Source organism: Streptococcus sanguinis (assembly GCF_001078705.1).
GTDB classification, from domain to species: Bacteria; Bacillota; Bacilli; order Lactobacillales; family Streptococcaceae; genus Streptococcus; species Streptococcus sanguinis_D.
The window spans coordinates 595,626-653,296 of the sequence record NZ_CDMW01000001.1 but is presented as its reverse complement, the minus strand read 5'-3'; the positions used below and the strand labels follow the sequence as shown (position 1 = coordinate 653,296).

Sequence of the window (57,671 nt, the reverse complement as noted above, 5' to 3'; positions counted from 1 at the left end):
CATTTTTCAAAACTGACTGGCCCTCGCTGGCCAATACTGTAGCTGCTAAAAGAGGCAGCACCGCATTTTTTGCTCCTTCAATTTTGACCTTTCCGACCAAGCGATTATCTCCACCTTGAATAATAATTTTTTCCATACCGATTCCTTACTCTAAATTTTTAAAATCATCCATACTATCATACCATAAAATCAAAAATATGACCTTATAAAGTACCGTTAAAAATCGCCCGGCTCATATCGTAAATACCAATGAAGAAAAGGCTGACTAAATAGCCCAAGGCGATACTGAACAAGAGAATCAAAAAGCGAATCTTCATGGCATTATCGGCATTAACCTTAAAAAACCTCTCCCACTCAACAACCGTTGACAGCAGATGAAAGGCAAAGAAAATAAAGAGCAGATGACTGCATAATTTAAAAATAACTTCTACCATAACTTTTATTATACCACAAGACTTCAGTCAGGGACGAACTAAACAGTCCTGCCCTTTTTCTTTGAAAAAGAAAACTGAGACATTTCTGCCCCAGTTTTATCTATTCAGTTTGTATGTATGAGATCATCTTACCAGATGATCAATTCTTCTGCCAATCCAGGCAAGAAGAGCTTCTTAGATTCTTGTTCCGACATTGATTCGGTTGATTGCCCGCTGCAGGGCAATCTTAGCCCGGCGTTCTTGGTCAATCAAGTGCTTGTCTTGAGCTTCCTCAATTTCCAGCTCAGCCCGACGCTTAGCCCGCTCAGCCCGACTAATGTCGATATCACGCGCACGCTCAGCTGAATCCGCCACAATGGTAATGACATTGTCTGCAATTTCAATGATTCCGCCGTTGACCGCAATCCAGTCGATATGCTTGTCATCATCAACCCGACGCACCTTAACCTGATCCACTTCTAAAACAGCGATGGTATTGATATGGCGGGGCAAAATCCCTAGCTCACCATCAATGGTCTTTACGGAAACAAATGCAGCATGGTGATCATAAATAAGACCATCCGGTGTCACGATTTGTACTGTCATTTGAGCCATCATTCACCTCTTAGAATCCCATTTTCTCAGCCTTGGCCAATACATCCTCGATGGAGCCCACACCACGGAAAGCATCTTCCGGCAGCTTATCGTGCTTGCCTTCAAGGATTTCCTTGAAGCCACGAACCGTTTCAGCTACTGGTACATAAGAACCAGGCTGGCCGGTAAACTGCTCTGCCACATTGAAATTTTGTGACAGGAAGAACTGAATCCGCCGCGCACGCGCTACCAGCGTCTTCTCATCATCTGACAACTCATCCATACCAAGGATAGCAATGATGTCCTGCAATTCATGATAACGTTGCAAGACCCGCTTAACCTCTGCTGCCACTGCATAGTGCTCTTCTCCGACAATCTCTGGTGAAAGGGCACGAGAGCTGGAAGCGAGTGGATCCACAGCTGGATAAATCCCCAGCTGAACCAATTTCCGTTCTAGGTTGGTCGTAGAGTCCAAGTGAGCAAAAGCTGTCGCTGGTGCTGGGTCAGTATAGTCATCCGCTGGTACATAGATAGCCTGGATGGAAGTAACGGAACCTTTCTTGGTCGATGTAATCCGCTCCTGTAACTGTCCCATTTCTGTCGCAAGTGTTGGTTGGTAACCAACGGCTGATGGCATGCGGCCCAAAAGGGCAGACACTTCCGAACCAGCCTGCGTAAAGCGGAAGATGTTGTCAATAAAAAGCAGCACGTCCTGACCTTCCACATCACGGAAATATTCCGCGATAGTCAGTCCAGTAAGAGCAACCCGCATCCGAGCTCCTGGCGGTTCATTCATCTGACCAAAAACCATGGCCGTCTTTTCGATAACGCCAGACTCTTTCATTTCCCAGTAGAGGTCATTCCCTTCACGTGTCCGTTCACCAACACCCGTAAAGACAGAAATCCCACCGTGCTCTTGAGCGATATTGTGAATCAATTCCTGAATCAGGACTGTCTTCCCAACTCCGGCACCGCCAAAGAGACCGACTTTCCCACCTTTCAGATAAGGAGCTAGAAGGTCGATAACCTTAATCCCTGTTTCCAGGATTTCTGATGAAGTCGATAGTTCATCAAAGGTCGGTGCCTTCTTATGAATCGGCTGACGCTCTGCATCCTCTGCAAAAGGCGCATCCAAGTCAATAGTGTCTCCTAGGACATTGAAGACCCGACCCAGAGTTTCCTTGCCGACCGGCACAGAAATCGGACGACCAGTATCCAAGACCTCCAAACCACGCGTCAAACCATCGGTCGACTCCATGGCAATGGTCCGCACCACACCGTCACCAAGCTCAAGAGCTACTTCAAGGACGATTTTTGATTTTTTCTCATCATTTTTATAGACTACAAGTGCATTATTTATCTCAGGTAGTTTGTCTCCGGCAGCAAACGCAACGTCTACGACCGGCCCGATAACCTGAGCAATTTTGCCTGAGCTCATGTTTTTTCCCTCGTTTAATTTCTAATTCATTTGTGGTCTTATTCCAGGGCACTTGCACCCGCCACGATTTCAGTAATTTCCTGCGTAATGGCAGCCTGCCGAGCGCGGTTGTACTGAATAGTCAAATCACTGATGACCTTTTTAGCATTGTCTGTCGCTGTCTGCATAGCAGTCATACCAGCAGCATTCTCAGCTGTTTTGGCATCAATAATGGCACCGTAAATCATGCTCTCTGCAAACTGGGGCAGCAGTTGGTCCAGGATAGAATCCCGACTGGATTCCAGCTCCAGATTCAGCGTATAATCTTCATCAGCTTCATTAGGGTCCAAGTCAATGATTGGCAGCATCTGCTCCACCCGCATCTGACTGGTCAGACTGTTGACATGGTGGTTATAGCAGACATAGAGCTCATCAAAGAGCTCATTCTGATACATTTCAATGGTCTTGCTAATGATTTTACGGACCTCATCAAAGCTAGGCTGATCGGCCAGACCACGCAGCTCATACACTGGCTGAATGCCCCGAGCTCGGAAGAAATCGGCACCGACACTTCCGATACAGATGACTTCAAAGTCCTCTCCTGTCGGATGGTACTCAGCTTTCAGCTCCATCAAGGCTTTGAGAATGGTCGCATTGTAGCCGCCTACCAGACCGCGGTCAGAAGTGATGACGATATAGGCTGATTTCTTAACTGGCCGACTGATTAGCATTGAGTGGTGACGGGCATTTTCTGCCTCGTGGCCATGCAGCATATCCGTAACCAACTTACGCACTTTCTGGGCATAGACCTGAAAGTTTTTAGCTGCTTCCTCAGACTTTCCCAACTTAGCAGCAGAAACCATCTGCATGGCATTGGTGATTTGACTGGTGTTTTTCGTGGATGCAATTTTATTTTTAATATCATTTAATGAAACTGCCATCTGACACCTCGATTCTTATTTGAAGCTAGACTGGTCTATAAACTCAGTAATGGCAGCATCCAAGACTTCCTCACTTGGAAGGTCTTTCGTTGTCCGAATGGTTTCATAAATGCTTTCTTGATGTGCATCAAAATAGGCAAATAATTCTGACTCAAAGCGCAGAATATCGTCTACTGGCACACTGTCTAAGAAACCATGGGTCAAAGCATAGAGAATCACTACCTGCTTTTCAACCGGCAGCGGCTCGTGAATCGGCTGCTTCAAGACTTCTACAGTCCTGCGGCCACGATTGAGCTTAGCCTGCGTTGCCGCATCCAAATCACTACCAAACTTAGTAAAGGCCTCAAGCTCCCGATAAGAAGCCAGGTCGATACGCAGGGTTCCAGCTACTTTCTTCATAGCCTTGATTTGGGCAGAGCCCCCAACCCGTGATACAGAAGAACCTGCATCAATGGCTGGACGTACCCCAGCATTGAACAAGCTGTCGCTTAGGAAAATTTGTCCGTCAGTGATTGAAATCACGTTGGTCGCGATATAGGCCGAAATATCTCCTGCCTGCGTTTCAATAAATGGCAGAGCAGTAATCGAACCACCGCCCAGCTCATCAGAAACCTTGGCTGAACGTTCCAAGAGACGGCTATGCAGATAGAAAACATCTCCAGGAAAGGCCTCACGGCCTGGCGGACGACGGAGCAGGAGAGACAGTTCACGGTAGGCCACCGCTTGTTTAGACAGATCATCATAGACAATCAAAACATGCTTTCCATTGTACATGAACTCTTCAGCCATCGCTACGCCAGCATAAGGCGCTAGGAAAAGCAAAGGCGACGGCTGTGAAGCAGAGGCTGTCACGACAATCGTATAGTCCAGAGCACCATACTGGCGGAGCGTTTCTACCTGCGTACGGACTGTAGATTCTTTCTGACCAATTGCCACATAGATACAAATCATATCCTGACCTTTCTGGTTCAGGATGGCATCAATAGCAATGGTTGTCTTCCCAGTCTGACGGTCCCCGATAATCAGCTCCCGCTGGCCGCGGCCAATTGGAACCAAGGCATCAATGGCCTTAAGACCTGTCTGTAAAGGCTCAGATACTGACTTACGCTGCATGACACCCGGAGCTGGTGTTTCAACCGGGCGTGTCTTATCCGTGACAATGTCACCAAGTCCATCAACAGGACGCCCCAGCGGATCAACAACCCGCCCAATCAAGGCCTCTCCCACAGGAACTTCCATGATTTTACCAGTCCGGCGAATGGTATCTCCCTCACGAATGTCTGTAAAGTCTCCCAAGATGATAATCCCAACATCGGTTGACTCTAAATTTTGCGCCATACCATAAGAGCCATTTTCAAAGATTAAGAGCTCTCCGCTCATAGCCTTATCCAGTCCATGAGCGCGCGCGATTCCATCACCAATATAAGTGACGACCCCTGTTTCTGTGACGTCAAAATTTGGCTGGAAATTTTCAATTTGTTGCTTAATTAAAGCGCTGATTTCTTGTGCGTTAATCGCCAAAATTCACACCACTTTCTATTTCAATTTTTCTTTTACGACTTGCAATTGACGTTTTATGCTTGCATCAATTGTTTTGTTATTGGCAGAGATGACAAAGCCGCCAATCAAGCTGCTGTCCAATTCTTCCTTGAGCGAGCGAACCTTTAGTCTCATCTTCCGCTCAATAATCGGCCGAATCTTCTCCTTCTGACTGGCTGTCAAAGGCTGAACAGAGCGCAGCGTCACCTCAAACTCATTGCTGATCTTTTCAAGCTGGTGCTGACTCTCCAGCACAATCTCATAAAAGAGGTCCTCACGATGATTGAGAATGACAATTTCAATCAGATTATCAAGCAGCTGCGAACCAGAGTTTTGAAAGAGTCGCAGACTCTTCTCTTTCTCATGGTCACTGACGCCGATATGTGACAAAAAGTCAGCAAGGCCGGTCTCCGCGAAAACAGCCTTAATCTGACTCAGTTTTTCAAAAACATCTTCTTGCTGACCTTTTTCAAAGACCGTCTGAACAAAAGGCAAAGCATATTTCTCAATGATTGCATATTGCTTCTTATCCATCAGGCATCTCCTAACTGTTTGATATAGCGGTCAATGAGCTCGCTCTGAGCTTCCTTATCCAGTTCCTGACTCAAAATCTTACTAGCGAGAGTCACTGTCAAGTCAGCCACTTCTCCTTTGATGCTGCTCATAGCCTCTGCCTTATTTTGGGCAATTTCCTGATTGGCTTTAGCCTTCAGACGCCCTGCTTCTTCTGCTGCATCAGCTAGGATTCCAGCCTTGTTCTTTTCAGCTGTCTCCTTAGCTGTCTCAACAATAGCAACGGCTTCCGCACGACTTCCTGCCAGAGCTTCCTCGCGCTTTTGCGCCAAGTCTTCTGCCTTCTTACGAGCAGCTTCTGCACCATCAATATCGTCTGAAATCTTTTGAGCGCGCTGGTCTAAAATCCCGACAATATTGCCCCAAGCAAACTTCTTAATGAGAAATACTAAAAGAAGAAAGGAGCCGGCAATCAGGATAAAGTTGCCAATAATTTCACCTATGGTTATGTTCATCTTATCTATCCTTTCTTTTTATTCTTCCTCACCATTAATCTTTTTACCAAGATACATAGATGTTAGCATGGTAAAAACATAGGCTTGGATACAGGAAATAAAGATGGAAAAACCAGTCCAAACCATGTTCATAATAAAGGCAATTGGATACCAAAATGCTGCTTGATTTGCCCACATGAGGAGCAAACCAGCCAGTACCTCACCTGCAAAAATGTTTCCATATATCCGCAAAGCTAAGGAAGCAAAATTAGTGAACTCTTCCAAGATATTCATGGGTGTCATGATACCCGGAGTCACAAAACCTTTTAGATATCCTTTTATCCCTTGACGTCGGACTCCTTCAACATGACAGAAAATCGTCACCAAAAGAGAGAATCCCAAGTCAAAAGCGAGATTAGCTGTTGGCGATGTCCAGAGATTAAAGCCGTTGGTTGTCTGAACCTTAGCCATCAATCCCAAGTTATTAGCCACCACTACGAAAAGAAAGAGGGAGAATAGAAAGAGCGAATAATTCTTCATATAATGCTCGCCAATATTTCCCTTGGTAAAATCCATGACAAAGTCATAGACATATTCCAGAGCATTCTGCTTTCGTGACGGCTTAATCGTCATCTTTCGACTTGCCCAATAAACAAATCCAAAAGTTACAAGCACCGTCAGCAGTGTCATGGCCAGCAGGGTCAAATCAAAGGTCACAGGACCGACATTGATAGTTGGATTGATACTTTCTTCCAACAGATGACACCCCCTTTTCTAAAGAGAATTCTTTCTTATTTGATAACAAAGGCCATAGCCAGCGTTACAAAGAAAGTACCTTCGACAAAGGCAATTCCCAAGATTAGGAGGCTTCTCAATTGACCGATAATTTCTGGCTGACGAGACGCTGCCTTAAATAAATTACTCATGATCAAACCTTCAGCAATTGATACGCCAAAGCAGGCAAAACAAAGTCCTAAAAATGTTAAATTCATGATGACTTCTCCTTAATATTTTTTAAATTACTTCCTTAGTTTACTCCTAAAATATCGAATAGTCAATCTTTTACACAATTGTAAGCGTTTTTTGTTTTTTTCTTTTGTTATATAAAATTTCTTACCAAAAGCAATTAAATATTTATCAACATACAAACTATTCTGCTATATAAATAAGAAGAAACCGTCTAGAATTTTACTTATTTCCTATATTTTTAACAGAAAAAAGAGCAAAGTGATTATTTGCTCTTGATTTTTCTACGATTATGGATGGCTGACAATCAGCTGCAAATCGCCAGACAAGGTCCATTCTGTGACATCGCTAGGCAGGATGAAATGCTCCCCTTTTTCGAGCGGGTAGACTGCTCCATCAACTTCTAGCTCACCGACACCTTCCAAGACGCTGACCAAGCTATAGTCTGCTGTCTTTTTAAAATTGACTGAACCAGCAATATCCCACTTGTAAACAGCAAAGAAGTCATTGGCCACCAAAAGAGTATAAGTCAAACTATCTGCCTGAATGGTAACAGGACGGCTATTAGCTGGCTCACCGATAGTCAGAACGTCAATAGACTGGTCCAAATGCAGCTCGCGAAGATTGCCAGCATCGTCCTTACGATCAAAGTCATAGACACGGTAGGTTGTATCACTGGACTGCTGAGTTTCTAAAATCAGAATACCTGATCCAATGGCATGCATGGTGCCACTTGGTACATAGAAGAAATCGCCAGCTTTTACTGGGATTTTAGTCAGGAGATGGTCCCAGTCCTTGCTCTCAATCTGCTGGCGCAGCTCTTCCTTGCTCTTGGCATTGTGACCATAGATAATCTCTGCTCCTTCCTCTGCAGCAATGACATACCAGCATTCAGTCTTACCAAGCTCTCCTTCGTGCTCTAGTCCATAGGTATCATCAGGATGGACCTGAACACTGAGCCAGTCATTGGCATCTAAAATCTTAGTCAAAAGCGGGAAAACTGGCTCTGGGCGATTGCCAAAGAGCTCCCGGTGCTCGGCATAAAGCGCATCTAACTTCTGGCCGGCAAATCGTCCGTTCTTGACGGTTGATACCCCATTAGGATGAGCCGAAATAGCCCAGTACTCTCCTACATGGTCGCTGGGAATCTCATAGCCAAAGACATCGCGCAGCTTGGTTCCGCCCCAGATCTTCTCCTGCATCACAGACTGTAGAAATAATGGTTCTGACATAGTTTTCTCCTTAAATATTTTTTAGATCCACCAAGGAATAATCCTTGGTGTCGAAACGGTTGTTACTGCTTCTATTATAATATAGCTGGAAGTCCTTTGTCTACTCTCTGCTGAAAACAGGTCCTTTATAATAAAAAGAGTAAAGCTCCCCAGAAAATGCCGCAAAGATAGCCGACCAGCACATCCTTTGGATAGTGCACACCGCCAATCACACGCACTACGGCCAGCCCTGCTGAAAGCAAGAGGCAGATAAGCCCCGGCAGCCAGAAAAAGTAGAGCAGGCACATGGAAATCACTGTAGCCGAAAAGACATGGCGGCTGGGCATGGACTTGCCTGATGTATCCTTAGCCAGCAAGGGTTGAATAGCCCATTTCTCGTAAGGGCGTGCTTGATTCAGCCGTTTACGAATCGCTGACAACAAACCAAATCCAATAGCTGGCAGGAAGAAAGAAGCAAGCAGCCCTTTCCAACCTTCCGTCAGAAAGGCACTAATTAGAACGAGACCATAAACGATAGGTATGAACAGGGTCATTCCCCGATTGAAGTAAACCAGCCCTTTCAGCCACTGAGGGCGACTGCGAAAAGGAGTTGTTAATTGTTGATAAAAAATCGTGTAGTCTTTCATGCTTGCTTACCCTGCTTTTCTAAAAGTTGGACTCTCATACTTTCTCTACTATAGCACATTTCTAGACAAGATGGTAGATGGATAGCAAAAGAGACTGAGAACCATGCCCCAATCTCTTATCGTTCATGTTTTCTGAAGAGTATTATTTCTCCAAGTTCCAGATTTCCTTGGCATATTGCTCAATGGTATCATCTGAAGTGAATTTGTCAGATGTAGCGATATTAATCAAGCTCATGCGGGCCCATTTTTCTTTGTCACGATAGAGGGTATCAATCTTCTCTTGAGCTTCTACATAGGCATGAAAGTCTTCCAAGAGGAAGTATTCGTCATTGTGGGTGATGAGGGCTTCATAGATTTCAGAGCCTTCTTCACGGACGTTTGGAATGGTGCCGTTGACAAAGGTATCGACCACTCGGCGAATGTCTGGATTGCTCTCATAGACACCGCGTGAGTAGTAATCGTGGCGAGCATAATGCTCGTAAACCTCGTCCTTGTCCATCCCAAAGATGACAATGTTGTCGTCACCGACCTCGTCCTTTATTTCGATATTGGCTCCGTCCAGTGTAGCTAGGGTAATGGCACCAGTCATCATGAACTTCATGTTGGAAGTACCAGAAGCTTCCTTGGAGGCCAGAGAAATCTGCTCTGATACATCCGCAGCTGGAATGATGAGCTCAGCCAAGCTGACCCGGTAGTTTTCTAGAAAGACAACCTTAAGTTTGCCTTGCAGGCTTTCATCCTTGTTGACCAGATTGGCTACTTCATTGATCAGCTTGATGACCGACTTGGCAAAGTGGTAGCCTGGAGCAGCCTTGGCACCGAAGATAAAGACGCGCGGCACCATATCCTTATCAGGATTGTCCTTGAGATCCCAGTAAAGCTTGATGATATGAAGCAGGTTGAGCAGCTGACGCTTATAAGCGTGGAGGCGTTTCACCTGGACATCAAAGATAGCTTCTGTAGAAACTTCTACTCCTGTTGATTCCTTGATGAAGTCAGCCAGACGGGCCTTGGCTTCCTGCTTCACTCGGTAGAAATCACCCAGCACCTGCTCCTTGAATTCCAAAAGCTTACGCAACTCATGGATATCACTTCTCCAGCCCTTACCAATTAGTTTATCAATCTCAGCTGATAAAGGCTCATCCGCAATCTGCAGCCAGCGGCGCTGGATAATCCCATTGGTCTTGTTATTAAACTTCTCTGGGTAAATGCTATAGAAATCACGCAAGGTGTCTTCTTTGAGCAGTTCGGTGTGAAGTTTGGCAACACCATTGATTGAGTGACCGCCAATGATAGCCAAGTGGGCCATGTGGATTTGATTATCCTTGACAATCCGAGTATTTTCGATGACCTGCGGATCAAGGCCACGTCCTGCCATTTCTGCTACATAGCGGTTGTCAATTTCTAGGATAATCTGATAAACCCGCGGCAGGACATTCTTAAAGAGCTCTGCATCCCATTTTTCCAAGGCTTCAGACAGGATGGTATGGTTAGTGTAGCTCATGGTTTTAACTGTAGCATTCCAAGCATCTGCCCATTCTAAATCGTACTCATCCATCAATAGACGCATAAATTCAGCCGGTGCAACCGCTGGGTGGGTATCGTTGATATGGACAGAGACCTTCTCATGAATATCCTTGAGAGGGCGACCTTGTTTGAGGTAGGATTTGATAATGGTCTGCAACCCTGCGCTAGTCATGAAGTATTCCTGAATAAGGCGCAGCTCTTTTCCTTCGTAGCTAGAGTCGTCTGGATAGAGAATGGCAGTAATGTCTTGCACCCGGCGACGAGCTTCAATGGTCGGATAGTCCAGTTCATGCTCCTCTGGAATTTCAACATCCCAAAGCCGGAGATTGTTGACATTGTCATTGCCAAAGCCAATCTGTGGCACATCGTAAGGAACGGCCCGCAAGATTTTGGAATTCTCATAAAGTGGCACAATCCGGCCCTTTTCATTGGCATGGAGGGAAACATTTCCGAAGATTTTAACATCAACAATATCATGGTCCTTACGGGTTTCCCAGACATTGCCCAGACTGCCAAACCAAGCATCAGGAATTTCTACCTGATAGCCATCTACGATGCGTTGCTTAAAGAGTCCATAGCGATAGCGAATCCCATTTCCAAACCCTGGATAGCCAGTGGTTGCCAGCGAGTCCATGAAGGCTGCCGCCAAGCGGCCCAGACCGCCATTCCCCAAGGCCATGTCATACTCAGCATTCTTAACATCCTCAAAGTCAACGCCCAAATCAGCAAAGCCTTCCTTGACCGTATTAAGGATACCTAGGTTGAGCAGATTTGTTTCCAGCATGCGTCCTGGAAGAAACTCGATAGAAAAGTAATAAGCTGTCTTTTGCTGCTGCTCAATCAGCTGATTGCGGCGCTCCAGCCACAGGGGCGTGATATACTTACGGACAGTGCTAGCCAGAGCTTGAAAGAGCTCCACTGAAGTCGCATCAGCAACCTTAATCAGCGTCCGCTCGTGCAGCAAGTCCTTAAAATCTCGAATAAAACGTTCTTTTGTTAGTTCCATAGTGGATGGTTATCTCCCTTTCTTAATAGCGGGAAGCAGATTTAAACGTAGAAATACTTTTTTCAATCAAGATGGGAATCGCTCACTTCAGCCACAAGCTAAAAACAGGGCTCCAATACAGTATGATAATATATAAAAATGTAATTCTCACGGAAATCCTCCCTTGTCCCATGGGCAAGAGAGGATTTGTTTATACTGATTCCAAAGTAAATGTTATAGGAGTGATTGATATAAATCACTGTATGCCTTGCTGGCTGTATCCCAAGAGAAGTCTCTCTCCATGGCCCGCTCTTGCAAAGATTTCCAAGCTTCCTTGTCATCGGCATAGAGCTTGAGTGCCTCCTTGAAGGTCCAAGTCAGCCAGTAGCCAGAAAAGTTATTGAAGCTAAAGCCAGTTCCCTGTCCTGTATAGACATTGTAAGGCTCGACGGTATCACGCAGACCGCCCACTTCATGCACCAAAGGTAAGGTTCCGTAGCGCATAGCCATCATTTGTGACAAGCCACAAGGCTCGAAGCGGCTTGGCATGAGGAAAATATCGCTGGCAGCATAAATCTCCTGAGCCAAGGTCACATCAAAGAGGATGTTGGCTGAAAGCTTATCAGGATAGGCATGACCAAACCAAGCGAAAGCCTGTTCAAAAGCTGGATCCCCTGTTCCCAAGAGGATAATCTGCACATCTTCCTGGAGGAGATTGTGCAGCTCTTCCACTACCAGGTCAAAGCCTTTCTGACGGGTCAGGCGGGAAACAATCCCAACTACTGGCACATCGTCACGCACAGGCAGACCAACTCGCTCTTGCAAAGCTCGCTTGTTTTCTAGTTTACCAGATAAGTCAGATTTGTCAAAGTGATGAGCTAAGAGCGGATCCGTTTCTGGGTTATAGATATCTGTATCTATACCGTTGACAATTCCGACCAACTTACCAGACTCCATCCGCAAGATTTGATCCAAATTGCAGCCAAATTCTGGTGTCCGGATTTCACCTGCATAGCTTGGTGATACAGTCGTCACTCGATCCGCATAGAGAATACCAGCCTTCATCCAGTTGAGACAGTCATTCCAACGCAGGGTTCCGTCTGCATAGCGCTCATAGCCCACTCCAAACAGTTCCCAAAGCATGCTGTCCGGGAATTGACCTTGGAACTCCAGATTATGGATAGTCAAGACAGTCTTGATATTCTGATATGCTTGAATCCAATGGTATTTTTCCTTAACCAAGAAAGGAATCATAGCTGTATGATAATCGTGAACATGCAGAACATCTGGAATGAAATCAATCCGCTCCATCAGCTCAACCGCTGCTAACTGGAAGTAAGCAAACCGCTCACCATCATCAAAATCCCCGTAAACATGGCCGCGGAAGAAATAATGCTGATTGTCAATAAAATAGAAGGAGACACCATTCAAGACCAGTCGCTTGACTCCAACGTACTGGCGACGCCAGCCAACACTGACTTCAAAGTAGAAAAGGTCTTCCACTTGGTCGCCAAATTTGGCATGGGTCATGTCATAGTAAGGCAGAATAACACCAACTTCATGGCCAGCCTTGACCAGTGATTTGGGGAGAGCGCCGATAACGTCTCCCAAACCACCTGTCTTAGAAAATGGGGCTCCTTCTGCTGCTGCAAATAAAATCTTCATCGAATTATGTCCTCTGTAACTTTTTGGCTCTTCTTGACTACGATTGGGTCTTCTGCAGTTCCGCGAATCACCACTCCTTCGCCAATTTCAACACCCTTGTCCACAATCGCGTACTCGACAGTTGCTTTTTCCCCAACCTTCACTCGAGGGAAGAGAACACTGTGTTTAACACTGCTTCCAGTCTTAATCTTGGTATTCCGCGAAATCACAGAATTGATGACCTCACCTTCCACAATGCTTCCTGACGCAAACTGGGAGCGAGATACTTTTGAAGACTCAGCATAGTAAGTTGGCTCTTCATTCTTAACCTTTGTGTAAATCTTTTGGTTAGGACTGAAGAGAGAGTAGAATTTTTTGCTTTCAAGCATATCGATGTTAGATCTATAGTAGGTCTCTACAGAATAGATATTCGCCAGATAGCCTGTATATTCGTAGGCAAAGGCCCCTTCCTGAGTCGCTAAATCACGCAGGACATAGCGAAGTTTTTGCGGATGCTCTTTCTTAGCTTCTTCTTCCAGCTTTTCAATCAGCCAAGGAGTATCTACCACAAAAATGTCTGTAGACATATTGAAGAGCTCAGCATCTTCTCGACCATCAAAAAGTTTATGACCTCTGACATGGTCAGTTTCGTCAATATCTAGAACAGCGTTCACATCCGAAATATTTTCCTTATGCAATTTCTTGTAGACAACTGTAATCGGCTGCTCTGTTGTATTGTGCAAATGGAAAACTTGATTGAGGTCAATGTTAACCAAGACATCGCAGTTAAGAGCGACCGTTTGGTTGGAACCAGAACGTTTCAGGTAGGTCAAAAGCTGCTTATAGTATTCCTCACCGACTGTAGAGCTTTCTACACGGGTATTGTAGATTCCCAAGTAATAGTGGCTAAGCAAAGTAGACAGACCCCACTCACGACCAGAACGAATATGGTCAAAGACAGAGCTGATATTGTCCTGTTGGAAGATACCAAAGACACTGCGGATACCAGCATTGGCAAGACTTGAAAGCGGGAAGTCAATCAAACGGTATTTCCCACCGAATGGCAAGCTGGCTACTGGACGATGATCTGTCAAAGTTGACATATCATGGAAGCCGACTGTGTTTCCTAAAATTGCTGAATATTTATCAATCTTCATCTTTTGGTACCCCCACTTTCTCGTTGTATCCGACAACATATACTTCCTCTGTACCATCAATCTCTACACCATCAGAGATGATTGCACCTTCGCCGATAATGGCCCGCTTAATCTTAACGTCTTTGCCAATAACAGCTCCACTCATGATGACAGAGTCTTCAATGACTGCACCCTTTTTGACTTGAGCACCAGTAGAAAGAATAGAGTGTTTTACTGTACCGTCAACGAAACATCCATCAACGACCAGCGAATCTTCTACATGTGAATTTTCACTGATGAAGTTTGGCGGAGAAATCAAGTTGCGAGAATAAATCTTCCAGCGACGATTGCGGCTGTCCAGAGCATTTTCTGGGCTGATGTATTCCATGTTGGCTTCCCAGAGAGACTCTACTGTACCAACGTCTTTCCAATAGCCTTCAAAATCATAAGCATAAACGCTTTCGCCAGATTCAAGGTAGTTAGGGATAACATTCTTACCAAAGTCAGACATATCCACATTGCTCTTCTCAGCAGCTACCAGCATATTGCGCAGACGCTGCCAGTCAAAGATATAAATCCCCATAGAAGCCTTGGTGGACTTAGGATTTTCTGGTTTTTCTTCAAATTCAACAATCCGATTATTAGCATCTGTATTCATGATACCAAAACGGCTGGCTTCTTTGAGAGGCACATCCAGAACGGCAACTGTCAAGCTGGCATTGTTGTCCTTGTGAGACTGAAGCATGTCATCATAGTCCATCTTGTAGATATGGTCCCCAGACAAAATCAGGACATACTCAGGATTGATGCTGTCGATATAGTCGATATTTTGATAAATCGCATGGCTGGTACCTTCAAACCAACGATTTCCTTCGCTCGCAGAATAAGGCTGAAGAATGGACACGCCTGAGTTTATACCATCGAGACCCCAGCTAGAACCATTTCCGATATGACTGTTCAGAGCTAGTGGTTGGTATTGAGTAATGACACCGACATTGTGAATACCGGAGTTGGCACAGTTAGACAAGGCGAAGTCAATAATACGATAGCGGCCGCCAAACTGTACCGCAGGTTTTGCGATACTCTGTGTGAGCTTTCCAAGACGAGTTCCTTGCCCGCCGGCAAGAATCAAAGCTAGCATTTCATTCTTCATAGACTATTACTCCTTTGTGGAATCTTTTTTAACATTTTTTCGAGCAATCCGACGCTTGATCTTCCAGATGCTGGCTCCAAGAGCTGGCAACGTAAAGGTCAAGGTCTGTGGATAATCTTTCCAAAGTCCTTCTTGAGACTGAACTGTTTCGTTATGTTCCTTCCAAACACCTCCCCATTCTTCTAATTCAGTGTTCCATACTTCTTCATAAATGGCTTCCACTGGAACACCAATGGTAAAGTTCTTCCGCTCTACCGGCGCCATATTGAATACACAAACTAACATATCTCCTTTTTCCGTCTTACGGATAAAGGAGAGAACGCTTTGATCGGTATTATCCGCATCAATGATTTCGATACCATCGTAGCTCAGATCAATTTCCCAAAGCGGACGATTGTCTTTATAGAAGGCATTGAGTGTAGCAGTAAAGCCCTGCATCTTCTTGTTCATCTGATCGTCCAAATTAGACCATTCTAGCTGCTCTTCTGACTTCCATTCTAGGAACTGACCAAATTCTGAGCCCATAAAGAGCAATTTCTTGCCCGGATGGCAGATTTGGTAGGTCAGCAAGTTGCGGAGCCCTGCAAATTGATTGTAACGGTCACCCCACATCTTGTGCATAAGACTCTTCTTGCCATGAACCACTTCATCATGCGAGAATGGCAGGAGGAAGTTTTCAGAGAAAGCGTACATAAAGCTGAAGGTCACTAGATTAAAATCGTACTTACGATAAATCGGATCTTCCTCGTAGAAGCGAAGGATATCATTCATCCAGCCCATATTCCACTTGTAGTCAAATCCAAGACCACCCAGCTCTCTCATACCAGTAATCTTGGTCTCTGAGGAGCTTTCCTCTGCAATCATCATAACATCAGGATGAGCTAATTTGATAACCGTATTGAGGCGTTGCAGGAAGTAATAGCCCTCATAGTTACGATTGCCGCCATCTTTATTTGGCTGCCATGGGCCGCTGTCATAGTCTAGATAGAGCATATTGCTGACAGCATCAACCCGAATCCCGTCCAGATGATAGAAATCAATCCAGAATTTTATACTGGAAATCAAGAAGGACTGAACTTGATTCTTGCCCAAATCAAAGTTGAGAGCACCCCAGCCATAGTTATGAGCCCGGTCGTGATCCTGATACTCAAAAGTCGGTGTCCCATCATAGTAGGCCAGAGCATCATCATTAATAGTGAAATGACCTGGTACCCAGTCCACAATGACACCGATATTGTTCAAGTGACATTCTTCGACAAAATCCTGAAATTCCTCAGGTGTGCCATAGGTATGCTCAAAGGCGAAGTAGCCCATAAGCTGATAGCCCCAGCTAAGTCCCAGCGGATGAGCCATAAGCGGCATGAATTCCACATGTGTGTAGTTCATTTCCACCAGATAAGGAATCAAGTCTTCTTTTAACTGGGCAAAGCTATAAGGACTGCCGTCTTCATTGCGTTTCCACGAGCCGGCATGCACTTCATAGATATTGACTGGCCGAGAGAAGAAGCCCCAGCGTTTCCGGCGTGCCAGCCAAAGACCGTCTTTCCACTTCTTCTCAGGAATAGTGCGGATAACTGCTCCCGTGCCTGGACGCTCTTCCATATAGATAGCCAGCGGATCAATTTTCAAAATTTCCTGACCACTGCTGCGCTTGATATTGTACTTGTAAATATCTCCTTCCTTAGGCAGTTCTGTGAAGACTTCCCAAACGCCCGCTTCATTTCGGACCATAGGGATCTGCTCTTCATACCAATTGGTGAAATCTCCAATCAAATGGACACTCTGAGCATTAGGCGCCCAAACGCGGAAAGAATAGCCAGACTTGCCGTCCAGTTCATCCTGATGCGCCCCTAGATAATGCTGTAAATGAAAGTTTTCACCTGTTGTAAAGGTTCTTAATGCTTCGTTCTTATCCATGCGATCACCTTTCTATTTGTAAGCGTTTTCTATAATACTATTCTACATTATTTTTATCTCTTTTTCAAGTAAATTTCAAATATCCTTACGGAAAATTACTAAAACCGAACATTAGCTGAAATTAGTAATAAATGAGAGAGAAAACACTGCATTTTGTATCCCTTAATCATTTTTCATTCCTTTTTCTCTAAATATGGCACCTACTCCAGACAAGGAAAAGATGAAAATTTTCATAAAGATATAGACCAATATGTAAATTTACATTTTAAAATAATAAGCAATTAAACATATAAATAGTTGGTTCTTTTCAAATTATGCGGTAATTTTGTTAAATTTACAAGTTCATCAAGGTAAGAAAAAAGGCCGCACAAAGCCGCCTTTCTCATTATTTCACATCAAACACGATGGATTTCACTTGTGTCATCGCTTCGATACTGTAACGAATCCCTTGCACTCCGGCTCCAGATCCCTTAACACCAAGGAATGGGAAGTTATCTGGACCACGTTGGGTCTTATTATTGATATGTACAGTACCCACTTCCAGTTTTTCAGCAATTTCAAATGCTTTCGGGAAATCATTTGTAAAGACTGAAGATTGAAGACCAAATTCTGACTGGTTACAGATTTGGATAGCCTCTTCAACGGAAGTCACACGAATAATCGGAAGAACAGGACCAAACGGCTCTTCCCAAGCTAATTTCATATCCAGTGTCACATGGTCAAACAAGGCAGGCCAGATGAGATTTGCTTCACGTTTGATTTCTGTCAAGGCTGACGCTCCCTTTTCTTGAGCATCTTCAATCAAGCCCCAGATGAAATCTGCTGATGCATGATCAATGACTGGTGTGATATCCGCATTATCAAAGGGATTACCAACCGTCAGTTTCTCTACCTCTGCCTTAATCAACGCCGCTAATTTATCTGCCACGCTCTCCATGACAATGACACGTTTAATAGCGGTACAGCGCTGACCGGAATAACTGTATGCCCCGCCAACAATCTGCTTAGCCGCATGCTCCAAGTCGGCATCTTCCAGCACAACTGCAGCATCCTTACCACCCAATTCAAGCATAATTGGACGCATACCAGCCAACTTACCGATGCGTTCACCGATTGGAGTGGAGCCGGTAAAGTTAATGTAGTTTACTTCCTTATGCTCAATGATGTAGTCCCCGATTTCTGAACCGCGGCCAGTGATGGTATTGAAAACACCAGCAGGCAGACCTGCCTCAGCAAAAGCCTGGGCCAAGAGCAGACCAGAGATTGAACCTTGAGTAGGTGGCTTAAACATCACGACATTTCCACCGATAAGGGCAGGAGCAATTTTCGAAGCTGACAGATTAACTGGATAGTTGAATGGCGCAATAGCCAATACAACTCCTACAGGCTCACGACGGACCACAGCCAATTTTTTCTTGCTGGCAGCTTCAAAGCCACCGCCTTCCATAACCTGACCGTGGATACGAATCCCCTCTTCAGCCGCATAGCGAATCAAGTCTGCTGTCCGGACTACCTCTCCGACTGCCGCTTTGATCCCCTTGGCAACTTCTTTTGCAAGGATTTCACCAATCTTCTCCTGATCACGCTCCAAAATATCCGCAACCTTATGCAAATAAGCTGCACGTTCAACTGCTGAATGAGCTCTCCAAGCTGGCAAAGCCGCACGAGCGCTCGCCATAGCATAGTCTACCTCTGCCTGAGTCATAGCAGGAACAGTTCCTAAAGTTTCATTGTTGATAGGAGATGAGATGGTAATTTCATTTTCAGAAACTTTCCACTCTCCATTTATATAGTTTTTATATTGTGTCACGTGTCCCCTCCAAAATTTTATTAAATATTATTTTACCAAATTTTCTGAAAATTTCAACTAAAATTCGTAAATTTAAGGAATTTTTTCACAAATTAAATAGATAATCTTAGTTTGTTCATATTCTACTTGCTTATTTGCTATTTTTTCTTTGGTTCCCACTTTTTGCTTCCTCTTACTATAAGGCTACAACAAAAAAAGACCAGGAAAATTTTCCTGATCTAATCTTCATTTTTCAGATTAATCGAAGTCCAGATATTCTTTTTCAAGCTCAAGAACTTCTTCCATCGTTGCACATTCAGTCAGTGCACGCTGAGCCAGTTCTTCCATCTTCTTCGTATCCAGCTTCTTCATGAGGCTACGAGTCCGAAGAACAGAAGTCGCACTCATAGAGAATTCATCCAATCCCATACCTACGAGCAATGGCACCGCTGTTTGGTCGCCGGCCATTTCTCCACACATACCTGCCCACTTGCCTTCAGCATGAGCTGCCTTGATTACATTGTTGATCAAGCGCAGGATAGATGGGTTGTAAGGTTGATAAAGGTAAGAGACTTGCTCATTCATCCGGTCAGCTGCCATAGTGTACTGGATCAAGTCGTTGGTACCGATTGAGAAGAAATCTACTTCCTTGGCAAATTGATCCGCCAACATAGCTGCTGCTGGGATTTCAATCATGATACCCACTTGAATATTGTCCGCTACTGCAACGCCTTCAGCCTGCAGCTTAGCTTTTTCTTCGTCATAAACTGCTTTAGCTTTGCGGAATTCTGTCAGAAGAGCTACCATTGGGAACATGATGCGCAATTGTCCATGCACAGATGCACGCAAGAGGGCGCGGATTTGTGTACGGAACATCGCATCGCCAGTTTCAGAGATAGAGATACGCAAAGCACGGAAACCAAGGAACGGGTTCATTTCATACGGCATATCGAAGTAAGGAAGTTCCTTATCTCCACCGATGTCCATTGTACGAACAACCACTGGTTTTCCATTCATGCCTTCAAGCACAGCCTTGTATGCTTCATACTGCTCATCTTCTGTCGGGAAGTCCTGAGAATCCATATAAAGGAACTCAGTCCGGTAAAGACCAACTGCTTCTGCACCGTTAGCATTGACACCTTCAACGTCTTTTGGCGTACCGATATTGGCTGCCAATTCGAAGTGCTTGCCATCTGCAGTCACAGTCTGAGCATCTTTAAGCAATTCCCATTCAGCTTTTTGCTTAGCATAAGCCTCGCCAGCTGCTTTAAATGCTGCGATTTGCTCTTCAGTTGGGTTGATAATCACTTCACCAGTGATACCGTTAGCTGCAATCACATCGCCGTCTTTTACAAGCTCAGTAATGTTATTAGTTCCCAATACTGCTGCGATTTCAAGCGTACGTGCCATGATAGCAGAGTGGCTTGTCCGGCCGCCGATATTAGTTACAAAAGCTTTAACAAATTTCTTATCCAGCTGTGCTGTATCAGAAGGAGTCAAGTCATGAGCGATCACAACTGATTCTTCATTGATAGACGCTGGGTTTGGCAACTTCTTGCCCAAAAGGTTAGCAAGAACACGTTTTGTCACGTCGCGGATATCAGCCGCACGTTCCTGCATGTATGGATTGTCGTCCATGTTTTCAAAGAGAGTGATAAACATGTCCGTTACTTCTTTCAGACCAGCTTCTGCATTGGTCTTTTTCGCACGGATTGTTTCTTTGATTTGCCCAACCATTTCAGGGTCAGCAAGTACCATTAAGTGAGCGTCAAATACCTGAGCGGCTTCCTCACCAAGGCTATCTACTGCTTTCTCACGGATAACAGAAAGCTCGTTCTGTGAAGCTTCAAGAGCTGCATCCAAACGAGCCTCTTCTGCATTCGTATCTTCGACTGAAACAGTCTCAAATGATAAATCCGGTTGAACTAATAGATATGCCTTAGCAACGGCAACACCGTCAGATGCTGCAATTCCTTTAAGCATTTCTGTCATATTAAGCCAATCCTTCTTTTTCCATTGTTTCGGAGATTGCAGCGATGGCATCGTCTGCATCTGCACCTTCAGCTGAGATAACAACGTCTGCACCTTGACCTACACCAAGACTCATAACACCCATAATTGATTTCAGGTTTACTGATTTACCTTTGTATTCAAGCGTGATATCTGAAGCGAATTTGCTAGCAGTTTGAACCAACAAAGTTGCTGGACGTGCGTGAATACCTGTTTCTGCTACAATGTGGAAATCTTTAGAAGCCATAGTTAGACTCTCCTTTTAAATAATTCTTTTTGAGTTATTGTGATAACCCTTACAAGTTGATATTATATCACCTTTTGAAATCTTTTTCAAGAATTTTATAGCCCGCTTACAAAATATTTCTTAGGAAATGAAAACTCTTCTTATTATATTGAAGAGAGAATTTTCGAGCTAAATCCCACATCTTTCAGCTTTTATTCAAACATTGCTTCCAGCAAGTTTTCCTTCATAAATTTCTTATTTTTATAGTAGTTAATTTCCATAAAATAAGGATATAAACTCCTCCCTCCACTCCTCCTAGTGATTCCCTAAATTCTGTAACACAAGATATTGGATTTTGATTTTTGGGAGGAAAAGCCACCAGTCATTTTTCTAAAGTTTTAAGACTTGTTTAAGCATTGCCGCATCAGCATTTTGCTCCTTTTCTGCAATTTTTCACTTCTTTTCATTGTTTATGTAAACACTATATATTGTATTGTAATCTATCCTATAACAAAATATCATACAATATTTAGTTCAAAACTATTGACATTCTATTTGCTTTTAGATATACTAGGTTCGTATTTATTTTAAAGAAAAAAAAGAAAGTTTAGAGGAATCTTTAATGGTAACTATTTACTCAAAAAATAACTGCGTTCAGTGCAAAATGACCAAGCGCTTCTTAGATACTAATCATGTAGAATATCGCGAAATCAATTTGGACGAGCAGCCAGAATTTATTGACCATGTCAAAGATCTTGGTTTCAATGCTGCTCCTGTGATTCAGACAGCAACTGAGGCATTTTCTGGTTTCCAACCTGGTAAATTGAAAAAACTGTCTTAATGTAGTTTATTTTGAGGGCAGCGCGCCTTGATCGGGAGATAAACTAAAAGACATATTATCAGGGCAAACTGCAGCTCCTATGCTCATAGGGGCCGTTTCTTTTGTAAGGCGGAACTTTTTCCGCTAGCTAATTATCTTATTTATATAGAAAAGGGAAAACATGGGACTCAAACATTTAGAGGATGTGACATACTTCCGACTCAACAACGAAATCAACCGTCCGATTAACGGACAGATTATGCTCCATAAGGACAAAGAAGCTCTGGAGGCTTTCTTTAAGGAAAATGTTGAGCCAAACACCAAGCAATTTTCTTCTATCACAGAAAAAATTAAATATTTAATAGAAGAAAACTATTTGGAAAAGGAATTTATTGAACTTTATTCTCCGGAATACATCGAGGAGCTGACTGCTTTTATCCATGCTCAAGATTTCAAGTTTAAATCTTTCATGGCTGCTTACAAGTTCTACAACCAGTATGCACTAAAGACCAACGATGGTGAATACTATCTGGAAAGCATGGAAGATCGGGTACTCTTCAACGCCCTCTACTTTGCCAACGGAGATGAAGCAATCGCCAAGGATATTGCCAATGAGATTATCCACCAACGCTACCAACCGGCGACACCAAGCTTCCTCAACGCTGGTCGGGCTCGTCGCGGTGAACTGGTTTCCTGCTTCCTCATCCAAGTAACCGATGATATGAACTCAATCGGTCGCTCTATCAACTCTGCCCTTCAACTATCTCGTATCGGAGGCGGAGTCGGTATTTCCCTCAGCAATCTGCGGGAAGCTGGAGCTCCTATCAAGGGCTATGAAGGTGCTGCATCTGGGGTTGTGCCTGTTATGAAACTCTTTGAGGACAGTTTCTCTTACTCTAACCAGCTGGGCCAACGTCAGGGAGCTGGGGTTGTTTACCTTAATGTCTTCCACCCAGATATCATCTCCTTCCTTTCTACTAAGAAAGAAAATGCTGACGAAAAAGTTCGGGTTAAAACCCTCTCACTTGGTGTCGTGATTCCGGATAAGTTCTACGAATTAGCGCGTAAAAATGAAGAAATGTACCTCTTCAGCCCATATTCTGTTGAACGTGAGTATGGAGTGCCATTTGCCTACCTTGACATCACTGAAAAATACGATGAGTTGGTCGCTAATCCAAATATCACTAAGACCAAGATCAAGGCCCGCGATTTGGAAACAGAAATTTCCAAACTCCAACAAGAATCTGGCTATCCTTATGTTGTAAACATTGATACAGCCAACCGTTCAAATCCAATTGACGGTAAAATCGTCATGAGTAACCTTTGCTCTGAAATCCTGCAGGTGCAAGAACCTAGCCTTTTGAATGATGCGCAAGAGTATCTTCACCTAGGAACAGATGTATCATGTAACTTAGGCTCTACGAACGTTGTCAACATGATGACTTCGCCTGACTTCGGAAAATCCATCCGAACTATGACACGCGCCTTGACCTTTGTCACTGACAGCTCACACATCACAGCTGTGCCTTCTATAGACAATGGTAACAGTCTGGCGCATACCTTTGGTCTGGGAGCTATGGGACTGCACAGCTATTTGGCTCAGCAGTTGATCGATTATGGATCAGCGGAAGCTGTAGAGTTCACTAGCATCTACTTCATGCTCATGAACTACTGGACTTTAGTCGAGTCTAACAATATCGCTCGCGAGCGTGGCGTGACCTTCCATAACTTTGAAAAATCTGACTATGCTAACGGCACTTACTTTGACAAGTACCTGACGGGTGAATTTGTACCTAAGTCTGACCGTGTCAAAGAACTCTTCGCTGGCATCTTTATCCCATCTGCAGAAGATTGGGCAGAGTTGCGCGACAAGGTCAAGGCTGATGGTCTCTACCACCAAAACCGCCTAGCCGTTGCGCCAAATGGCTCTATCAGCTATATCAATGACGTTTCTGCTTCAATTCATCCAATTACTCAACGGATCGAAGAACGTCAAGAAAAGAAAATCGGTAAAATCTATTATCCTGCTGCTGGTTTGTCAACTGAGACTATCCCTTACTATACCAGCGCTTACGACATGGACATGCGCAAGGTTATCGATGTCTATGCAGCAGCAACTGAGCACGTGGATCAAGGACTTTCCCTGACTCTCTTTATGCGCAGCGATATCCCTAAAGGCCTCTACGAATGGAAAAAAGAAAGCAAGCAGACAACCCGCGACCTTTCTATCCTGCGTAACTACGCCTTCAACAAGGGAATCAAGTCCATCTACTACGTCCGCACCTTCACTGATGATGGCGGCGAAGTAGGTGCCAACCAATGTGAAAGCTGTGTCATCTAACAAGAGATTTTAGAAAAAGAAAAGGAAATTCGACCATGTCACAATTTCACCTTCCTCATCATGAACAGGAAGGTGAAATCGTGGAGCATTGGGACAGTATCCAAGAAGTGATAGCTGATACCACATCAGGTCGTACCATCTACTAAAGGAGAACGAATGCAAACTTACTATAAAGCCATTAACTGGAACGCTATTGAAGATGTCATCGATAAGTCCACCTGGGAAAAACTGACCGAGCAATTCTGGCTGGATACGCGGATTCCCCTATCCAATGACCTGGATGACTGGAGAAAGCTGTCTCACAAGGAAAAAGACCTGGTCGGCAAGGTCTTCGGTGGCCTGACACTGCTGGATACCCTCCAGTCTGAGTCTGGTGTGGATGCCCTACGTAAGGATGTCCGCACAGCCCACGAAGAAGCTGTCTTCAACAACATACAATTTATGGAGTCCGTTCACGCCAAGTCTTACTCTTCTATCTTTTCTACGCTCAATACCAAATCAGAAATCGATGAAATCTTTGCCTGGACCAACACCAACCCATACTTGCAAAAGAAAGCTGAGATTATCAACGAAATTTACCTGAACGGTACAGCTCTGGAAAAGAAAATAGCCAGCGTTTTCTTAGAAACCTTCCTCTTCTACTCTGGTTTCTTTACTCCGCTCTACTATCTGGGTAATAACAAACTGGCTAATGTCGCTGAAATTATCAAGCTGATTATCCGTGACGAGTCTGTCCATGGAACCTATATCGGCTATAAGTTCCAGCTAGGTTTTAATGAACTACCAGAAGACGAGCAAGAAAAACTCAAAGAATGGATGTACGACCTGCTCTACACCCTCTATGAAAATGAAGAAGGCTATACTGAAAGCCTGTATGACACAGTCGGATGGACCGAAGAGGTCAAGACCTTCCTGCGCTACAATGCCAACAAGGCTCTGATGAATCTGGGACAGGATCCCCTCTTCCCAGACTCAGCGGACGATGTCAATCCTATCGTCATGAACGGTATCTCAACCGGCACTTCCAACCATGACTTCTTCTCCCAAGTAGGTAACGGCTACCTGCTGGGCGAAGTTGAAGCCATGCAGGATGACGACTATAATTACGGTTTATAAGACAAAGAATCCCTCTTTCCAAAATACGGAAAGAGGGATTTTGACTGACTATTAATCTATTGATTATCGTAGATATATTCTTCCAGATGTTCTGCGACTGTAATCTCAACTCCAGCCTCAGATGTTAGATAAATCACGGTACAATCATGAGCTGGGACAATAGGAAATAAAAAGGGTTTCATATTTTGATAAATTCTATACATCCGCCTTTGACTCGTTGGATTTTCAAGATAAAGCTTGCTGTCACCACCAGAAAAGTCAGCCGGCAGAAGGGCATAGTAAGCCACCAAAGCTCCATTTTCATCCAATACTCTAATCTTATTTAAGTCCTCAGCTATTTTTTTCATCATTAAGGTGGCCATTTTTTACTCCCTTCATGTTTTTTTATCCAAATAAAGGTGGAGCTGGGAACATCATCCCTAACCCCACCTATACAGTCACTAATTAGATACGCGATAATACGGATGCTGGGAAGCAGTGATAGCATCGCTGCCTAGTTGCAATTGTTCTTTTGGAGCAGGATTACCTGTCAAGGGCAATGCAGCACCTTCTGGAATAAAGAACAAGGGATCACTGCTACCAGAGCTATAGTACCCAAAAGATACAACATATTTATTATTATCAACTCTACCATTGTAAAAGGTATTATTGTCAATCACTTCTCCTGAACTTCGTTTGAGCACTGTTGAACCATTGCCATCAATAACAAATTGATCCCCCAAATCATTTTGCCAGGTACCAGCCACAGTAGAAAAATCTCCTGCCGCCAAAGCATTGACATCGATACCCGCTGCTGGAGTGGCTGGGTCTTTCGTGTCAGACTTTGTTTCATTTTTAGGCTGAGCTTCAGAAGATGCCGATGCCACATCAGTTTCATCTTGGCTAGCTGATTGAACAACTTTCGCTTCAGATTTGTCATCTGATTTAGAAGTTTGAACTGTTTGACTAGAGCTACTACTTTGAGGTAGCTGCTTCTCCTGCTGTTTGCCACAAGAAATAAGTAAGAAAACGGACGCAACAAGCGTTGTACTAGTAAGCAGTAATTTTTGCATTTTCATAAAAGAGGCCTCCTCGTGAATTAATACCTTTTTGTAATCTTATTGTAACATTTTAAATCAATAAAATCAATAATCATGTTGAAATATTATAAAATTAATTTATTGCCACATAACGACGACTACCACTATACCCAACATAGCTAATCCACTGATGGCCATCTGCAATAAAAGTTTGATCATAAAAGACTGTGCTCCCTTTGTCAAAGTTTGCTAGTTCTGGACTTGATATTTTAGCTTCAGACCGAATAGAAGCATAGCCTTGAAAAACGTAATTCCCTTTTGATGGAATAGATATAGCTGGTAATGAGACTTCCGTAGTAGCTGAGCCGGCACCTACAAGTTTTCCGTCATCCTGAACGTAGTACAGGTGGACGTTGTATTTCCCTGTGGAATTTTTATGATCACTTACTTTAACAGTCTGTTTGTAAGTCCCATCTGGTTGCTTGCTAGCAGTGTACCAAACCACGTCATCTTGGTCATTGGCAGCAGACCATGTAGGTACCTTTACTTCTTTTACACCACCAGGATTAGAAACATTAGACACAATAATATCAAAGGTACCTGTCTTTGAAGTATTATTCCGAATAGTAATAGTTCCTGTCGGCCGGATTAATTCCTTATCCAAGGAGACTTCTGTCGTCGTTCCTGTTACACAAATCATTTGGCCATTATTTTGAACATAGTATAAATGCACATTATATTTTCCAGTGGAATATTTATGATCGCTAGCCTTTATTGTCAATTTGTAAGTGCCATCCGATTGTCTTTTAGGAGTATACCAAATAATATCATCTTGATCATTCGCACTAGACCATATAGGTACTTTTACTTCTTTTACACCACCAAGATTGGAAATGTTAGATATAACTACATCAAAGGTTCCTGTTTTTGGATTATTATTTTGAATAGTAATTTTCCCTTCAGGCTTCTTAATAGAAACGGTAGTCTTCGTTCCCCCAGCTCCAACCATTTCTCCATTATTTTGAACATAATATAGATGGATATTATACTCTCCTGTAGAACCTTTATGTTTATTTGCATTGACAGTTATTTTATATGTTCCATTAGGCTGTTTAGCAGCAGTGTACCAAACAATATCATCTTGTCCATTTTCACTTGACCAAGTTGGTAATTTCACTTCTTTCACACCATACGGGCTAGAGACATCAGATACAATGACATCAAAAGTCCCTGTCTGAGCATTATTGTTTTGGATAGTCAAGGTTCCCTTTAAAGGAGCCTTTGGCTTTGTTACTCCAATGGCAATATATCTACGATTTCCAGCAAAGGAGAGATAGCTAATCCATTGATGGCCATCTGCTTCCAATTTGCGATCATATGTAACAGTTTGTCCTGCATCATAATAAGCTAATTCAGGACTAGACATCTTAGGTTCAGCTTTAATGGAGGCTCTTTGAGTGAAGTGATATACTCCACTGGCAGGGATTCCTCGGTTATCTGAAGGTTGGGGAGTTGGATTAGAAGAACCTCCAGCAATATCTTTGAAATGAATGAAACCGGTAATTGTACTTTTATGTACAATTTGTCGATGATATCGATGATCTCCGAACCAATTATATTCTTCAATTTCTACATTATCTCCCAATACATTTGAAACCCAGGCAACATGCTTATATTGATTATCATACCATGCAACTGAGCCGAGAGCTGGTTTGTTATCAACTCTGATTCCATCCCGCCGTGCGTGATAACCCCACTCTCCTCCATTACCATAAGCAGGTGCAATTTCATAATGATTTACAGAGCTTAAGCGATATGCCACAAATGAAGTACATTCATTTACATAAAACCTCCAGTCATCAATGCTTCCGTTTTTAAATCTAGCCGGATAGTCATCGCCCCGAGCGATTGATCCATTCCCTGTAGCTAGTAAAGTCGTATGTCCAGTCCCGTTTGCAACTTTACCAACAGTTGTTTTGAGAGTTGTTTTTTCTTCTTTAGTCGCACGGCGACGGCTGACATCATTAACAATTGAGGTTGCTGGCTTATCTAGATTCGAAGCGGCATAGCCACGTGTTACTAAATGTTTAGGATTAGTAGGATCATCTATAACTGGATTTACTTCTACAGTTTTCTGTTTTTCATTAACTGTTGACGTTTGATCAGAAACAGGCTCAGTGCTGATTGGAATATCATTTGCATTTGTCGCTTTATTTTCAGTTTCTAGTGGTTCAGGAACTTTAGAAGTTACTCCATTTTCAATACTAACTAAATTGTTATTTACAGCATTTTTTGTTTCCGATTCAATATCAGAACTTACTGTTGCATCTGACTTTTCTGAAACACTCTGATTTGTATCCACTGCTATGTCAGAAGGTGCTGTAGAAACTACTGAATCAGTACCAGTTGGCGAAATTACTTGATCAGCAGCAACTGTTTGAGTCCCTGCAAATAATAATGTTCCTAGAAGCACTGAAACTGCTCCTAGAGAATATTTACGAATAGAAAAGCGTTGAACCTGCTTGTTAAAAAATTGATTTTTCATTTTATTTGCTCCCTTTATTAATCTTTGTGCATGACAACATTTAATTTCCTAAAGCCAAAACCAAATCATGGCGAGATAATAAGAAATCCTAAACATGTGATTCTCTCCTTTCCTATTTAACTTTTTCCATGTTTCAATTATAGACTCAATTACAAATAAAAAACAGGACATAGATGTCCTATTAGCCTTGATGATAGATTTGAAGTTCTTTATTCCACTCCTCAGACATTTTTTTAGATAGAAAAGTATGACCTAACAATTTCGCCAGCGTCAGTCCCTCTTCGTAGTATTGTTGAGCCTTTTTCTCGTCCTTGTGTACAAAAAGCTCATATTCTCCCTCTAACATTCTTATCAGCGGTTTCTTTTGATAATCCTCTGTCAATTCCATGATTATATTAAGTTTGTTGAGTGTATCTTTTGTATAAATGAACTCTTTTCGCTCGCACTCAATACCTGGGATTGTCAGTAGAGCATCTCGCATGAGAAAGAGATATTCATTCGGAATATAGTCAACCGACTGCAGTAATCGCCGAGCGATTCTTGTATATAATTCCTTATCAAACTTAGATGACCGAATCTCCTCTTCATCTCCCACATAGATCTGATAGAGCTGGATGTAGAGTAAATCATTCACGTCATAATGCTTTTTACTCTGTAAATCATCCAAATGCTGGGCAAAGAGAGTCATTCCATACTTATGGAAATTCTCAGAAGTATAGGTATAAATCTTTGATTGCAAGATATCCATTACATTCTGCTCAGCTTCTGGCAAATCATCATAATAAACTTCAAAAATCTCATCTATGATATGCTCCAATTCGGACAAGACTTTGGTATTGCCATAAGTGGTCGTCCGAATCAGCTTATACTTCAAGCGCTCGTAATCAGCAGGTAGAGCGGCATCTTCTTTTTTACTTCCTGTCAAGGTTGCCAAATCAACCTCTAGACAGGAAGCAAGATATTCTAAAGTAGAGAGAGTCGGCTGGGAAATGCCGGACTCCAAACGCGTTAACTGCCGTATAGAAAGCTTTGACTCATCACCACATAGCTGTTCCTTTGTCCAGCCCCTATTTAATCGAAGCTGTTTCAAATGCTGTCCAAATTCTTTTCCTTGCATCGTCAATTCCCCTCCCAAATAAATCAGGAAACTTTTGCTTATGTTATCATGTTATTCTAGATTTATTATAGCATAATTAGAAAGATTTTACTAATAAAATTCTAAAAAGATTACTTCCTTTTCTCGGTGATGAAATCTACCTAACTGTTGCAACAGTTAGGTAGAGCGGAGCTATTGAGACCTTAGGCTCAATAGCTAGTCATGGAACTCTGCAGGAGATCGCTGACGTCCGCCATTACTTGAGAAAAGTATGTAAATCTAAAAATTAGCATATTACAAGTACTAAAGGACCCCAAACTTAAAAGTTTAGAGTCCTTCTACCGTATTCTTTTTTGAGTCTAAACACAAAAAACTAGTAATACACATTCAGATGAGATGGCAAGACACGAATCGTTACTGGCAATTGGTCTCCCTCATCTCCGTCAACATTGACGCTGAGCTCTGCCTTGTCATCAGCCAACTCAACTGTGATTTCCTTAAAGGTCAGATACTCGATATTATCACTTTCTTCTCCATTGCCCGAAATCAAATCCGGCACAGAAACCAAGGTATCCAAGAGATTTTTATCCTTAAGGTACAAAAGATGGAGCAAGCCGTCATTGACAGTGGCTTCAGGGAGAATGCTCTCGAAACCTCCGATTGAGTTGGTAGAGCCAATCAAGAGTGTGCTGCTCTTTATCGTACGCTCTTCTCCATCAATCTTCAAGTGAAATTCGTAAAAACTAGTATCCATCAACTGCTTGAATCCTGAGATAAAGTAGGCAAACTTACCCCACTTGGTCTTGTCTTCTGAATCTACGTTGTTAATCGACTCTGGAATAGTTCCAATGGCAACCACATTCATAAAGTACTGGTCATTAATCTTGCCGATATCAAGTGGCTTGACTTTGTTGATATCCAGATTCTGGATGGCTTCTTCAGCATCTAGAGGAATGCCGAGAGCCCGCGCCAAGTCATTGACTGTACCAAGTGGAAAGAAACCAAAGGTCGGACGATAGTCTAGTTCAGCCAGGCCGCTGATTCCTTCATTAACCGTTCCATCGCCACCCATGACAAAGACGCTATCATAATGGTCTTCTGCCGCTTGCTTAGCAAAAGCTGCTGCGTCTCCGCCTTTTTCAGTATGCTTGACCACTACCTCATCGAAACATTCTGCCAGCTTTTCCCTCGCCAAGTCTTCATAGGACTTGGCTTTTTCTCCTCCCGAGCTAGGGTTGACAATTAATAGGACTTTAGACATAAGGAAACCTCTTTTCATTTGATAGCTCATTATACCATCTGGAAAACACTTTCACAAGAATTTGAAACTGCTGGCTTTCGAAAGATCAGAAAAGCAGTTTGGTATTTAAACTCTATTCCACAGAAAAACACTTCTGCTGTTAGATTTTTCTGTCTAACTTTAGAAGTGTTGTCTTATATTTAGTTTTTCTATTAAAAGAAGACAATGAGAACAAAGGCAATTAGGTTATTGACCAGATGTAGACCCATTGAGTAGCGCAGGTCCTTCTTGGCTAGATAGCCTAGGCCAAAGATAGCTCCCAAGATAAAGTAAATCAGAAACTGGACTAGGTTGCCCGGCATGTGCAAGAGAGAGAAAAGGCTGGAAGATAGCGTTAAATAGATCAGGATTTTCACCAAGCTTTTTTGGTCAGGAAAGAGAAACTTAGCCAAAAATCCTCGCACCAGTAACTCCTCAAGAATAGGAGCGAAGATTACAATGTAGAAAAAGGCAAAGCCCGGTTGCTGCTGGATCAATTGTACGGCAGTATTCTGATTGGCAGAAGATTCAATAGGAACAAGCTGCTGGAAGATAATAAAAGCAAGCAAGAGGACGCTGGGAAGCCAGATAGAGCTGGTCAGCTTGGTATTTTTGATCTCCAGTTCCAAATCTTTCTGGTACCATTTCCACATGGCAAAAGAATAGAGACTAGCAAGTATGACAAAGATTGGCAAAATCAATAGTTGAGAAAATCCTCCTGCCAGATAATGAACAGTATAGGCAACTATAGTAAAAAAGATAAAGAGATAAGACAAAAAAGCTAGTAAATATAATCCAAAATTAGTAAGAAAAGTTTTTAATTTCATAGTGACTCCTTATAGTTTGCTTTACTGAAACATAGCTAGCAGCAGAATTACAGCCATGGGGAGATTGTTCAGGATATGAACCAACATGGAATCTTTTATATTCCCCCGACGAGCATAGGATAAATAAAAAACCAGTCCAATTGCAAAATAAATTGGGAACTCTGTCAATTGGGTGATATGAGGCAGAGTGAAGACCACAGAAGTCACAATAGCAGCCAAAACCTTTTGATTATTTTTGAAAAAGAAGGCAGTACCAAAACCGCGGAAAATTAGTTCTTCCATGATAGGGGCGATAAAAGCAATCGTTGCAACAAAGAGCAAGGCAAAGAAGATATGCTGCGAAGACATCATTCCCCCTAGCCCTTGTATGGCGCTGTCATTACTGGTCTGGGAATTGCCGCTCAGGATGAGATTGAGATAAACACCAACAATAGCGGCCACTCTGGCAAGGAAAAAGAATAGAAAAGCAAAACCGATATCCTTGCCAGACAGTTTGAATTTTTTCTTTTCTTCAGGCACACGCTTCTGATATCGCCGCCATAAGCTACGAAAAATCAAGAAAACTAAAATCAGATACAAGGCTACCAATAAGATTTCTGCATAAATGGGTAAATTCTTCCCGTGCCTCAAGAATAGCATCGGAGCAGCATTTATTAGGAGGCTAAGAGCAATTAAGCCTATCCATTTTACAAGTCCTAAAGCAATTGATTTGAAGTTGTTCATTTTGTTTTCTCCTTTTGATAAATATTAATACCGACTTCCGTATCCTCAACAGAGATATCCCCCTTCTGCCGGAGAATAGCGACAGCGAGGAAAAAATCTCCTGCACAGCCGGCTGCATGGAAGCTAGCAAGGACGATATAAGAAGTCGCAGTCAGAATATGCAAGCCATAGATCAAGGTCAGGGCTAGGCTAATCAGAAAGAAAGGGGCCAGGATAATGACGAGCATCCTTGCCCGACTGTAACGACTGCCTGGGCTGGTCGCATAGGCCATGCCACTCTTAAAACCAAACTTGACCTTGGTATTTTCATCCCCCAAGACCTTAAAGAAAAAGCCGTGGATCAGCTCATGGATGATCATTAGAACAAGGAGGTAGAATAAGTCAAAGAAATGAAAAACTTCGCTGCCCTTGCCATACATTAGAATAGCAATCCAGGTAAAGAGGGCTAGAAAAGGGAAGATTAGCAATACAGCCATTATATTCAGAGCCAGATTGACCTTTTTATTATGGATAAAATCAAGTTCTTTCAGTAGTTTCATAATTTCCGCCTTTCATCGGGACATAAGTTTATTTGAAATATTTTCTTACCATTGGATAATACATAAGATTGATATAGATATGGATTACCACGATGACGACAAAGCCAGAAACAACATTGAGAGGTGTGAAGGCTCCCAGTATCCCTAAAATGACATAGAGGGCTGGCAGAAGTCTCTGATTTACATTAAAGAGAATAAGATAGCACTGTTCATAATTGGCTTGCAGCTCTGATTCATCATAAGAGAGGGCAAATTCTTTTATTTCCTCAGTAGTCGGAAAGGCTGATAGCTTATAGTGCCGCACCTTCTGAACTGTCTTTAAAAAGACAACTTGCAAAATAATATAAAGAAAGGCAATCGCATAATCTATAAGACTCCACTGAAGAGGGCTCTTATGATTAGTGATATTTCCAATAAAAACAACTCCAACTAAAATCGTAAAAAGAACGATAGCACTGCTGATATTAAAGACTATAGTCGCATATTCCAGATTTTTAAAGGTTAGCCGGTACCATTCATAATTCTTATCCTCATCTGCTTCTTTTTCATAGGCTTCATTGTATTTACGAGTCCGATAAATCAAGAAAAAAACCAATGGATAGAGGATGATAAGACTGGCCCTACCTAACTGACGCAGCAGTTGAACAGTAAAAATAGTCGACCAATTGATGCTTTTTAGCAGACCAGTTTCCGAAAACAAAATAGACAGACCACCTATTAAAGCTCCAGCTAGAAATATAAGGACATTATATAAAACTCTTTTCTGTGTAGATATACGTTTTTGCTCTTTCACGACTTCTTCTCCTTTATTTTTTTACAATAGATGATACAAGAATGCTGAGACTGATGGACTGTTTTAGCTCCTGTTGAAATGAATTCTAATTGCTTCTTCATTCTGCTTCCTCCACCAGCCGAAAGACATTCTCAACGTTTTCATTGAAAATATGGGCAATCTTAAGGGCAATCACAATCGACGGGGTATATTCGCCTCTCTCTATAAGGCTGATTGTCTGCCTGGAAACACCGGCCAGCTTAGCCAGTTCTGTCTGGTTGAGACCGTCACGCGCCCTCAACTCCTTGAGTCGATTTCTTAATTTCATTAAAATCCCCCACTTCTCCTAAAGCTCGATAGACCGAATGTATTCAATACAAATCAGCTTGGTCTTGGTCTGACCTTTTTTATCTGTCATGCTCAGCTTGACCCATTCTTCATCCACATCCACTACCAGCCAGTTTACCAGCCAGTTATTGGTTCCAATTGACTCGCTCATAATTGTCGGCTTCTTTCCAATCATTTCTTTTAAAAATTGTGACATTGTTTTGTTCCCCTTTCTTTTTCTTTCTAAAGACTTTATCCGCCCCTGCATCCGTTTTAACTTATTGGAAGAATCAATCCCAAAGATAAAAACCATAAAAATCATCGGAAGCAAGAACCATAAGAATGCATTCATAAGCGTCCCTCCATTTCCTGTTCAAAAGTATTGTAACAGATTCTTTTCTTTTTGACAAGTATATTTGTCAAAAAAATAATAATCATTGTCAAGAACACCATTATAATAGATAAAAAAGAATCCAGCTCAAACTGAATCCTTTTCCTTTATTCATCTACTTGAGAAAATACTTCTTTTAAAACAGCAATCCCCTGCTGGATTTCCTCCCTGCTGATAGTCAAAGGCGGCAGGAGACGGATGACATTCTCTCCGGCCGTCAGGATAATCAAGCTCTTCTGGCGAGCAGCTGCAACAATCCTTGACAGACTGGCGCTTGTTTCAATCCCAATCATCATGCCCAGACCGCGAACAGCAGAAATCTTTGGATGGTTCTGAAAAGCAAGCTGCAGTTGCTCCAATAAGATGTCACTCTTAGACCTGACTTCTTCTAGAAAGCCCGCCTCTTTCATGATATGCAAGGTCTCCAAGGCAGCTGCCATGGCTAATTTATTGCCACCAAAAGTAGAACCGTGACTGCCAGGTCCAAAAGCCGGAGCCAAGCTGGATTTTCCTAATAGAGCTCCTGCGGGCAGGCCATTGGCCAGACCCTTAGCCAGAGTCACAATATCCGGTATAATCCCATAGTGCTCAAAGGAATAAAGCTGACCAGTGCGCCCCATACCTGTCTGTACCTCATCAACAATCAGCAAAACCCCCTTTTGTTGGCAAAAATCAGCCAAGTTTTTGACAAAGCTTGCTTCTGCTGGACGAACTCCTGATTCTCCTTGGACCAATTCCAGCATGACAGCTGCCGTATCCTGATTGACCAAGTCTTCTACGCTGGCCAGATCATTGTAAATCGCATAGCTAAAATGGGGCACCCCATCACCAAATCCTTCCTTAATCTTATCCTGTCCTGTTGCGGCCATAGCGCCAAAGGTCCGACCATGAAAGGATTGCTGAAAAGTAATAATGCCTTGCTTACCAGTAGCTTTGCGGGCTAGCTTAATAGCTGCTTCATTAGCTTCTGCTCCGCTATTGCAGAAAAAAGCCAAATAATCATAAGAACCTGCCAGTTCCTGAGCTACCTGCTCTTGCAGAGAGCTAAGATAGAGATTGGGACTGTGCCAGATGCGCCCTGCTTGCTGGATCAAAGCCTGCTGGACCTGCGGGTGAAAGCCAAGATTGGTTACGCCAATCCCCGACGAAAAGTCCAAATAAGCCTTTCCCTCACTGTCAATCAGATAGGAGCCCTCTGCTTTAACAAACTCAATAAGTGCCCTCTTGTAGTTTTCAAATAGATAAGTCATCGTTATCCCTCTGCTATCAAGGTGCCCGTCAAAAGATTGTCACCAATCAGAACCTGCCCGACACCGGAAAGCACAGTCTGAACAGCACTCTCGATCTTAGGAATCATGCCGCCCTTGATGACACCTGTCTGAATCTTCTTGGACACCTGACTGGTCAGAAGCTGGGACAGGACTTTTTTATCCTCTAAAACTCCTTCTATATCTGTCATCAGGATCAGCTTCTCTGCCTGCAAGCTACTGGCAACTGCCGCAGCTAGATAGTCTGCATTGATATTTAAGAGCTCGCCAGCTGCATTTTCCCCTAGCGAAGCCAGCACTGGGACGATGTCCGCAGCCAGCAGCTGCTCTAGATAAGCAGTTTGAATCGCCTTCACCTGACCGACATAGCCATAGAGGTCTTTGTCGATATAATCCGCCGAAACTGTCTTTCCCAAATGTGAAACCAGCTGAAGGCTTTCAATATCTGAATCGTTCAGTTCTTGAGTCAGCGTCCGGCCGACTTGACCTAGCAAGGCCTGCTCAATAATGGGTAAGTCAGACTTAGCTGTTACCCGCAACCCCTTAACCTTGCGAGTAGGCAGCTGACGCTCTTTCATGAGTTGGTTAATGACCAGACCGCCCCCGTGAACGACCACGATTTTCTTACCAGCTGCTATCCACGCTTGCATTTGCTTGATAAACTTAGTAGACAGCTTTTGCGCAGCAACACCGCCAATTTTTATAACAATCACATCTTTCATCGCATTTCTCCTTAGGTTCTATAGAGGGCATTGATTTTCACATAATCATAGGATAGATCGCAGCCCCAGGCCTGAGCTTCAGCGTCCCCATCGTGTAGGTTAATGGTCAAGGTCAGCAGCTCCCCAGCCATGGCATCACTCGTCTCCTCGGGGTCAAAAGCCACAGGGCTAGAGGCCTGCATGACTGGAATCCCCTCAATCCAAATATCAATATTGTCTACTGAGACATCTGCTCCCGCATAGCCGATAGCTGCTAAGATTCGTCCCCAATTGGGATCTTGACCAAAAATAGCTGTTTTGACCAAGCTAGAGCCAACGACACTCTTAGCAATCATACGCCCGCTCTGTTCATCCTTAGCATGCCGAACATTGACCTCAATCAGCTTGGTCGCTCCCTCGCCATCCTTGGCAATTTTCTTAGCCAAGTCAGCCATAAGATAGCGGAGCATCTTGGAAAACTTTTCAAATTCTTCTGTATCTGGCAGAATTTCTTCATTTTGTCGGCAGCCGTTAGCCATGACTAGCACCATGTCATTGGTCGATGTATCTCCATCCACCGTGATTTGGTTGAAAGTCGTCTCCACATGCTGACTGAGAGCCGCTTGCAGGGTAGCACTGGAAATATTGGCATCACAAGTGATAAAGGCCAGCATAGTCGCCATATTCGGATGAATCATGCCCGATCCCTTAGCCACCCCTGCCATCGTCACCAGGTCTGTGCCAAACTCTTCTGTGACTACACAGGTCTTGGTACAAGTATCCGTCGTTAAGATAGCCTCAGCAAAATCATCTGCCTTCCCACTCACCAGAATCTGTGACAGGCCATTTTTCAGAGCATCCATTGGAAGCTGCTCGCCGATGACTCCTGTAGAAGCCAGACCTACCAAGTCGGGCTCAACCTCCAGCTTTTGGGCAGTCAATCGCTGCATCTCATAGGCAGCGGCCAGTCCCTGCTGACCTGTACAAGAATTAGCAACACCAGAATTTACAACTATTGCCTGCAATTTCTGGCTCTTTTGGATTGATGCTTTGGTCACTAGAAGCGGAGCAGCAATGACCTTATTGGTCGTATAGACTCCTGCCACACTGGCCGGCACTTCTGATACAATCCAGCCAAAATCTAACTTCTTTTTCTTAAAGCCAGCGTGTAAACCATCAGCCGAAAAGCCTAGCGGACTGGCAATCGTTCCATCAATAATCTTCATATTTAACCCTTTCTCATCTAGACATAGGACGGTTGACTGAACAGACCATCTGTTTCAGGAAAGCCCAGCATCAGATTCATATTTTGAACTGCCTGACCAGCAGCCCCTTTAATCAAGTTATCCAGCACAGCCATGACAGTTAAAATATTTGTCACAGGATTATAGTCAAAACCAATATCTGTATAATTAGTACCAACAACCTGGTGCAGATTCGGCAGAGTTGCTTGGATACGGACAAAAGGCTTGTCCTGATAGCATTCTTGGTAAATAGAAGTCAGTTCTTCCCGAGTCAAAGGTTCTTTTAACTTGCTGTAAACCGTTGCTACGATGCCACGATTGACGGGAATGAGGGAAGTTGAAAACTGAATCTGCTGCAATCTCTCATCAAAACGCTGCAACTGTTGCACAATCTCAGGAATATGCTGATGCTGATTTAACTTGTAAGTCACATAGTTATCGTGCACATAGACAAAATGGCTGGATGCAGCTGGATTTTTCCCCGCCCCTGTTAAGCCACTTTTGGCATCGACAATAATGGAGTCCAGCTCAATAGCCTGAGCCTGTAGCAAGGGAATCAAGGCCAACTCTGTAGCCGTCGCATAACAGCCAGGATTGGCAATAAATTTCTTACCTCTGACATCTGTAAACTCAGACAGCCCATAAATAAACTCTTTTTGAACATGGTCTTCAGCTGCCTCTTTCTGATACCATTTTTTATAAATATTCCCTGGCAAGCGATGATCACCAGATAGGTCAATAACTGGAAATCCCGCTTCCACAAAGTCTTTTGACAAATCTTTAGCCACTCCGCTTGATGTTGCAAAGAAAACAAGATCTGCTCGTCGCATAATTTCCTGACTGTCGAAACCTTCTATTTTCAGGTCGCAAATCCCCTTCAAATGAGCATATAACTCCGACACAGGAGAGTTCATATCTTGGCTGGCATGAAGGGAAACGACTTCCGCCTGCGGATGCTGCAGTAAAATACGGAGGAGTTCCATACCTGAGTAACCAGTAATTCCCACAATCGAAATACGCATATTTTTAAAACACCTCCGTATAAATATGCGTTTTATTTTACTCGCATATTTTCCCTTTGTCAAGCATTTTCTGTATTTTTATGCAATATTTTTGGAAATATCATTAATTATGTGAAAGAACATTCATGATTTCTTGCCGAAAAGCGACTTATTTGCTTATCATATAGAGAAGTAAGAAATCTAAGAGCACAGAAAAAGATCTGCCCAAAGAGCAGACCTTTTCATCTATCTGTTATCTCATATTACAACTTCTCAGCAACTGCTGCTAGCAGGTCTTGAATAGCTGATTGCTTGCTGCCGCCGGCCATAGCCATGTCTGGCTTACCACCGCCTCGACCATCCACAATCGGCGCCAATTCCTTAATCAGATTACCAGCATGTACGTCCTTGGTCTTGCTGGCTGCAAGGACATTGACCTTGTCTCCAATTGCTGCGACCAGTACAAGAACATCTGAATAGTCCTTCTGCTTCCAAGTGTCCGCAAAGGTACGCAAAGCACCTGCATCAGAAACAGAGACCTGACTAGCGATAAAGCTATGTCCATTTGCCTCTTGAACATTCTTGAAGACTTCACCAGAGGCCGCTGCTGCTGCCTTTTCCTTGAGCTCTGCATTCTCTTTTTGGAGTTGACGCAGCTGCTCTTGCAGCGCTTCTACCTTGTGAGGCACTTCCTTGATTTGCGGTGCCTTGAGGGTTGCTGCAATAGCCTTAAGCGCCTCTTCTTCCTCACGGTAGGCTTCAAAAGCTTCCTTGCTGGTGACTGCCAAGATACGGCGAGTTCCAGATCCGATACCCTCTTCTTTGACAATCTTGAAAATACCGATTTCAGAAGTGTTGCCTACGTGGGTTCCTCCGCAAAGCTCGACAGAGTAGTCGCCGATGGTTACGACGCGAACTTCTTTACCATACTTTTCGCCAAAGAGCGCCATGGCACCCATTTCCTTAGCCGTGTCAATATCTGTCTCTACTGTCTCGATAGCAAGAGCTTCCCAGATTTTCTCATTGACTTCTTGCTCAATAGCGCGCAGTTCTTCTGCTGTCACTGCTTGGAAATGCGTAAAGTCAAAGCGCAGGAATTCTACTTCGTTCAGAGAGCCAGCCTGTGTTGCATGGTTACCAAGAACATTATGCAGGGCTGCATGCAAGAGGTGAGTCGCCGTGTGGTTTTTCATCACACGGTGGCGACGGCTGTGGTCGATTTCCAGTTTATAGTTTTGACCAAGAGCCAGAGGAGCCAAGACTTCTACAGTATGCAATGGCTGTCCATTTGGTGCTTTTTGCACGTCCCTTACTTGCGCTACCAGATTACCAGCCGCATCAAAGATTTGGCCGTGGTCGGCTACCTGACCACCCATTTCAGCGTAGAATGGTGTTTCTGCAAAGATGAGGGCAGCTGTACCTGTCTCAACAGACTCCACTGCTGCATCATCCGCCACGATAGCAAGGAGTTCAGCTGTCAGCTCTTCTTTTTCGTAGTTAAAGACACTCTCTACAGTGATAGCCTGCAGGGTTTCATTTTGCATGCCCATTGATCCGCCCTTGACGACAGAAGCACGCGCCCGATCCTGCTGCTCTTTCATAGCCGCTTCAAAGCCAGCACGGTCTACAGTCATACCTGCTTCTTCAGCGATTTCCTCAGTCAACTCCAGCGGGAAGCCGTAAGTATCGTAGAGTTTGAAGGCATCTTGACCAGAGATGATTGTCTGACCTTTTTCTTTCAGGTCCGCTACGATGCCTTGGGCAAAGTGTTGACCAGAGTGTAGGGTGCGGGCAAAAGATTCTTCCTCACTCTTGATAATCTTTTCGATAAAGTCCTTCTTTTCAAGGACTTCTGGATAGTAGCTTTCCATAATCTTGCCCACAGTTGGTACCAGCTTGTAAAGGAAAGTCCCTTCGATGCCCAGCTTTTGACCATGCATTGAAGCACGGCGGAGAAGACGGCGAAGAACATAGCCACGGCCTTCATTTCCAGGAAGAGCCCCATCACCAATGGCAAAGGAGAGCGAGCGGATATGGTCTGCAATCACCTTGAAACTCATATTGTCGCCATCTTGGTCATAGGCCTTGCCGGACAGCTTCTCTACTTCACGAATGATTGGCATGAAGAGGTCAGTCTCAAAGTTGGTCTTAGCCCCTTGGATAACAGCCACCAATCGCTCCAAACCTGCGCCCGTATCAATGTTCTTATGCGGCAATTCCTTGTACTCGCTACGCGGTACAGCAGGGTTAGCGTTGAATTGTGACAAGACGATATTCCAGATTTCGATATAACGGTCGTTTTCAATATCTTCTTCTAAGAGGCGCACTCCAATATTTTCTGGATCAAAAGCCTCACCCCGGTCAAAGAAAATCTCTGTATCTGGTCCAGAAGGTCCCGCACCGATTTCCCAGAAGTTGTCCTCAATCGGAATCAAATGACTAGGCTCAACGCCCATAGCAATCCAGCGGTTGTAAGAGTCCTTGTCGTCTGGATAGTAGGTCATGTAGAGCTTGTCTTTGGGAAAATCAAACCACTCAGGGCTAGTCAAAAGCTCGTAAGCCCACTCAATCGCTTCATCACGGAAATAATCGCCGATAGAGAAGTTACCCAGCATCTCAAACATGGTATGGTGGCGGGCAGTTTTTCCAACATTTTCAATATCATTGGTCCGAATGGCTTTTTGAGCATTGGTAATTCGAGGATTTTCTGGAATGATGGTTCCATCGAAGTATTTCTTGAGGGTCGCTACACCAGAGTTAATCCAGAGCAAGGTTGGATCATTGACTGGCACCAAGCTGACAGATGGTTCTACTGCATGACCTTTAGTTGCCCAAAAATCCAGCCACATTTGACGAACCTGAGCACTTGACATTTGTTTCATTTATTTTTTCTCCTTAAATTTTTTCTAAAAATAATTGCATTATGATGACGAACTTTCCAGCATTTCGACATAATCAATAGCGACACAGAGTGAAATCACCAAATCTGAATAAGCCTCATCATAGACACTCACCTGATAAGTAGAGGTTAGATGGAAAAGCTCCTTGGTAATCTCTGCAACGACTTGATTGCTGTCATCCAGCAGACGAAAGTTTAAATCCCAGATGTTCCCTTCAACTCGAAGACCCAAATTATCAAATCTATATTTATCACGTAAAAAAGAGATTTTCTTACGGATATAAAAGCTATGCCCGCTGCTGAGTTTGATTTCAAACTGGGGCAGGAAAGTTAGAAAGGTCTTGGTAATCTGACTGACGATTTGCCCCTGACTATCATAGATAGTAAAGGTCTTAGGAATCTGGAAGAAAGAACCTTCCACTTGGTAATCCACATTCCCTCGATCGTCCTTGATATCAAAGCGTTCGCCGCCTAAGCGAAATTTCTGTTTGACAAGATAGGTTTTCATTATGTTACCTCCAGAGTCAACATAAAAGACAAGTTCCTTGTCCGAAGGGCGAAAAACCGCGGTACCACCTTCATTCAATGAACTTGTCATTCTCATTTCGTATTCTATTTTGCTAGATGAGTAGCATGATTCCCCGTCTCAGATGGCTCGCAGCACCGCCAATTCTCTGAACTAAGAACTTGAAAAATCAATTCTCACCAGTCTTATTATACTTGCTTATTGTCTTTTCGTCAACCTTATTCTGCGGCTGATGAAGAAGCTTCTTCTGAACTGCTTTCAGCTGCTGAGCTAGACTCGGATGTCTTTGAGCTGCTGGCAGCACTTGATGAAGAAGTTGAAGAACCTGTCGTTTCGATATATTGAGCAAAGATAGATTGGAAAGCACTGTCCTTAACCTTGATGTTAGCATCTTTCAGCTCTTTTGCCACAACGCTTTGGATGAAGCTAGTATCTTTTTCTTTTTGCGCAATGATAATCTTTTTCAGCTTGTCTTTGTAGTCTTTCCAGTTAGAAGATTTCTCTGACTTCTTGACCAGCTTAACAATATAGTAGCTTGCTGAGTACTGTGAATCTGGCACTGTCACAAGGTCTGAAACGCCATTTTCTTCCAAAGCAAAAGCAGCTTTTTTGACAGCATCTGGAACATCAGTAGAGCCAGAGTCAAACTTGATTTCTCCGCCTTTTTCCTTGGTGGCAGCATCGGTAGAGTTTTCCTTAGCGATTTGACTGAAGTCTGCTCCTTCTGCTTTAGCTTTTTCGAGAACTTCCTTACCTTTGTCTTCGCTGTCAACCTTGATGATTTGAGCCGTTACTTCTGGCGTGTAGTTTTCAAAGGCAGCCTTGTAGTTTTCGTCAGTCAGCTCTTTTTCAGCAGCCTTCTTAACGGCATGCTCTACCAGCATATTGGTGCGGATTTGCTCCTTGTAGGCATCTTCGGTCAATCCGTTTTGGGCCAAGACTTGAGCAAAAGCTGTACCGTAAGCCGTTTTAGACTTTTCGAAAGCATCCTTAACATCCTTGTCTTTGACGTCTTTGCCGTATTTTTCTTCAAAGATGTCTTTGATAGCCATCTGCAGCAAGACCTGCTGAGCAGCACCATTGTTTTTCACTTGATCGTAGAATTCATTGACAGTAATCGTGTTTCCTTTCATGGTCACGATGTCCTTGCCTTCTGAGTTAGAACATGCTGCCAATACAGCGACTGACAAGAGTGTCACAGCTCCTGCAAATATTTTTTTCTTCATTTTATATTGACTCCTTATTCTTAAAAGTTCACGTTTTCTATTGTAGCACAAATTTGAATTGATATCTTAAATTTTACTAAAAATTTTTGGAAATTAGGAAAAAATCAGAGATATCAATTTTTTCTAATCATAAGCAGACCATCTCCTAAGGGAAGCAAACTCGCAGTTAAATCTAGACTGTCCAAAGTTGCGTCAAAAAGACTGTGCAGTCCTCGGTAAATAGCCCGTTGACCACGCTTAATTTCTTCAAAAGGCTTGGCAACATCTCCTCCTTGAAAGACATCATCAATGAGGACCAGACCACCAGGATTGAGGCGCTTGAGGACTTGGGGCAGAAAGACCACATACTTGGACTTGGCAGAGTCCATAAAGACAAGGTCGTAAGAATCCTCCAGTGTCTCAAGCAGATCCATTGCGTCACCTTCTAGCAGCGTGATTTGCTGACGGCTGTCATATTTAGCAAAATTAGCCTTGGCCAGCTCAATCATCTCTGGATTGCGGTCAATAGTTGTAATCTGAGCTTGAGGAGCATGCTCCGCCATCAAAAGGGCCGAAAAACCAATAGCCGTCCCGATTTCTAAAATCTTCTCTGGCTGCAGGCTTTCGAGTAGCAAGCGGAAGTAAGCCACTGTCTCATGGGGAATCACAGGTATATTTTCAGCTTTGGCAAAATCCTCCAACTCCTTTAGTCCACCAGTGACCGGCTGGAGTCTCTGTCTCATAAAGTCTACAATTTCTTCTTTGACCACTGGCCGACGCATATTGGGATTAGAGTTTTGATTATAAGTCTCAACCATTTTATGCCAGTCCCAACTTCTTGACCAAGGCTTCGAATTCGTCCAAGCGACGCTCAAAGACAGCAAAAGCAGCGTTTAGGTAGTCTTCTTTTTCCATATCCACACCTGCTTTTTTGATGACATTGAGTGGATAGTCAGAGTTCCCAGCTTTGAGATAGTCCAGATACTTGTCCTTGTCTTCCTGACTACCATGGACAATCTTTTCAGCCAAGGCAGAAGCCGCTGAAAATCCTGTTGAATATTGGAAAACATAGTAATCATAGTAGAAATGCGGAATCCGAGCCCACTCGTACTGAATCTGTGGATTATCTTCTTTCTTCAGACCATAGTATTTCTCGTTCAAATCAGCGTAGAGTTCATTGAGAAACTCGCTGGTCAAAACTTGACCTTCTTGGTCAGCCTTGTGGATAGCATGCTCAAACTCAGCAAACTGGGTTTGACGGAAGACTGTACCTCTAAATCCATCCAAGAAGTGATTGAGGATAGCAAAGCGAGTAGCATCATCTTCTACTTCTTCCAAGAGCTTCTCGGTCAGGATATTTTCATTGGTCGTCGAAGCAATCTCAGCTAGGAAGATAGAGTAATCTCCATAAACATAAGGCTGGGTCTCACGTGTATAGCTGGAGTGCATACTGTGACCCGTCTCGTGCACCAAGGTAAAGAGATTGTCCAGCGTGTCCTGCCAGTTGAGCAACATAAAGGCATTGGTATCATAAGACCCGCCTGAGTATGCCCCTGAGCGCTTGCCTTGATTTTCATGAACATCAATCCAGCGCTCTGAAAAGGCTGTCTTGACTCGGCTCAAATAATCCTCACCCAGAATAGCCAGAACTTCCTCAGACTTAGCCAAGGCTTCCTCATAAGTGAACTTGTAATCTGTCTCTGACAAAGGTGTGTACATATCATACATCTTCAAATCAGAAATGCCTAAAATCTTCGCTCGCAAAGCGATATAACGCTGCAAAAGAGGCAAATGCTTATTGACAGCTGAAACTAAGCTGTCATAGACACTTTCTGGAATAAAGTCCGCTGACAAAGACGCTTCACGGGCAGATGAAAACTTGCGGACTTTCGCATTGTAGTTGTGAACCTTGACATTGGTCTGCAGAGTCTTAGCATAGGTATGCTGGTACTGCTCGTAGACGCTGTAGAGAGCCTCATAAGCTTCCTTACGGACCTCTCGATTCTTAGACTCGACCAAGGTGATATAGTTGCCGTGGCTGAGCTGAATTTCATTTCCATCTTCGTCATGCACCATCGGAAAGACAATATCCGCATTATCCAAGATAGCAAAGGTTTCTCCTGCTGCACCAAAAATTTCACCAGCACCAGCCAATAGCTCCTCTTCACGCTGTGTCAGGATGTGGGCTTTCTTTTTCAAAAGCTTGTCAAAATAATGCTGATACAGCTGCAGGGCTGGCTGCTCAGCCAAGAAAGCTTGGTACTGCTCTTCTGTAATCGCCATAAATTCGGGCTCATAGAAGGCAAAGCTTTGACCAAAATCGCTGTAAAGAGTCATGCCTTTAGCCTGATACTCTTGGTACTTAGCCACACGTGTATCCTGGTCATTCTTCATGTGAGCGTAAGAATAAAGCTTTTCAATACGGCGCATCAAGTCTAGCTGCACTTCAGTCGTTGTTAAGAGACTGTCCGCTGAATCCAGCAAATGTCCAGCCAGACTAGCTGCTTCCTTCACTTCTTCTGAAACCTGCGCCAACTCTGCTTCAAAGGCTTCATCTGTTGGGAAAATAGTACTCAAATCCCAAGTATATTTTTCTTCAATTTCATTTCTTTGTTTTGCCATAAAAAAATCCTCCGACTCCCCTATTCTATCACAAAATTCCACTTTTTATAAAACTCAAGTACCAAAATCTCTTAGTAGCTATGCAGACTGACTTAGTTTATAAAAAAACTCTTTGAACCTAATTCCTGACCAAACAAAAACTAGATTCCAAAGAGTTCATTTTTTCCTATCACTAAATGACTTATCATATGTCATTCTCCCCTCAATTTCTTTGCGAGTTCACCAGAGATTACATAACCTGTGTGTTCTAATTTCTCTTCAGATTCTTCCATCAATGTTGTTTTAATAGTTAATTCTGGATCACCATTGATTATAAGTTCAACGATTAACCCCCCCATTGGATTATAGTCTAATTCATCTTCATTAATTGAATATTCTTTTATAATCCCCTCCTCTGTCAATGCTTTAGAATCTTCCTGTCTTAGTAATTCTTCTATTGCTCTCTGCGCTTTCTTCCCCTCCGCAATCTGAATCATTTCTTCTCTTTCTGACCGACTGTTTAAAATACCACAACCTCCTAAAAATATAGCCGAACTAATTGTGATGATACTCAGAAAAATTACAAAAATTTTCTTCATAATGGCTCCTTTCGCTTCTCATTTTTGATAAAACCGATGCCTTAACAAAAACGAGAAGGCGAATTTAGATTAATTTTTTATATTAATTATTATACTATTTTTCCAAAGAACATAATAGCGCAATCATTGTTAGGAAGTTATGAAGGAAAAACATTATTCTTCATTGACGCGTACGTTTCGTAAATTTGGGAGATAGTACCGATGTAAGCAACATCTTCAACTATTCCAGCCCTCCAATATGCATGTTTCCATCAAATTCAAACAATGAAATATCAACATCCTGTCGATCCTTATATCCCGCACCATCAATAGGAACTAAGTAGCCATTCATTTATACACCTCCAACAAGTTTGTCAAGTTCATCAGATGCAAAATAACTCGCTATTCTATATTCACCCGTCTTTTCTTCTAATACCGTCATACTCATATTTAACTCATGGTCATTATTGAGAACCACATAAACCAACATGCCTCCCATAGGATTATACTCCAACTTATCCTTTTGAATTTCATAAGATTTAATCTTCCCTTCTACTGTTAGAGCTTTGGGATCCAGTTCTCTCAACTCTTTCTCAATCGCCTCCTTCATCTTTTTACTCTCCGCAATCTGAAGCATTTCTTCTTGTTCTGAACGACTGTTTAACATACTGCATCCTCCTAAAAGCATAGCCGAGCTGAGCGTAATGATAGTCAGAAAGATGACAAAAATTTTCTTCATGATAGCTCCTTTCGTTTCTCATCTTTGCTAAAGCAGATGCCTTAACAAAAATGGGAAACTGGATTTAGATTAACGTTTTATCTTATCATTTTTATACTATTTTTTAAGGGTGCAAAAGCGCAATCATTGCTAGGAAGTTATGCAGAAAAAGTCTTATTCTCCCCTCAACTTCTTTGCAAGCTCACCAGAAATTACGTACCCTGTATGTTCTAACTTCCCATCAGAGTCTCCCATCAATGTTGTGGTAATTGTTAATTCCGGGTCATCGTTTATTATAAGCTCAACTATTAAGCCACCCATAGGATTATATTTAAGATTTTTTCATTTATTGTATATTTTTTTATTGTCCCATTTTCTGTCAATGCTTCAGGATCTTTCTTCCTTAACATTTCCTCCATTAACTTTTTAGATTTCTGACTCTCCGCAATCTTAAGCATTTCTTCTTGTTCTGAACGACTGTTTAACATACTGCATCCTCCTAAAAGTATCGCCGAACTAAGCGTAATGATAGTCAGAAAGATGACAAAAATTTTCTTCATGATAACTCCTTTCGTTTCTCATCTTTGCTAAAGCTGGTACCTTAACGAAAATGAGAAACCGATTTTAGATTAACGTCTTATATTAATTATTGTACTATTTTTCAAAAGAACATGATAGCACAATCATTGTTAGGAAGTTATCTAGAAAAACCTTATTCTTCATTGCCATTTACATTGTCGTAAAGTTTAGAGATAGTGCCGATATAACCATTTTCACCTTTAATTGAGTTGTTTTCTCCCACTTTCAAAGATCTATATTCCACCAGAGCTGCCTCTATATTTGTTAATCTGTGTTGTTTTTATTATTAGCCATATTATTCTCAAATTAACAGACTTAATTCTTGGGAAACGCCATAACTGACTACTTCATAATTACCTGCTTCTTCTTCCTGAACAGTCATATTTATATATAGTTTTTCTTCCCCATTAATAATCATATAAACATCTAGTCCACCCATGGGATTATAATCTAACTTATCCTTTTGAATTTCATAGGATTGAATCTTTCCTTCTGGTGTCAAAGCTTTGGGTTCCAATTCCTTAAGAAAATTTTCCAAGGCTCTCTTCATCTTTTTACTCTCCGCAATCTGAATCATTTCTTCTTTCTCTGACCGACTGTTTAGAATGCTGCAGCTTCCTAGAAGCATAGCTGAACTAATCGTGATGATAGTCAGAAAGATGACAAAATATTTCTTCATGATGACTCCTTTAGTTTGTTACCTTTGCTCAAACTGATGTCCTAATGAAAATGGATTTGGATTAATGTTTTATCTTATCATTGTTATACTATTTTTTAGAAGTCTCAAGTACTCCAGTACGGATAAAGAGTTGTAAAGACAAAAACTCGTTCTCCATCACGCTTGATATTTTTATAAATTTGGGAGACGGTGCCTAAATAATCCTCCCTTTTACATCATATTCTTTACAACATGCATACTCCTATACTCATATAAATAAGTTCCAACAAGTTGTTTATCTTCATATTCTCTAACATCAACAGGGTTTTTATAATCAGGCGTATTACTTTTCTCCTCTAATTAGCTCGTTAAATTCCGGAGACATGCCATAACCACCCGTCTCGTATTCGCCAGTAGTTGAATTTTCTTGAAAAGTCATGTCTAATTCAAACTTATTATTATCATTAATTATTAAATAGATGTCTAATCCTCCCATCGGATTGAAATCTAATTTATTCTTTTCAATTTTATACGTTTTAATCTTTCCTTCTGCTGTCAGAGCTTTAGGATCCAGTTCTCTCAACTCTTTCTCAATCGCCTTCTTCATTTTTGTACTTTCCGCAATCTGGATCATTTCTTCTTTTTCCGACCGACTTCTTGGCATACTGCAGCCTCCTAAAATAATGCCTGAACTGACCGTGATGATACTCAGAAAAATGACAAAAATTTTCTTCATAATGACTCCTTTCGCTTCTCATCTTTGATAAAACCGATGCCTTAACAAAAACGAGAAGGCGAATTTAGATTAATTTTTTATATTAATTATTATACTATTTTTCCAAAGAACATAATAGCGCAATCATTGTTAGGAAGTTATCTAGAAAAACCTTATTCTTCATTGCCATTTACATTTTCTTCATCCATTAGTTCTGTAAGCTTCGGTGACCACACAGTCCCATCTCTGTGAAATTTCCCATTTTCGTCCTCTGTAATGACATATCCTAGTGTTACTTCTTCGTCACCATTAATGATTAGATCAAACATTAATCCTCCCATTGGGTTCTGAGTTAGTGACTTTTTATTAATTTCATAACTTTTAATTTTCCCTTCAGGTGTTAATGCTTGAGGGTCAATCTTTTTCAGCCCTTCCTCAATAACACTCTTCATCTTTTTACTTTCTGCAATTTGAAGCATTTCTTCTTTTTCCGACCGACTGTTTAACATACCACAACCTCCTAGAAACATGGCTGAACTTAGCGTGATGATAGCCAGAAAGATGACAAAAATTTTCTTCATGGTGGCTCCTTTCGCTTCTCATCTTTGCTAAAGCCTACTGGATTAGCACGATTTAGAATTTTTAACTGTCTAACTTATTACTTTATTATATTATACAGGATTCTAAAATATTCTAAAACTGAAAGGATAGCTAAAAGTTTATGGCTTCATCAATGAGAAACTAACGATACTTAGCATTTTCTCTTATCATCTCATAAAAAGCCGGTGAATAAACAATTTGCAGATTTTTTTGCTGGAGATTGGCATAATAGGTCTCAAACTGCTGGTAATAGCCAGTCAGGTCACTAGTTATCTGACAGAAGAAGGCAGCCTGTATCGGCCGAACCTGTGGATAGAAATCCTCTGCAGTCTTAGTCAAGAGATTATCTCCAGCCTGATAGAGCTGGGCCTGCAGCCTCATCCATCTAGGCTGCTGGTAATAAAGCTGACGGCGGATATAGCTGCAGATGTGCGGATCTTGCTGGGCCAGAAAGCTGTTCATCTCCTGCTTTTGAAAGGGCAAACGCAAAATATCTAAAAGCCGGCCGTTACCAAAGGGAAAGTTCTTGGTCTTGTGCTGGACTTTTCCATGCAGATCTTCGTGAATCAGGTATTTAAGACGCAGAACTTGCTTTTCTTGATCCAGCTCCCAAAGATGAAAGCCCATATTTTTACTAAAATAGAGAAAATCCTTCTGCAGGCGGGTTAAGGAATCCTTGAGCCAAAGTTTTCGCCCCCAAAGCCAGAGAACCTGATAGCCATGCTGGGGGTAAGAAAGCGTCCGTTCCTGCAGCCGTTCTATACTTAGAGGACTGCACTGGACTTCAAGCGCCAGTTTTTTATCAACCAGCAAATCAGCAATCTGCTGCAGTGCAGGCAAAAAAGCTTCCACCTCAACTTCTTCTTTCTGGACAGCCCAGCGAAAAAGCTCCGCCTTCAGGTTCAGGTGCTCGACACTCTCATTTTCCCTATAAAAACGACACTCTTCTAGCGAAATATGCGCAAAATGCGGCTGCATAACCTTCCCTTTTTTAAAACGGACTGCCCCTGAACAAGCGGGACAGACGAAATCAGCCCCCTTCTCAATCTTCTCCTCCAGAGCATTACACAAAAGTCCCTTATGATTTCGCGCCACAAACATATCCCAGCCCCCTCTAAAAAATTCTCTCATTTACTAAAATATTCGCAAAAGAAAAGAGAAAGTATCTACACCATCAAAAAACGAGTCAAGAGAACATCTCTCCGACTCGTTTTTTATTATCCAAATAATTGATTTCCTTTTCGTTCTGGCAATTTTAGAAAGAGACTCAGCAGGCAGACTAGGCAGATGACAGCTGCTAGAAAGAGGTTCATTCCTTCGTAACCCCAACTGTCCAGAAAGTGACCGGCCAGATTTTGAATGAGAATGGTTCCTAGACTGCGGGCCGTCTGGACCAGAGCAATGGCTGTAACCAGGTATTTTTCATCAACCAGACTGGCTACGATTTTCAAGGTCACCATAATCAAAACCATGCCGGTCACGTGCTTGGAAAGGAGAGTCATCCCGATTTTCGAAATCAAATCTAGGTCTAAAGCATAGACGCTGTACTGGAGAAAGATGATTCCCAAACAGATATAAAGAAGCTTCTTCATCGAAATCTTGTCCATAAAAAGATAGGAATAAAAGATAAAAGGCGCTTCAACCAGAACTGATAGGGCAACAACAGTCGAAGCCCTATCTACCTCTAAGCCACTGTGCTGTAGCATGGCAGGGATATAGGTATGACCAGTATTCCCCACTCCAGAGTAAAGGGCGACCAAAAGCAGGTAAAAGAGATAGGTTTTGTTGGTCAAGAGTTTCCCCAGACCTGTCTGCTTGTGAATGTCTTTTTTATCTAGGGCTGCTCGGTCGTGCTTAGGCTGGATTCCCAAAAGTCCAATGCTGCTGATAAGCATCATGCCAATAAAGACTGGGAAAATAGCCTGTGGTGCGACTCTTTGATAGATTAGTCCTGCTAGCTGAGAGCCTAAGGCATAGCCAATGGTTCCCCAAATCCGAATCTTGCCATAAGTATAAGGACTTTGGGCCGCAAGAACATCCATGACTGGATTGACCCCGTTAACCAACATGAGAACTAGGCTATACCAGACCAGTAACTGCCAAAGCTGAGTCGCTTTCATGAAAAATACAGCCCCAACCATCATAACTAGAAAGCTAAAAAGGAAGATCTTTTTAATTCCCAAAGCGTCGCTGAGAACTCCAAAGATTGGCTGAGCCAACATGGAGGCAAAGAAGGAAGCTGACACTACCATCGATACTTGGGCATTTGAATAGCCTAAATCCTGCATATAGACTGATATCAGGGTCGAAAAAAGAGAGTAGGCTAAGAAGAAAAAATTAAAGAGTAAAAAATGAGCTAGATAGCTGTTGTGAAACTTTTTTCGCATGAAAATCTCCTTAAAACAGAAAGAAAACTCAGCAAAAGAACTGAGTTTTAGCTTGGAAAGTCATTCCGTTCGTATGTGACAGAGGACATTCCCTTTATTCAATATCTGTATTTCTACGACGTTCCTGCTTTGCAGCCTTGCGTTTTTGGCGACTTCGGTATTCAAAGTACAGAATGATTAGCAGGATGCCAACAGGCAGCATAATCAACATCTTATCACTGAAGAACACACCATACCAAGGCTTGCTTTCCGACTTGCTGCCAGTCACATTTTCAATAGCCTGAGCAACTGGATTCTCAACTTTCTCGACTTTCATTTCATCAGAGATCTTGCTAGACAAGGTCTTCAAGCCATTTTCAGCCTTGAGAACATTGTTTTCAACCTTGACTTTAGGCTCGGTTCCCTTTTTAACAGTAGCGTAGAAATCCTCAGGCAGCTTATATTTCTGTCCATCAATCTCCTGCTCACCCTTGGATAAGAGTTTTTTGTACTCATAGTCTGCATAAGCCTTCTCAATCAAAGCATTACCAAAAGGATGGCGGTAATACTCACCGTCTTGGTCAGACCAGTCACCGACTCCCATAATCACAGCAATCATGCGCTGATCTCCACGCTTAATGGTCGCGATATAGTTGAAAGCACCGTTAGGACTAGAGCCTGTCTTCATGCCATCTACGCCCTTGAGTGCGTATTTAGCACCCGGCAGGGAGTAATTATAGGTTTCAAAGGTTTCCTCGTAAGGAGTTCCGGCTTTAACCGTAACCTTGGCTTTATTAGTATAGTTTAGAATCTCAGGATGGTGGTTGACAAAGTTATAGGCCAGAATCGCCAAATCACGGGCTGTTGTTTGATTGCTGGCATAATTATCGTAGTTTTGAGGGTTATAATAGCCCTTAAAAGAAACCGCCGCTGCACCGCTGGCATTGAACCACTTGGTATTGGTCATGCCCAGTTCTTGAGCCTTGGCATTCATCCGATCCAAGAAAGCATCTGGATCATTGTCCGATAAATAATTGGCCAGCATAACGGTTGTCGCATTGGATGAAGGCACGATTGTCATGGTAATCAGCTCAGATACGGTATAGTCCACACCAGCGACAATTTTATTATTAGAAATTTCATAAATATTAGCAGTAGCTTGATCCTGAGGTGTAGCTGTAATGACCGTCTTTTCGCTGATTTTTCCTTCCTTAATCGCTTCAAAGACCAAGTAAAGCGTCATGAGCTTACTCATACTAGCGGGATCACGCACCTCATCGACATTATCCTCCCAGACAACATCACCTGTACTGCCGTCAATAACGAGAGAAGACTTGGGACGATTAATCGCCTGAACATTATCGTGCGGATACATCTTTTTAGCCATATCCACCAATTCATCAGCCCTAGCAGCTAGTGGTGCTAACGAGGTCAGGAACGCAATTCCCAATAACAAAAGCTTTTTCTTCACAGGATCCTCCAAAGAACAATTATACCTATCTAGTATATCATATTTTACGCAAAGTCAACCATAAATCTAAAAATCCTACCTAAAAAATAGATAGGAAATTAAGAGACTTTTATCTGGCAAAGCTAGTTTTATAGCAACAACATCAAAATCTTAGTGATTTAACAAGCTAAGAGCTTCCTTATCAGCGATAATTACAACATCCGGATGCTTCTGGAGAGCACTGCCTGGCAGCTCCTCTGTCACTTCACCCTCAACAGTCCCTGCTATAGCCTTGGCCTTAGCTGAACCGTAAGCAAAGAGGATGATGGACTTGGCATCAAGGATATTGCCAATCCCCATGGAAATAGCCTGAGTCGGAACATCTTCCATCTTGTCGAAGAATCGAGCATTGGACTGAATGGTGGACGGTGTCAGATCTACTAAATGAGTCTGACTGTCGAAACTGGTTCCCGGCTCATTAAAGCCGATATGACCATTCGTACCGATTCCCAAAATCTGCAAATCAGCAGGATGCTCTGCGAGAAGCTGATTGTACCGCGCCACTTCTGCTTCTAAATCTTTCGCTGCGCCATTAGGCAGGAAGCTTGCTTTAAAAGGCTTTTGATTAAAGAGGTGCTGGTTCATGAAATAGCGATAAGATTGAGGATCGTCCTCCTGCAAACCGACATATTCATCCAGATTGACACTGATCATCTCTGAAAAATCAAGGTCGCTCTCAACAATCTGCTTGTAAAATTCTTCTGGGCTGCTGCCTGTAGCCAACCCCAAAGTTTTTGCTCCTTGAGCTATCTTTTCCTTGAGCAGTTCAAGAGCCGCTTTGCCACCTTCTACTTGGTTTTCCACTTGAATAATTTTCATTTTTATACCTCCACATCTTTTCTTAATTCTATTATATGGTATAGACCAATTTTTGTCAAGAAAAAGTCGGTAAATTGAAGAGATTTTTAAGTCATGCTCGCTTCCTTTTGCTACAAATCGTGTTATAATAGAACCATGTTTTTACTGATTGTTTTATTGATTTTATTTTTAGTCGGAGTCTTGCTCTGCAGCCTGAGTTTCCTCATGAAAAAACAACCAGGCTGGCAGATTGTAAGTTTGATTTTAGGAGGCTTACTTACAGCCAGTCCCTTCCTACTAGCCGCCTACTTACTCTGGCTGATGAAAACAATATAAGGAGATACGATGAATACCGCTGATTTTGATTTTGACTTGCCCGAAGAGCTGATTGCTCAGACGCCTTTAGAGAAAAGGGATGCTTCCCGCTTGCTAGTGGTTGATAAAGAAACGGGAGCCTTCTCAGACCAGCACTTTGACCAGATTATTGATCAGCTCCAGCCCGGCGATGCCTTAGTTATGAATAATACTCGTGTCCTGCCTGCCCGCCTTTATGGTATCAAACCTGAGACAGGCGGCCATGTCGAGCTGCTGCTACTTAAAAATACTCAGGGAGATGACTGGGAAGTGCTAGCCAAGCCAGCCAAGCGTCTCAGAGTAGGTGCTCAGATTTCCTTTGGCGATGGACGCTTAACTGCAACTGTCGTAGAAGAGCTGGAGCACGGGGGGCGCATCGTACGCTTCGACTACCAAGGAATTTTTCTAGAAGTCTTGGAGAGTCTGGGAGAAATGCCCCTGCCTCCTTATATCCACGAAAAGCTGGAAGACCGTGAACGCTACCAGACTGTTTACGCCAAAGAAAACGGCTCTGCTGCTGCGCCAACTGCTGGACTTCATTTCACAGAAGAGTTGCTGGAGCAGATTGCAGCCAAGGGAGTCAAGCTGGTCTATCTGACCCTTCATGTCGGACTGGGAACTTTCCGACCGGTTTCTGTGGACAGCTTAGATGATCACGAGATGCACTCCGAGTTTTACAGTCTGTCCGAGGAAGCTGCCCAGACACTCCGTCAGGTCAAGGCTAATGGCGGTCGTGTCATTGCAGTCGGCACTACATCTATCCGCACCTTGGAGACAATTGGTAGTAAATTCCAGGGGCAGATTCAGGCTGACTCTGGCTGGACCAATATTTTTATCAAGCCGGGATACGATTGGAAAGTAGTTGATGCTTTTTCAACCAACTTCCACCTGCCCAAGTCAACTCTTGTCATGTTAGTTTCAGCCTTTGCTGGACGCTCCTTAACCCTCCAAGCTTATGAGCATGCCATTACTGAGCGCTATCGCTTCTTCAGCTTTGGTGATGCTATGTTTATCAAATAACTATAGGTGAAAATTTATGAATAAAATTGAAAGCAGACACCGTCTCATCCGCTCCTTAATCATGGAGAAAAAAATCCATACCCAGCAAGAACTCCAGGAGCATTTGGAAGCAAACGGCGTCATTGTAACCCAGTCCACTCTTTCACGAGATATGAAAGCACTCAATCTGGTCAAGGTCAGTGAGAACGATACTTCCTACTATATCATCAACAGCATCGCACCATCCCGTTGGGAAAAACGCCTCCGCTTCTACATGGAGGATGCTTTGGTCATGCTGCGGCCAGTTAAAAATCAAGTCGTCATGAAAACCCTGCCTGGTCTGGCCCAGTCTTTCGGTGCAATCTTAGACGCTCTAGAGCTACCACAGATTGTAGCTACTGTCTGTGGTGATGATGTCTGTCTGATTATCTGCGAGGATGATCAAGGGGCTCTTGACTGCTTTGAGAAGCTCAAAGAATTCACCCCACCATTCTTCTTTAGTAAATAAAAGCTGAGGCAATTTTGTCTCAGCTTTTTCTATTAACAATTTTTTGCCTCAATGAAAATCATCAGCAAATCGGAAAGCCAGAATTGACTAGAGCAACGCATTACCGAAGATAGTTTCAAAAAGTCAGCATTTAAGGTGTTGTAGCTAGACGATAAATAGCTTCCGCATAAATATCCATGGCCCGATATAGATCATCTAAGCGCAATCGTTCATTGACCTGATGCTCTGTCTGGTCAGCTCCCGGAAAGAGAGCGCCGAAGGCAACACAGTTAGGCATAGTACGAGCAAAGGTCGCTCCGCCAGAAGACATAGCTGGACTGTCGTCTCCTGTTTTCTCCTGATAAATTTCCATCAGGGTGCTGACCAACTCACTGTCCAAAGGTACGTAGAGCGGAGCCAAGTAGTCAAACTCCTGATAGGTCAGCTCGTATTGACTGGCAATCTTTGCCAGCTTTTCAACTAGCTTGTCCTTGTCTGCCAAGACCGGAATCCGCATGTCAATCCGAATCTCAGAGCGGTCAGAGGTTAAAGTCAGACCGGCAACATTAAAGGAAAGAAAGCCCGTCGGTTCATCAGACACAGGCCCAAAGAGATGGCTGCCTGTCGCATCTTCACCGACTTCCTGAGCCAGAAATGCAAGAGCCGGATGCGAATCCAAGGGCTGCAAGACCTTGGCTAGGCGAATAATGGCATTGATTCCTTGGGCGGCATCCTTGGCATGCTTGGGCAAGCCGATAACTGTTACTTCTTCTGCCGTTCGCTCATATTCATAGCCTAAATCTTCCAAGCCTGCAACAACTGACTCCAGTAAGCTGCCCGAATAGGAAGCCTTGGCAGGGACGACATTGAAAGCCTGACCAGCTTCAAGCTCTAAACTATCAGAGCCCGGCCCTTCCAGCTTGAGCTGCAGAAGCCCCTTCTCAGCA

56 protein-coding genes and 1 pseudogene (2 of these 57 cut by a window edge) are annotated in these 57,671 nt (G+C 42.9%); 6 read left to right on the top strand and 51 right to left on the bottom strand.

The annotated features are described in order from the left end of the window. The 20 genes from murA to SSV_RS03385 all read right to left on the bottom strand — a co-directional run. Positions 1–136, bottom strand: partial view of a UDP-N-acetylglucosamine 1-carboxyvinyltransferase gene (murA, locus tag SSV_RS03480; protein ID WP_002917491.1) — the start only. The gene continues 1,145 nt to the left of window position 1, outside the view; only the first 136 of its 1,281 coding nucleotides appear in the window; it begins with the start codon at positions 134–136; the stop codon falls past the left edge of the window. A 67-nt stretch (positions 137–203) separates the two neighbouring features. Further along, positions 204–434, bottom strand: a complete 231-nt coding sequence (locus tag SSV_RS03475) for a DUF1146 family protein (RefSeq protein ID WP_002897901.1) — start codon at positions 432–434, stop codon at positions 204–206. A 174-nt stretch (positions 435–608) separates the two neighbouring features. Next, positions 609–1,031: a F0F1 ATP synthase subunit epsilon gene (locus tag SSV_RS03470; protein WP_072073706.1), complete on the bottom strand. Its 423-nt coding sequence runs from the start codon at positions 1,029–1,031 to the stop codon at positions 609–611. Between the two features lie 7 nt (positions 1,032–1,038). Next, positions 1,039–2,445, bottom strand: a complete 1,407-nt coding sequence (atpD, locus tag SSV_RS03465; RefSeq protein WP_002895993.1) for a F0F1 ATP synthase subunit beta — start codon at positions 2,443–2,445, stop codon at positions 1,039–1,041. 38 nt (positions 2,446–2,483) lie between these two features. Continuing rightward, positions 2,484–3,365, bottom strand: coding sequence for a F0F1 ATP synthase subunit gamma (locus SSV_RS03460; protein ID WP_002895995.1), 882 nt, complete (start codon positions 3,363–3,365; stop codon positions 2,484–2,486). 15 nt (positions 3,366–3,380) lie between these two features. Then, positions 3,381–4,886: a F0F1 ATP synthase subunit alpha gene (gene atpA / locus SSV_RS03455; RefSeq protein WP_002895997.1), complete on the bottom strand. Its 1,506-nt coding sequence runs from the start codon at positions 4,884–4,886 to the stop codon at positions 3,381–3,383. A gap of 15 nt (positions 4,887–4,901) precedes the next feature. Further along, positions 4,902–5,438 carry a F0F1 ATP synthase subunit delta gene (locus tag SSV_RS03450; protein ID WP_072073705.1) on the bottom strand — a complete coding sequence of 179 codons (537 nt, stop codon included), beginning with the start codon at positions 5,436–5,438 and terminating at the stop codon, positions 4,902–4,904. After that, complete coding sequence (atpF, locus tag SSV_RS03445) at positions 5,438–5,932, bottom strand: F0F1 ATP synthase subunit B (RefSeq protein WP_072073704.1); 495 nt, start codon at positions 5,930–5,932, stop codon at positions 5,438–5,440. The genes SSV_RS03450 and atpF overlap by 1 nt, the downstream gene beginning before the upstream one ends. 18 nt (positions 5,933–5,950) lie before the next feature. Continuing rightward, the gene (gene atpB / locus SSV_RS03440) at positions 5,951–6,667 is read right to left on the bottom strand and encodes a F0F1 ATP synthase subunit A (protein ID WP_072073703.1); all 717 of its coding nucleotides are present in this window, start codon (positions 6,665–6,667) and stop codon (positions 5,951–5,953) included. A gap of 35 nt (positions 6,668–6,702) precedes the next feature. Next, complete coding sequence (locus SSV_RS03435; RefSeq protein ID WP_006596628.1) at positions 6,703–6,903, bottom strand: F0F1 ATP synthase subunit C; 201 nt, start codon at positions 6,901–6,903, stop codon at positions 6,703–6,705. 264 nt (positions 6,904–7,167) lie between these two features. Further along, positions 7,168–8,109 carry a mannose-6-phosphate isomerase, class I gene (gene manA, locus SSV_RS03430; protein ID WP_072073702.1) on the bottom strand — a complete coding sequence of 314 codons (942 nt, stop codon included), beginning with the start codon at positions 8,107–8,109 and terminating at the stop codon, positions 7,168–7,170. Positions 8,110–8,234: 125 nt separating this feature from the next. Continuing rightward, positions 8,235–8,735 carry a phosphatase PAP2 family protein gene (locus SSV_RS03425; protein WP_072073701.1) on the bottom strand — a complete coding sequence of 167 codons (501 nt, stop codon included), beginning with the start codon at positions 8,733–8,735 and terminating at the stop codon, positions 8,235–8,237. A 142-nt stretch (positions 8,736–8,877) separates the two neighbouring features. Then, positions 8,878–11,268: a glycogen/starch/alpha-glucan phosphorylase gene (locus SSV_RS03420; protein ID WP_072073700.1), complete on the bottom strand. Its 2,391-nt coding sequence runs from the start codon at positions 11,266–11,268 to the stop codon at positions 8,878–8,880. A 213-nt stretch (positions 11,269–11,481) separates the two neighbouring features. Continuing rightward, positions 11,482–12,912: a glycogen synthase GlgA gene (gene glgA, locus SSV_RS03415; RefSeq protein ID WP_072073699.1), complete on the bottom strand. Its 1,431-nt coding sequence runs from the start codon at positions 12,910–12,912 to the stop codon at positions 11,482–11,484. Next, positions 12,909–14,048, bottom strand: coding sequence for a glucose-1-phosphate adenylyltransferase subunit GlgD (glgD, locus tag SSV_RS03410; protein WP_072073698.1), 1,140 nt, complete (start codon positions 14,046–14,048; stop codon positions 12,909–12,911). Before glgD ends, glgA begins: the two co-directional genes overlap by 4 nt. Continuing rightward, on the bottom strand, positions 14,038–15,180 hold the full coding sequence (locus SSV_RS03405; RefSeq protein WP_072073697.1) for a glucose-1-phosphate adenylyltransferase: 1,143 nt from the start codon (positions 15,178–15,180) through the stop codon (positions 14,038–14,040). Before SSV_RS03405 ends, glgD begins: the two co-directional genes overlap by 11 nt. A gap of 6 nt (positions 15,181–15,186) precedes the next feature. Then, positions 15,187–17,097, bottom strand: coding sequence for a 1,4-alpha-glucan branching protein GlgB (gene glgB, locus SSV_RS03400; protein ID WP_072073696.1), 1,911 nt, complete (start codon positions 17,095–17,097; stop codon positions 15,187–15,189). Between the two features lie 385 nt (positions 17,098–17,482). Next, positions 17,483–18,907, bottom strand: a complete 1,425-nt coding sequence (locus tag SSV_RS03395) for an NADP-dependent glyceraldehyde-3-phosphate dehydrogenase (RefSeq protein WP_072073695.1) — start codon at positions 18,905–18,907, stop codon at positions 17,483–17,485. 237 nt (positions 18,908–19,144) lie between these two features. Then, entirely contained in the window at positions 19,145–20,878 is a 1,734-nt protein-coding gene (gene ptsP, locus SSV_RS03390; protein ID WP_072073694.1) for a phosphoenolpyruvate--protein phosphotransferase, read from the bottom strand. Position 20,879: 1 nt separating this feature from the next. Then, positions 20,880–21,143, bottom strand: coding sequence for a phosphocarrier protein HPr (locus tag SSV_RS03385; RefSeq protein WP_002929889.1), 264 nt, complete (start codon positions 21,141–21,143; stop codon positions 20,880–20,882). A gap of 601 nt (positions 21,144–21,744) precedes the next feature. Between SSV_RS03385 and nrdH the strand changes: the two genes are divergently transcribed. The 3 genes from nrdH (at position 21,745) to nrdF (ending at position 25,399) form a co-directional block, all read left to right on the top strand. Beyond that, the gene (nrdH, locus tag SSV_RS03380) at positions 21,745–21,963 is read left to right on the top strand and encodes a glutaredoxin-like protein NrdH (protein WP_002897920.1); all 219 of its coding nucleotides are present in this window, start codon (positions 21,745–21,747) and stop codon (positions 21,961–21,963) included. Positions 21,964–22,123: 160 nt separating this feature from the next. Beyond that, on the top strand, positions 22,124–24,283 hold the full coding sequence (gene nrdE, locus SSV_RS03375; RefSeq protein WP_072073693.1) for a class 1b ribonucleoside-diphosphate reductase subunit alpha: 2,160 nt from the start codon (positions 22,124–22,126) through the stop codon (positions 24,281–24,283). Positions 24,284–24,439: 156 nt separating this feature from the next. Further along, positions 24,440–25,399 (top strand): class 1b ribonucleoside-diphosphate reductase subunit beta, encoded by a 960-nt coding sequence (nrdF, locus tag SSV_RS03370; protein ID WP_002900761.1) that lies wholly within the window; start codon positions 24,440–24,442, stop codon positions 25,397–25,399. 56 nt (positions 25,400–25,455) lie between these two features. Here the strand turns inward: nrdF and SSV_RS03365 are convergent, their stop codons facing one another. The 30 genes and pseudogenes from SSV_RS03365 to nagB form a co-directional block, all read right to left on the bottom strand. Next, on the bottom strand, positions 25,456–25,761 hold the full coding sequence (locus SSV_RS03365; RefSeq protein ID WP_002912062.1) for a hypothetical protein: 306 nt from the start codon (positions 25,759–25,761) through the stop codon (positions 25,456–25,458). A 78-nt stretch (positions 25,762–25,839) separates the two neighbouring features. Then, positions 25,840–26,457: a DUF6287 domain-containing protein gene (locus tag SSV_RS03360; protein ID WP_072073692.1), complete on the bottom strand. Its 618-nt coding sequence runs from the start codon at positions 26,455–26,457 to the stop codon at positions 25,840–25,842. 94 nt (positions 26,458–26,551) lie between these two features. Further along, positions 26,552–28,963 carry a GBS Bsp-like repeat-containing protein gene (locus SSV_RS03355; RefSeq protein ID WP_072073691.1) on the bottom strand — a complete coding sequence of 804 codons (2,412 nt, stop codon included), beginning with the start codon at positions 28,961–28,963 and terminating at the stop codon, positions 26,552–26,554. A gap of 181 nt (positions 28,964–29,144) precedes the next feature. Beyond that, positions 29,145–30,080, bottom strand: a complete 936-nt coding sequence (locus tag SSV_RS03350) for a helix-turn-helix domain-containing protein (RefSeq protein WP_072073690.1) — start codon at positions 30,078–30,080, stop codon at positions 29,145–29,147. A 352-nt stretch (positions 30,081–30,432) separates the two neighbouring features. Further along, on the bottom strand, positions 30,433–31,350 hold the full coding sequence (locus SSV_RS03345) for a diacylglycerol/lipid kinase family protein (RefSeq protein WP_176693543.1): 918 nt from the start codon (positions 31,348–31,350) through the stop codon (positions 30,433–30,435). A gap of 161 nt (positions 31,351–31,511) precedes the next feature. Beyond that, the gene (locus SSV_RS03335) at positions 31,512–32,165 is read right to left on the bottom strand and encodes a CPBP family intramembrane glutamic endopeptidase (RefSeq protein ID WP_072073687.1); all 654 of its coding nucleotides are present in this window, start codon (positions 32,163–32,165) and stop codon (positions 31,512–31,514) included. Positions 32,166–32,186: 21 nt separating this feature from the next. Continuing rightward, positions 32,187–32,888 (bottom strand): CPBP family intramembrane glutamic endopeptidase, encoded by a 702-nt coding sequence (locus SSV_RS03330; RefSeq protein ID WP_072073686.1) that lies wholly within the window; start codon positions 32,886–32,888, stop codon positions 32,187–32,189. After that, positions 32,885–33,427, bottom strand: a complete 543-nt coding sequence (locus tag SSV_RS03325; RefSeq protein WP_072073685.1) for a DUF3267 domain-containing protein — start codon at positions 33,425–33,427, stop codon at positions 32,885–32,887. The genes SSV_RS03330 and SSV_RS03325 overlap by 4 nt, the downstream gene beginning before the upstream one ends. Before the next feature lie 28 nt (positions 33,428–33,455). Continuing rightward, complete coding sequence (locus SSV_RS03320; protein ID WP_072073684.1) at positions 33,456–34,220, bottom strand: DUF3169 family protein; 765 nt, start codon at positions 34,218–34,220, stop codon at positions 33,456–33,458. Between the two features lie 97 nt (positions 34,221–34,317). Next, entirely contained in the window at positions 34,318–34,527 is a 210-nt protein-coding gene (locus tag SSV_RS03315) for a helix-turn-helix transcriptional regulator (protein WP_002896031.1), read from the bottom strand. A gap of 18 nt (positions 34,528–34,545) precedes the next feature. Beyond that, positions 34,546–34,878, bottom strand: a complete 333-nt coding sequence (locus SSV_RS12360; RefSeq protein WP_072073683.1) for a hypothetical protein — start codon at positions 34,876–34,878, stop codon at positions 34,546–34,548. Between the two features lie 146 nt (positions 34,879–35,024). Then, entirely contained in the window at positions 35,025–36,167 is a 1,143-nt protein-coding gene (locus SSV_RS03305; protein ID WP_072073682.1) for an acetylornithine transaminase, read from the bottom strand. 2 nt (positions 36,168–36,169) lie between these two features. Then, the gene (gene argB / locus SSV_RS03300) at positions 36,170–36,907 is read right to left on the bottom strand and encodes an acetylglutamate kinase (RefSeq protein WP_072073681.1); all 738 of its coding nucleotides are present in this window, start codon (positions 36,905–36,907) and stop codon (positions 36,170–36,172) included. Positions 36,908–36,918: 11 nt separating this feature from the next. Then, positions 36,919–38,112: a bifunctional glutamate N-acetyltransferase/amino-acid acetyltransferase ArgJ gene (argJ, locus tag SSV_RS03295; RefSeq protein WP_072073680.1), complete on the bottom strand. Its 1,194-nt coding sequence runs from the start codon at positions 38,110–38,112 to the stop codon at positions 36,919–36,921. Between the two features lie 17 nt (positions 38,113–38,129). Beyond that, a complete protein-coding gene (gene argC, locus SSV_RS03290) occupies positions 38,130–39,152 on the bottom strand; it encodes an N-acetyl-gamma-glutamyl-phosphate reductase (RefSeq protein WP_072073679.1) in 1,023 nt (340 codons plus the stop codon). Positions 39,153–39,394: 242 nt separating this feature from the next. Beyond that, positions 39,395–42,013 carry an alanine--tRNA ligase gene (alaS, locus tag SSV_RS03285; RefSeq protein WP_072073678.1) on the bottom strand — a complete coding sequence of 873 codons (2,619 nt, stop codon included), beginning with the start codon at positions 42,011–42,013 and terminating at the stop codon, positions 39,395–39,397. Between the two features lie 39 nt (positions 42,014–42,052). After that, positions 42,053–42,634, bottom strand: a complete 582-nt coding sequence (locus SSV_RS03280) for an LURP-one-related/scramblase family protein (RefSeq protein WP_176693542.1) — start codon at positions 42,632–42,634, stop codon at positions 42,053–42,055. Positions 42,635–42,774: 140 nt separating this feature from the next. After that, the gene (gene prsA, locus SSV_RS03275) at positions 42,775–43,782 is read right to left on the bottom strand and encodes a peptidylprolyl isomerase PrsA (protein ID WP_072073676.1); all 1,008 of its coding nucleotides are present in this window, start codon (positions 43,780–43,782) and stop codon (positions 42,775–42,777) included. Between the two features lie 113 nt (positions 43,783–43,895). Further along, positions 43,896–44,579, bottom strand: a complete 684-nt coding sequence (locus SSV_RS03270; RefSeq protein ID WP_072073675.1) for an O-methyltransferase — start codon at positions 44,577–44,579, stop codon at positions 43,896–43,898. A 1-nt stretch (position 44,580) separates the two neighbouring features. Beyond that, positions 44,581–46,383 (bottom strand): oligoendopeptidase F, encoded by a 1,803-nt coding sequence (gene pepF / locus SSV_RS03265; RefSeq protein ID WP_072073674.1) that lies wholly within the window; start codon positions 46,381–46,383, stop codon positions 44,581–44,583. A gap of 191 nt (positions 46,384–46,574) precedes the next feature. Then, positions 46,575–46,961: a DUF1310 family protein gene (locus SSV_RS03260; protein ID WP_072073673.1), complete on the bottom strand. Its 387-nt coding sequence runs from the start codon at positions 46,959–46,961 to the stop codon at positions 46,575–46,577. A gap of 331 nt (positions 46,962–47,292) precedes the next feature. Beyond that, on the bottom strand, positions 47,293–47,679 hold the full coding sequence (locus SSV_RS03255) for a DUF1310 family protein (protein WP_072073672.1): 387 nt from the start codon (positions 47,677–47,679) through the stop codon (positions 47,293–47,295). Between the two features lie 153 nt (positions 47,680–47,832). Continuing rightward, positions 47,833–48,218: pseudogene (locus tag SSV_RS03245) on the bottom strand (DUF1310 family protein). Between the two features lie 320 nt (positions 48,219–48,538). Next, the gene (locus SSV_RS03240) at positions 48,539–48,916 is read right to left on the bottom strand and encodes a DUF1310 family protein (RefSeq protein ID WP_072073669.1); all 378 of its coding nucleotides are present in this window, start codon (positions 48,914–48,916) and stop codon (positions 48,539–48,541) included. Positions 48,917–49,238: 322 nt separating this feature from the next. Next, positions 49,239–49,631, bottom strand: a complete 393-nt coding sequence (locus SSV_RS03235) for a DUF1310 family protein (RefSeq protein ID WP_072073668.1) — start codon at positions 49,629–49,631, stop codon at positions 49,239–49,241. Positions 49,632–49,783: 152 nt separating this feature from the next. Further along, entirely contained in the window at positions 49,784–50,191 is a 408-nt protein-coding gene (locus tag SSV_RS03230) for a DUF1310 family protein (RefSeq protein ID WP_072073667.1), read from the bottom strand. Between the two features lie 160 nt (positions 50,192–50,351). After that, entirely contained in the window at positions 50,352–51,311 is a 960-nt protein-coding gene (locus tag SSV_RS03225) for a competence protein CoiA (RefSeq protein WP_072073666.1), read from the bottom strand. Positions 51,312–51,427: 116 nt separating this feature from the next. After that, complete coding sequence (locus SSV_RS03220; protein ID WP_072073665.1) at positions 51,428–52,597, bottom strand: MFS transporter; 1,170 nt, start codon at positions 52,595–52,597, stop codon at positions 51,428–51,430. A 94-nt stretch (positions 52,598–52,691) separates the two neighbouring features. Then, positions 52,692–54,047 (bottom strand): DUF1958 domain-containing protein, encoded by a 1,356-nt coding sequence (locus tag SSV_RS03215; RefSeq protein WP_072073664.1) that lies wholly within the window; start codon positions 54,045–54,047, stop codon positions 52,692–52,694. A gap of 150 nt (positions 54,048–54,197) precedes the next feature. Further along, complete coding sequence (nagB, locus tag SSV_RS03210; RefSeq protein ID WP_072073663.1) at positions 54,198–54,905, bottom strand: glucosamine-6-phosphate deaminase; 708 nt, start codon at positions 54,903–54,905, stop codon at positions 54,198–54,200. Between the two features lie 135 nt (positions 54,906–55,040). Between nagB and SSV_RS03205 the strand changes: the two genes are divergently transcribed. Genes SSV_RS03205 through SSV_RS03195 form a run of 3 tightly spaced genes read left to right on the top strand, consistent with a single transcriptional unit; the run spans position 55,041 to position 56,745 of the window. Then, complete coding sequence (locus SSV_RS03205) at positions 55,041–55,220, top strand: hypothetical protein (protein ID WP_002897949.1); 180 nt, start codon at positions 55,041–55,043, stop codon at positions 55,218–55,220. A 9-nt stretch (positions 55,221–55,229) separates the two neighbouring features. Further along, on the top strand, positions 55,230–56,258 hold the full coding sequence (gene queA / locus SSV_RS03200; RefSeq protein ID WP_072073661.1) for a tRNA preQ1(34) S-adenosylmethionine ribosyltransferase-isomerase QueA: 1,029 nt from the start codon (positions 55,230–55,232) through the stop codon (positions 56,256–56,258). A 16-nt stretch (positions 56,259–56,274) separates the two neighbouring features. Continuing rightward, on the top strand, positions 56,275–56,745 hold the full coding sequence (locus SSV_RS03195; RefSeq protein ID WP_002917512.1) for an arginine repressor: 471 nt from the start codon (positions 56,275–56,277) through the stop codon (positions 56,743–56,745). Between the two features lie 130 nt (positions 56,746–56,875). Here SSV_RS03195 and SSV_RS03190 read toward each other — a convergent pair whose 3' ends face one another. Further along, a protein-coding gene (locus SSV_RS03190) for a dipeptidase (protein ID WP_072073660.1) crosses the window boundary here: on the bottom strand, positions 56,876–57,671 show its 3' portion. 542 nt of this gene lie beyond the right edge of the window; the window shows 796 of its 1,338 coding nt (coding positions 543–1,338); its start codon lies beyond the right edge, outside the window; its stop codon occupies positions 56,876–56,878.

Coding starts and splice junctions, on each gene's coding strand:
- SSV_RS03475 (WP_002897901.1), bottom strand. CDS start 434: ATGGTAGAAGTTATTTTTAAATTATGCAGTCATCTGCTCTTTATTTTC.
- SSV_RS03470 (WP_072073706.1), bottom strand. CDS start 1,031: ATGATGGCTCAAATGACAGTACAAATCGTGACACCGGATGGTCTTATT.
- atpD (WP_002895993.1), bottom strand. CDS start 2,445: ATGAGCTCAGGCAAAATTGCTCAGGTTATCGGGCCGGTCGTAGACGTT.
- SSV_RS03460 (WP_002895995.1), bottom strand. CDS start 3,365: ATGGCAGTTTCATTAAATGATATTAAAAATAAAATTGCATCCACGAAA.
- SSV_RS03450 (WP_072073705.1), bottom strand. CDS start 5,438: ATGGATAAGAAGCAATATGCAATCATTGAGAAATATGCTTTGCCTTTT.
- atpF (WP_072073704.1), bottom strand. CDS start 5,932: ATGAACATAACCATAGGTGAAATTATTGGCAACTTTATCCTGATTGCC.
- SSV_RS03435 (WP_006596628.1), bottom strand. CDS start 6,903: ATGAATTTAACATTTTTAGGACTTTGTTTTGCCTGCTTTGGCGTATCA.
- manA (WP_072073702.1), bottom strand. CDS start 8,109: ATGTCAGAACCATTATTTCTACAGTCTGTGATGCAGGAGAAGATCTGG.
- SSV_RS03425 (WP_072073701.1), bottom strand. CDS start 8,735: ATGAAAGACTACACGATTTTTTATCAACAATTAACAACTCCTTTTCGC.
- SSV_RS03420 (WP_072073700.1), bottom strand. CDS start 11,268: ATGGAACTAACAAAAGAACGTTTTATTCGAGATTTTAAGGACTTGCTG.
- glgA (WP_072073699.1), bottom strand. CDS start 12,912: ATGAAGATTTTATTTGCAGCAGCAGAAGGAGCCCCATTTTCTAAGACA.
- glgD (WP_072073698.1), bottom strand. CDS start 14,048: ATGAAGATTGATAAATATTCAGCAATTTTAGGAAACACAGTCGGCTTC.
- SSV_RS03405 (WP_072073697.1), bottom strand. CDS start 15,180: ATGAAGAATGAAATGCTAGCTTTGATTCTTGCCGGCGGGCAAGGAACT.
- glgB (WP_072073696.1), bottom strand. CDS start 17,097: ATGGATAAGAACGAAGCATTAAGAACCTTTACAACAGGTGAAAACTTT.
- ptsP (WP_072073694.1), bottom strand. CDS start 20,878: ATGACAGAAATGCTTAAAGGAATTGCAGCATCTGACGGTGTTGCCGTT.
- SSV_RS03385 (WP_002929889.1), bottom strand. CDS start 21,143: ATGGCTTCTAAAGATTTCCACATTGTAGCAGAAACAGGTATTCACGCA.
- nrdH (WP_002897920.1), top strand. CDS start 21,745: ATGGTAACTATTTACTCAAAAAATAACTGCGTTCAGTGCAAAATGACC.
- nrdE (WP_072073693.1), top strand. CDS start 22,124: ATGGGACTCAAACATTTAGAGGATGTGACATACTTCCGACTCAACAAC.
- nrdF (WP_002900761.1), top strand. CDS start 24,440: ATGCAAACTTACTATAAAGCCATTAACTGGAACGCTATTGAAGATGTC.
- SSV_RS03365 (WP_002912062.1), bottom strand. CDS start 25,761: ATGGCCACCTTAATGATGAAAAAAATAGCTGAGGACTTAAATAAGATT.
- SSV_RS03360 (WP_072073692.1), bottom strand. CDS start 26,457: ATGAAAATGCAAAAATTACTGCTTACTAGTACAACGCTTGTTGCGTCC.
- SSV_RS03355 (WP_072073691.1), bottom strand. CDS start 28,963: ATGAAAAATCAATTTTTTAACAAGCAGGTTCAACGCTTTTCTATTCGT.
- SSV_RS03350 (WP_072073690.1), bottom strand. CDS start 30,080: ATGCAAGGAAAAGAATTTGGACAGCATTTGAAACAGCTTCGATTAAAT.
- SSV_RS03345 (WP_176693543.1), bottom strand. CDS start 31,350: ATGAGCTATCAAATGAAAAGAGGTTTCCTTATGTCTAAAGTCCTATTA.
- SSV_RS03335 (WP_072073687.1), bottom strand. CDS start 32,165: ATGAAATTAAAAACTTTTCTTACTAATTTTGGATTATATTTACTAGCT.
- SSV_RS03330 (WP_072073686.1), bottom strand. CDS start 32,888: ATGAACAACTTCAAATCAATTGCTTTAGGACTTGTAAAATGGATAGGC.
- SSV_RS03325 (WP_072073685.1), bottom strand. CDS start 33,427: ATGAAACTACTGAAAGAACTTGATTTTATCCATAATAAAAAGGTCAAT.
- SSV_RS03315 (WP_002896031.1), bottom strand. CDS start 34,527: ATGAAATTAAGAAATCGACTCAAGGAGTTGAGGGCGCGTGACGGTCTC.
- SSV_RS12360 (WP_072073683.1), bottom strand. CDS start 34,878: ATGAATGCATTCTTATGGTTCTTGCTTCCGATGATTTTTATGGTTTTT.
- SSV_RS03305 (WP_072073682.1), bottom strand. CDS start 36,167: ATGACTTATCTATTTGAAAACTACAAGAGGGCACTTATTGAGTTTGTT.
- argB (WP_072073681.1), bottom strand. CDS start 36,907: ATGAAAGATGTGATTGTTATAAAAATTGGCGGTGTTGCTGCGCAAAAG.
- argJ (WP_072073680.1), bottom strand. CDS start 38,112: ATGAAGATTATTGATGGAACGATTGCCAGTCCGCTAGGCTTTTCGGCT.
- argC (WP_072073679.1), bottom strand. CDS start 39,152: ATGCGTATTTCGATTGTGGGAATTACTGGTTACTCAGGTATGGAACTC.
- alaS (WP_072073678.1), bottom strand. CDS start 42,013: ATGAAACAAATGTCAAGTGCTCAGGTTCGTCAAATGTGGCTGGATTTT.
- SSV_RS03280 (WP_176693542.1), bottom strand. CDS start 42,634: ATGAGAATGACAAGTTCATTGAATGAAGGTGGTACCGCGGTTTTTCGC.
- prsA (WP_072073676.1), bottom strand. CDS start 43,782: ATGAAGAAAAAAATATTTGCAGGAGCTGTGACACTCTTGTCAGTCGCT.
- SSV_RS03270 (WP_072073675.1), bottom strand. CDS start 44,579: ATGGTTGAGACTTATAATCAAAACTCTAATCCCAATATGCGTCGGCCA.
- pepF (WP_072073674.1), bottom strand. CDS start 46,383: ATGGCAAAACAAAGAAATGAAATTGAAGAAAAATATACTTGGGATTTG.
- SSV_RS03260 (WP_072073673.1), bottom strand. CDS start 46,961: ATGAAGAAAATTTTTGTAATTTTTCTGAGTATCATCACAATTAGTTCG.
- SSV_RS03255 (WP_072073672.1), bottom strand. CDS start 47,679: ATGAAGAAAATTTTTGTCATCTTTCTGACTATCATTACGCTCAGCTCG.
- SSV_RS03240 (WP_072073669.1), bottom strand. CDS start 48,916: ATGAAGAAATATTTTGTCATCTTTCTGACTATCATCACGATTAGTTCA.
- SSV_RS03235 (WP_072073668.1), bottom strand. CDS start 49,631: ATGAAGAAAATTTTTGTCATTTTTCTGAGTATCATCACGGTCAGTTCA.
- SSV_RS03230 (WP_072073667.1), bottom strand. CDS start 50,191: ATGAAGAAAATTTTTGTCATCTTTCTGGCTATCATCACGCTAAGTTCA.
- SSV_RS03225 (WP_072073666.1), bottom strand. CDS start 51,311: ATGTTTGTGGCGCGAAATCATAAGGGACTTTTGTGTAATGCTCTGGAG.
- SSV_RS03220 (WP_072073665.1), bottom strand. CDS start 52,597: ATGCGAAAAAAGTTTCACAACAGCTATCTAGCTCATTTTTTACTCTTT.
- nagB (WP_072073663.1), bottom strand. CDS start 54,905: ATGAAAATTATTCAAGTGGAAAACCAAGTAGAAGGTGGCAAAGCGGCT.
- SSV_RS03205 (WP_002897949.1), top strand. CDS start 55,041: ATGTTTTTACTGATTGTTTTATTGATTTTATTTTTAGTCGGAGTCTTG.
- queA (WP_072073661.1), top strand. CDS start 55,230: ATGAATACCGCTGATTTTGATTTTGACTTGCCCGAAGAGCTGATTGCT.
- SSV_RS03195 (WP_002917512.1), top strand. CDS start 56,275: ATGAATAAAATTGAAAGCAGACACCGTCTCATCCGCTCCTTAATCATG.